The sequence below is a fragment of the Hymenobacter cheonanensis genome (assembly GCF_030581075.1).
GTDB lineage: Bacteria > Bacteroidota > Bacteroidia > Cytophagales > Hymenobacteraceae > Hymenobacter.
The window spans coordinates 55,382-112,141 of sequence record NZ_JAUQSW010000006.1; the positions used below are offsets into that span (position 1 = coordinate 55,382).

A 56,760-nucleotide genomic window follows, 5' to 3' on the forward strand; every position below is an offset into this window, starting at 1 on the left:
TTGCTGGCCGGGGCCTCGGCCAGGGTGGCGGTTGGCTGGTTGGCCGGGCTGTTGCGCCGCTTGGTGGTGGCTAGTTGGCCAGTGGCCGCGTCCGGCTGCTGGCGTTGCTTTGGTGGGCCAGCCACTGCCCGGGGCGCCGAGGCGGCGCGGCGCGGCCGGGTAGCAGCGGCTATCGAGGGGCTAGATGAGGAAGCCAGCGGAGCCGTTGCCTGCTTAAAGAATTTTTGCTGATTTTTTTCTTCGGAAGCAGTGGCTGTACGCGCCAGGCCCTGGCCAGCAGGCAATTGAGCCAGGGGCTGGCTAATGGCTAGGGCGCCCCTGGCCGCGCCTCCGGCAGCCGGAAGCGGGCTAGTGCGCGGGCCGCGCGGCTGGGAGCCAGCCGACTGGCTGGCTAACCCGCTGCCAGCGCGGTTTAAATAGCCACCGCGCCACAGGCCCCCGGCCAGCAGCGTGAGCAGCAGCACGGCCGCGGCCGAAAGCTGCCACCAGGCCAGCCCGCGCCGCCGGCGCCGCGGCTGCGGGCGCAGGTGCTCATCTTCCAGCCGCTCCCACAGCTCGCGGCGGGGCTGGGAAGCGTGGCTTCCCAGCCCCGTGCGAAACAGGGCGTCGAGGCGCTCAGCCTCGGCCAGCTCGGCTAGCCGGCGCTGCAGGTCCTCGCCGGGCGGCGTGGCGTGCTGGCCCAGCTGCTGGCGAAAAAGGTCATCTAGGTTATCAGAAGCCATAGTAAACTAGCGGGTTAAGAAGCCATTACCCCGTGCAGCCGGCGCTGTAGCAGCGCCCGCGCCTTGCTGAGCTGCGACTTGCTGGTGCCCTCCGTAATGCCCAGGGCCTCCGCAATTTCGGGGTGCGAGTAGCCCTCCAGGGCGTAGAGGTTGAACACGGTGCGGTAGCCGGTGGGCAGGCTTTGCAGCAGGGCCAGCAGCTCGTCGGCCTGCAGCTGGGTATCGGCGGTGGCGGGGGTGATGGCCAGGTTTTCGGGCTGGGCAAAGTCTTCGAACGAGAGGTGCAGCGGCTCGCGGCGGCGCAGCTCCATCAGGGCCTGGTTGACCATGATGCGCCGAATCCAGCCTTCGAAGCTGCCCTCCTGCCGAAACGTGGGCAACGCCTGAAACACCTTGGCGAAGCCTAGCAGCAGGGCCTCCTCGGCGTCTTCCTGCCGTTTCAAATAGCGGCGGCACACCGTCAGCATCAGCCCCGCAAACTGGTCGTAGAGCTGGCGCTGGGCGCGGGGCTCGCCCCGCAGGCAGGCGGCAATAAGGTCGGGCTCAGTCACGGAAAAGAATAGAAGTGGGGCAGCGGCCAGGGGTGTTTGGGGCGTTAGATGCGGAGCCGGGGCTAGCGGTTGCCTGGAGGGCCAGCTTTTGCAAATAAAAAGCCCCACCGGTGGGGTGGGGCTAGGGGCTGGCCACGTAGGTTAGTCAAACTGCTGGCGGTAGAGTCGATGGCTATCGTTCAGGGACAGTGGGTTAGCCTGAAACCAGGCGGCAAAACTCTGCCACTTGCCAGGGTTGGCTTTTTCCCACTCGCCAAACGCGGCTTCGTTGCCCATCATGAGCAGCCAGTGGTTGTAGGCTTCCAGGTGGCCGGCTTGCAGCAGGCGCTGCTGATATTCGAACAGCGCATTGGGCTTGTCTTTACTAAACGGCAGGCGATAATAGTTCTCGACAAAGCTGGTCCGAATTCTATCCAGCGCAAAGGCATCCAGCGTGCGCTCCTTGCCCAGGGCCACCAGCAATACCGGCTCATACACCATACTGCCGTAGGGCAGCTTCAGCTTTTGGCCTTTGGCCGGCACCAGAATGGTGCTGGAGCTGAAGTTAACCCTAGTGGTATCGAGGCCTTTAAAAGTAATCTGGCTTTGGTAAGTATCGTAGAGGAGCTTGCTCACCTCGGCCGTGCGGGGGCTGTTGCGCTCCAAATTCATGAATGTCTCGCCGTAGAGCATTCCCCACACCTTTTCGGTCGAGTTGAAGAGCAGCCGCGCGGCCCAGTAGTAATTGGAAGAAAAGGCCGGGGCCACCTTAATACCATCTTCGAAGTAGCCGATGGCTTTGTCATAGTTTTTGGCGCCCATGTACACAATGCCTAGCTCCAACTGTAGCCGGCCCGACTTCGGAAATTTGCGCAGGCCCGCCTCGTAGGTTTCGATGGCCTTGGTGGCGTTGCCACTGTTGTCGTAGAGGTTGCCGAGCAGCTCAAACGTACGGTCGCTGGCATCGGGCAGCTGCACCAGCGGCTCGGCCAGCTCCAGCGCCTGCGGGTACTTCTTCTGCTGATAATAGGCGTAGCTCAGCTCGTAGCGGTAGGCCGAGCGGCTAGGGTCGAGCTGGCGCGCCTCCTGCAGCAGGGCAATCGACTCGTCGAGCTTGCCCGCATCCATCAGCTTGATGGCCGCCATTCCTTTGGCTTCGGCCGTTTGGGCGGGCGTTTGGCCATAGGCCGCAGTACCAACTGTCAGGGTCAATAATAAGCTGGCGAGGCGTATTTGTAGGGTCATATGACTGAGGGCAGAGTAGTTATGGAGTTTGCCAGATGGCGAAAAAGTGTGCAAAAAGGAGTGTTGTTAAATAGATGCCAGCCTTCCCCAGACTGCACACAAGGGCGAGGGGCTAGTAGCCGATATTGCCTACGTCCGCCACCGAAACGACTGATTATCAATGGCCCGCATGGTGCACAGAACGCCATCCAGGTGGTCGCACTCGTGTTGCAGCAGCTCGGCTAGGGCACCCTGCACGGCCCAGCGCTGCGGCTGCCACTGCGCGGCGCGGTAGGTCACGGTCAGGGCCGCGTGGCGCCGCACGCGCACCAGCAGGTTGGGGAAGCACATGCAGTCGTCCCACAGCTCCATCATTTCTGTGCTCAACTCGCTCAGCTCGGGGTTGAGCAGCACGTGGGGTTGGCCGTCGAGGTGCAGGTACACCAGGCGCTTCATGATGCCCAATTGCGGGGCCGCAATACCGCGCCCGAAGCCGTAGCGGGCACGCACTTCCTGCATCACATTGTGCAAATCGGCTACCCAGCCGGCCACCAGGGGCAGGTCGGCCTCCGTCACGGGCGCGCACACTTCATACAGGCGCGGGTCGCCGAGGAGTACCAGGTCGGCCAGGGTTTTCATGGCGAGTGAGGAGAGAATTTAAGTCAGAATAGATTTAAGCATCATGCTGAGCGCTGCCAGGCAGCTCGCGTGCGCCGCTAGGGTAGTTACCCCCACCATTCGGGCAAGCTGCCCGGCAGGGCGCAGCATGACGAAACAGATTGCCTGACAAGCTAATTCGAGCCAACGCGCGGAGCCTCGGCGTGGCCGCCGGGCTGCAAATACGTGTCCATCCAGTCGAGCCAGAAGCGGTTGCGCTCGCGTTGGCGCACGGGGTCGCTGGCGTTGTGCGCCGCCACCGGCCAGGCGATGAACCTGGTGGTAACGCCGTTGTCCTTCAGGGCATGAAACAGCTTGTACGACTGCGTGATGGGCACCCGCGGGTCGGCCGTGTTGGCCAGGATGAGGGTGGGCGTGCGGATGCGGCCGGCCAGGGTAATGGGCGACTGCTCGCGGTAGTTGAGGGCGTTGGCCTCGCTCAGCCAGGGCGACTCGCCCACGGCGGCCGCGCGCTGCACGTTGCTGTCGCCCAAATTATACTGGTCGAGCCAGTCGGTGACGGCCGCGCCGGCAACGGCGGCTTTCCAGGCGGTAGGGTAGTGGCCGAGCAGCCACACGGTCATGTAGCCGCCATACGACCAGCCACTTACCCCGATGCGGGTGGTGTCTACCATGCCACTGCGCTTGAGCTGGGCTAGCCCGGCCATCACGTCGCGGCCCGGGCCAGCGCCCGCATCCTTGAAGATGGCGGCCTTGTAGGCGTTACCCAGGTTGTCGCTGCCCCGGTAGTTGGGCTCAAACACGAAGTAGCCCCGGCCCGCAAACAGCTGCGCCTGCGCCGAAAACGTGGCCGTAGAAGCCGCCGTGGGCCCACCGTGAATGACGAGCACCAGCGGATACTGCCTGCCGGCTACGTAGTTGGCCGGGTAGGTCAGCTCGCCGTCGTTGGTCACGCCGTCCGATTGCCAGGTCAGGGTTTGGGCCTTGCCCAGCTGCAAGTCCTTCACGGCGTGGTTGAAGCTGGTGAGCTGCCTGGGCTTGGCCGTGGTAGAAGGCAGGTAAAACAGCTCGGCCGGCTGGCCAGGGTCGGTGCCGATAAAGGCCACGGCGCCCGTGCGGCTCACGGCCACATCGACCCAAAACGACCAGTTGGGGCTCACCGAGCCCAAGTTGAGCCGGCGGGCCGGGCCGCCCTTCAGCGGCTGCACCCACAGCGAGGTGCGGTTGCCGTCGAGCCCCCCTAGCAGCAGCGATTTGCCATCGGGCATCCAGATGGTGCGAAACACGTCGCGGTCCAGCGCCGGGGTCAGGTTCCGGCCCTCGCCACCGGCCACCGGCGACACCCATATTTCGTTGATGTTCATAGTATTGCCCTGGCGCGGGTACCAATAGGAAAGCTGCGTGCCATCGGGCGAAAACGACGGGTAGCCCTCGTGCATTTTGCGCGTGGTGAGCGGGTGCACCGCGCCCGTGGCCACGTCGAGCACCTGCACGGTGCGCTGGTTGCCGTTGCCCGAGTGCGGCGTGGGCACCTGCACGAAGGCCAGCGACTTGCCATCGGGGCTCCACGAAAGCGGCGACGACGGTGCCCCCGGCGGAATGGTGACGGGCAGGCTCCACGCGCCCGAGGTCAGGCGCCGGGGCTCGCCGCCGGCCGCCGGCAGCAGCCAGATGTGCGAGGCCGTGGGCGCCGCGCTCAGAAACAAGTCGTTGTTGCCGACCTCAAACGCGTCGTAGCCCTTGTCCACCGGCCCGGCCGCGTTGCTGGGCTCGTCGGCCGTTACGAAGGCTAGCGCGCTGCCATCGGGCCGCCAGGCGTAGTGCTGAATGGCTTTCTTGGTGTGCGTGAGCTGGCGCGGCTCGCCGCCCGCCAGCGGCTGCACAAACAGCTGCAGCGCCGCGTCTTTGCCGGTGCCCGTTTTGGCCAGGTAGGCCAGCTCCTGGCCGCCGGGCGACCACCGGGGCTGGGTCAGGCCATTCTTGTTGGCGGCCAGCACCCGCTGCTCGCCGCTGGGCACGGCCACCAGCACCACGCCCGTCAGGTAGCGGTCCTCGGCGTAGTCGGGCACGGAGGTCACCACCGCAAGGCGCTTGCCATCGGGCGAAAACTGCGGGTCCGAGAGGCCGGTCAGCTTGGCCAGGTCGGCCAGCTCGAAGGGGTGCTGCTGGGCGCGCAGGCCGAGCGGCAGCAGGGCCAGCCACAGCACGGCTACCCGCCAGGAGTACTTGTTTTTCATAGGGTTAGGAGCTAAAAAAAGAGAAACAGGTATCGGACGGTGCGCCGGCTTTACCAACGAAAAAACGTCGTTTTGCTGAGCTTGCCGAAGCATCTCTACTACTTCATCGAACTGCGCGAAGAAAACGATGGAAATGCGTCGGCGCATCCAGCATGGCGTATTATAAGCTTGTTAAGCAAGTGCTTAGTCGCGGTAGTTCAGGGCCGGCTTGCGGTCGCCGAGCAGCGGCTTATACACGTAGCCGCCCACTTTTTGCGCGAGTTCTTCCTTGGCTTTGGCCACCAGCTCGGGGCTAGTGAAGAGGTCAATGGCCGTGAGGGTCATGGTTTTGGCGGCCACCATCATGCCCTTGGTGCCGATTTCCCGGCCGCTGCACGCCACGGCCTGCCAGCTGTGGGCGGGCGTGCCGGGTATCCAGGTGGCGGCCGTGAGGCCCACGGTGGGCACCACGTAGCTCACGTCGCCCACGTCGCTGCTGCCGCCCGCGTCGCGGGGTTTGTAGGCGCCAACCTCGGCGGCCTGGGCCACGGGCGGGGCGGGCACCCCTAGCGAGGCCTGAATCTGCTGGCCAAAGGCCGCTTCCTCGGGCGTGTAGGTCACGCCGCCTACCTGCTCCAGGTTGGCTTGCAGGGCGTGGGCCAGCGTTTGGTTGACCAGCAGCTCGTGGGTGCCCCCGATTAGCTCGTAGTCGGTGGTGGTGCCGGTGCCCAGCGCGGCGCCCTCGGCGGCCTTGGCCACGCGCTCAAACACGGCCTGCACCACGGCCCGGTCGGGGTGGCGCACGTAGTAGTAGACCTCGGCAAAGTCGGGCACCACGTTGGGCGCCTTGCCGCCGCTCGTGATAACGTAGTGAATGCGCGTTTCCTGGGGCACGTGCTCGCGCATCATGTTCACCATGTTGTCCATCGCCTCCACGCCGTCGAGGGCGCTGCGCCCGCGCTCGGGGGCCGCCGCCGCGTGCGCGGCCACGCCGTGAAACCGGAATTTAGCCGATTTATTGGCGATGTACGAGCCGGTCATGGCCGCGTTTTCGCTGCTCGGGTGCCAGTGCACCACCGCGTCTACGCCGTTAAAAAGGCCCGCGCGCACCATGTACACTTTGCCGCTGCCGCCTTCCTCGGCCGGGCAGCCGTACACCTTCACGGTGCCGTGCAGCTTGCCTTCTTTCAGCAGCTTTTGCAATTCGAGGCCGGTGGCCACGCTAGCCGTGCCAAACAGGTTGTGGCCGCAGCCGTGGCCCGCATCCTGGCCGGCAATGGGCGTTTTGGTAGGCACCGCCTGCTGGGCCAGCCCCGGCAGCGCGTCAAACTCGGCCAGCACGCCAATCACCGGCTGGCCGCTGCCATACGTGGCCACGAAGGCCGTGGGGATGCCCGCCACGCCCGCCTGCACCGCAAAGCCGTGCTCGCGCAGGGTTTTTTGCAGCAGCGCCGAGCTTTGGGTTTCCTTGTAGCCCACCTCGGCAAAGCCCCAGATGCGCTGGGCCAGCTGGCGGTAGTCGGCGTAGTGGGCCTGCAAATCCTGGATGGCCTGGGCTTTCAGGGGCTCGGCCGGCGGCGTGGAAGTGGCTGGGTGAAAGGCCAGTAGCCCGGCGGCCAATAAGCCGGGCAGGTATATTTTCTTCATCGAAGCGTGGAGAGGGAGTAGTCGCCCAAATGTAAGCGACTTTCTAACCCCTGGCCAAGCTGCCCCGCCAGCCCGCCGCTGGCGGCAAATCCGCCAGCGGCGGGCTAGCGGCAAAAACACGGCTGGCTAGGCGCGCAGCCAGCGCGTCATGGCCGGGAAGCCTTCCGTCGTGGTCAGGCCCATCCACACCAGCAGGGGCAGGCCGATGTACTGGCCCGAGTCGAACATCGTGGTCAGCCACTCGGCCTGGCCTTTATAGCCGGCGGGGTGAAATACCACTTCGGGCGGCAGGCCTAGCTGCCGGCAGGCCGCGTAGGTCCAGAGCAGCACGGCCAGTTCTTCGCCCGCTTTTTCGGGGTGGTTTTCGGTGATGTTGGCCCCTAGCAGCGGGCGCTCGGCGGCCACGGTCACGGCAATGTGGCCGGCCTCGTGCAGCACGTCGCCGGGGTAGCGCAGGCGGGCGCGGTCGAGCAGCAGCTCGCCTTTGTCAATCAGCAGCCCCGGCAGAAAACCCGGCTCGTCAAACGGGGTTTCCCGCACGGGGAGGCCGATGGAAGCCAGGAAATGCAGTATCGGGTCGAGGTACTGGAACGAATCCGGCGCGGGGGCTAGCGAAGGGGCGGGTAGCATTGGCGGGCAGCACTAATAGGCCCGGCCAAGATACTGCCCGCCGCCAGCTTACTTCTCGTACTGCCCTACGCTAAGCATCACCAAGGTGCAGGCTTCCTCCGTCTGAATGCCCTGGGCCTGCGCTTTTTGCTCCAGTTCGGGGTTTTCGGTGCCGGGGTTGAAGATGATGCGCCGGGGTTTCAGATTCAAGATGTAATCGTACCAGCCGGGCTGGTTCTGGGGGCCCACATAGAGCGTAACTGTATCGATGTCAGTTTCCTGCGGGCGGTCGGTGTGAATGTCCAGGCCAGCTACCTGGCCTTTGCGAATGCCCACGGGCACTACTTCGTGGCCGTGGCGCTTGAGCGAATGCACGGCGCGGTAAGCGTAGCGGTCGGGGTTGTCGGTGGCACCGAGAACGAGGGTTTTCATGCTATATAGATGATAATTGAGGTTGTCATGCAGAGCGCAGCGAAGCATCTCGCGTGGTGCAGTAATCAATGCGTAAACAACGAGGCGAGCGAGATGCTTCGCTGCGCTCTGCATGACAACGATTATCGGACGAATGAGTTTTCAGCGCCTCACCGACACGGCCAGCGCCTCGGCCACGCGCTCGCCATCCATGGCGGCGCTCACGATGCCGCCCGCGTAGCCCGCGCCCTCGCCGCAGGGGTAGAGGCCGGCTACTACCGGGTGGCGCAGCGTCTCATTGTCGCGCGGGATGCGCACCGGCGACGAGGTGCGGCTTTCGACGCCCACAATTTGGGCCGCATTGGTGGCGAAATCGGGGATTTTGCGGCCGAAGGCGCGGAAGCCCTGCCGCAGCCGCTCGCTGAGGGCAGGGCCGAGCACGGCGTCCATTTCCACGCTTACCAGGCCGGGCTGGTAGCTGGTTTCGAGGAGGCTGAGGGAGAGCTTCTTTTGCAGGAAGTCGCCCAGGCGCTGGGCGGGGGCCAGCTGGGTGTTGCCGGCCAGGCGGCAGGCGCGCTGCTCGATTTCCTGCTGCAAGCGCAGGCCGGCCAGCACGCCGTGGCGGGCCACGTCCATGTCGGCCAGCTCCACGGCGGCCACGATGCCCGAGTTGGCAAAGCGCGAGTCGCGGCGGCTGGGGCTCATGCCGTTCACCACCACCTCGCCGGGCGCGGTGGCCGCCGGCACGATGAAGCCGCCCGGGCACATGCAAAACGAAAACACGCCGCGCTGGGCGTCGCGCACCTTGGTTTGCTCGACCAGCGCGTAGCTGGCGGCCGGCAGCAGCCCGCGTTCGGGCCGCCCGTACTGCGCCCGGTCGATGAGCGCCTGCGGGTGCTCGACGCGCACACCTAGGGCAAACGGCTTGGCCTCGATGGCCACCCCGCGCCGGTGCAGCAGCTCGTAGATGTCGCGGGCCGAGTGGCCGGTGGCTAGCACGGTGGCCTCGGCCTCCAGGGCCTCGCCGATGTGCGTCACCACGCCGCGCAAGTGGTTGTTCTCCAAGATTAAGTCCTCGACCCGCGTCTCAAATCGCACCTCGCCGCCGGCCTCGATGATGGCATCGCGCAGGCTCTGCACCACGGCGGGCAGCTTGTTGGTGCCAATGTGGGGGTGGGCATCGACCAGGATATCGGGGGTGGCGCCGTGCTGCACCAGCCGCCGCAAGATGCGGCCCACGTCGCCGCGCTTGGTGGCGCGGGTGTAGAGCTTGCCATCGGAGTAGGTGCCCGCGCCGCCCTCGCCAAAGCAGTAGTTGGAGTCGGGGTGTACGAGATGCTCCTTATTAAGGGCGGCCAGGTCGCGGCGGCGGGTGCGCACGTCCTTGCCGCGCTCCAGCACGATGGGCCGGATGCCCAGCTCGATGCAGCGCAGCGCCGCAAACAGCCCCGCCGGCCCGGCCCCCACGATGAGCACCCGCCGCCGGGCCTGCCGCACGTCGGGGTATTCAAACCACGGCCCCAGCAGCTCGTGGGCGGGGGCGGGCGTGGCGCGGTCGTACACGTCGGCCCGTAGGCGGATGAGCGGCCGGCGGCCCCGCGCATCGAGCGAGCGCTTGCGGATGTGCACAAAATCGGCTTCGCCGGGGCGCAGGCCGGCGGCGGCCAGAATGGCCTCGTAGCGGGCCAGCTCGTCGTAGGCTACCTCGGGGGCGAGGGCCAGGTCTAGTTCTTGTTTCATAAAGCAGGCGAACGGGAGTTAGCCGTTAAGCAAGCGCAAATTTACGATGGGGGGCGGGATGGGTGGGAGTTATTATAAGCATCTTGGTAATCAGTGGCTTGTTGCTGTCCAGTTTCGACTTATACTTGCGGCGACTACGTTCAAAAAAAGAGAAGACAATCGTTGCCTCTTGCTTTATGCACAAACTTTTAAACAAATAAAGATGAAAGATTTAGATGCTCTGAAAAAAATTGCTGTTCTGATAGATGCTGATAATGCTCAATACTCAAAATTGAGTGGTATCATATCAGAGATATCAGTTCATGGACACGTTGTTGTGAAAAGAGCATATGGCGATTGGGCTAGTGCAAACTTAAAAAATTGGAAAAATGTGTTGAATGAATTGGCAATTCAGCCGATTCAGCAATTTGCATATACCGTCGGAAAAAATTCTACTGATGCGTCGATGATAATTGATGCTATGGATTTGCTTTATTCTAATAAATATGATGCGTTTGTAATTGTCTCAAGCGACAGTGATTTTACTAAATTGGCGTCTCGTTTGAGGGAATCTGAAATATTTGTAATTGGTGTTGGTGAAAAGAAAACACCAATATCGTTTAGGAATGCTTGCGATGATTTTATTTTTGTTGAGAATATTGGCACTCCAGAACTAACTACTGTAGCTATTTCAACTCCCGAAGTTGAACCTGAAAAGATAGTAGTAGACGATACCGAGGAATTGAAAAAATTGCTTTTAACTGCTTGGGATTTGTATAAGGATGATGAAGGCTGGGCTAATATTGCATCCACGGGCACTTATATTAAAAGACTAAAGCCTGATTTTGACCCTAGGACATATAATGCAACGAAGCTTCCTGAAATTGTTGAAAAAATGAAGTCTGATTTTGAAATGAAAAAATACCCTGGTAAAGGCACAGTTAAGATTGTTGCATATAAGCCTGTTAAATAAAAACGATGCGAGCTTTGCGTCAAATGTTCGACGCTATTTTTGCTGCCCAGCCCCGCTTCCTGCGCCACCTGGCGGCCCTAGCTGCTACGGGCAGCCTGGGGTTGCTGGCGGGCGGCGGGCTAGCGGCCGGGGCCAGCCAGCCGCTAGCCCATCCGCCGCGGGTCCGGCCGGCCCGCGCCCCGTTCGATGCCCCGGCGGCCTGGGTTGAGTTTACCGAGTTGCTGCGCCTGCACTACGCCTACCTCACGCGGCCCGGCATCGACGGCGAGGCCATTCTGGCGTATTTCGAGCCGCAGGCCAAGGCGGCGGCGAGCAAGGAAGCCTTCCGCGACGTGCTACAACTGGTGGCCCACAATTTTGCCGACCCGCACTTCATCGTGGGCCCGCTCGACGCCCAGGACTACAACGTGGTGCCCACCAGCGCCGACCTGTGCGCCCGCTACCGCGCCCCGCGCTTTGAGGTAGTAGACGTGCGCCGCGACAGCGACGCCCAAACCCAGGGCGTCGCGCCGGGCGCCGAAATCATCACCCTCAACGGTCAAACGCCCCAGGCCGCCGTGGAGGCCGTGATGGGCCGCCCGCTAGCCCAGCTCACGGCCCCGCAGCTTGATGCGGGCATCACCATCGCCCTGGCCGGCCTGCCCCGGCAGTCGCGCCAGCTCACGCTGGTCGCCGAGGGCGCGCGCCGCACCTACACGCTGCGCTCGCCCGGTGAGCAGGCCCGGCAGCTGCAAATGGCCCCGCCGCTCAGCATCGAGCGGCGCGGGGCGGCGGCCATCATCCGGCTCAACAACTCGCTGGGGCGCAACGAGACGATTGCCGCCTTCCGGGCGGCGCTGCAAGAGGTGCAGGCGGCCAAGGTGCTCGTGCTCGACTTTCGCAACACGCCCAGCGGCGGCAACACCACCGTGGCGCGGGGCATCATGGGGCACTTTGTGCGGCGCGAGCAGCCCTACCAGGTGCATGTGGTGCCCAGCGAGGAGCGCCAATTCGGCGTGCCCCGCAAGTTTGTGGAATACGTGCTGCCCCTGGCCCCGCACTACCCCGGTCGGGTGGTAGTGCTCGGCGGCCACTGGACCGGCAGCATGGGCGAGGGCCTGCTGGTGGGCTTTCACGCGCTGGGTTTCCGCACCGCCGGCTCGGGCCTGGCCGACCTGCTGGGCGGCCTCTTCAACGAGCACCTCGCCCTCAGCGACGCCAAAATTGACCTGGGCGAAGAGCAGCTCCTGCAAGTAAACGGCCAGCCCCGCGAAGACTTCGTGCCCGACCTCTTCCGCGAAGCCTGCGAAGGCCGGCCCGGCGACGACCCGCTGCTGGAGCAGGCCATCCGGGCGGCGCGGTGAGGCTGGACTATGGCCTATACTTGTAGGTCTTGAGCTAGTAGCGCGGTACCATGTGATTAGGGGAGTGTAGAATAAACTTAGCTATTATGAGAGAATACTTAGAAAAATATCTGGAAAAGATAGAGCAGTTGGGTGGTGATAGTAGAAAATTGATTTTTGAAAGACCTGCAACTGAACAAGAAGTGACCGACATAGAGTTGGAATTAACGTGTGCAATACCTGACGAATTCAGGAGTGCTTTATTGGCAATCTCGTCTCATCTCGAATTTAGGTGGTTCTTACCGGAGGATTTAGTTCTGCCAGACTCATTAAGGCAAATATTTGCCGGTGAACTTCACTGGGGTGTCGATTTGCTAGTGCAATTTAATGAAAGCAAAGATGGATGGATTAAAGAAGTATTTTCTAATCCGGCCGACGAATACGATAAAGTTTGGTATAACAAATTCGTATTTCAAGAGGTGGGGAATGGCGATTATATTTCTATTGACTTAGCGCCTCGGAGCTACGGTAAAATAGTGTATCTCAGTCACGACGATGGCGAAGGACACGGCTATGTGATGGCAAATTCATTCTCTGAATTATTAAGGAACTGGGTGAAATTAGGTTGCGTAGGCGGGGAAGATTGGCAGTGGCTACCGTTTTGCGAGAATAAAATAGGTGGAATCGACCCTAGTTGTGAGAATGCACAACTTTGGTATGACGCTACTGGGATACGGTAAATAGCTGTTTGACCTTCTTCGTTATTTTTCTGCATCATGCAACCCGCCTTCAAGCTCCGGGCCTGGGCCATTACCGACCTGGCTAGCCTAGTCAAGCACGCTAATAACTGGAACGTGGCGAAGAATATGACGGATAAGTTTCCGTTTCCCTATTCCGAGGCGGCCGGCCGGGGTTTCATCGCCTTTGCCACGCAGGACGACCCCATGCACATCTTCGCCATCGAGGTGGGCGGGCAGGCCGTGGGCGGCATTGGCATTCACCCGCAGGATGATATCCACCGGCGCAACGCGGAGCTGGGCTACTGGCTGGCCGAGCCCTTTTGGGGGCAGGGCATCATCAGTGCCGCCATCGGGCAGGCCGTGGCGTTTGCATTTCAGACCTACGACATCGACCGCGTGTTTGCCCGGCCTTTCGGCACCAATGTCGGGTCGCAGCGCGTGCTCGAAAAGAACGACTTCGTGCTGGAAGGCCGCTTTGAAAAGGTGCTGGTGAAGGATGGCGAACTGCTCGATGAGCTGGTGTACGCCATCCGGCGCGATGCCCACAAGCCGGCATAAGCTGGCCCGCTGCTAACTGCTAAAAACGAAAAGCGCATGGATATTTTTGCCAGAATGCTAGCCGGCGGCCCGATTCGGAAGGACGACCCGGAGCTGGCCGCCATGTGGGCAGTCGTGGCGCGGGCCATTCGCCTGTCGCCCGCCCTCAACGCCGCCACCGATATCGACCAGATACGCCAGCTACTAGGCGAGCTAATCGGCCAGGAGATAGACGCGGGCACGACGGTATTCGCGCCGTTTTACACCAATTTTGGCCGGCACATCACGCTGGGTAAAAACGTGTTTATCAATCACGCCTGCACCTTTCTAGACCTGGGCGGCATCACAATTGAGGACGACGTGCAGATTGGCCCCAAGGTGAACATCATCACCGAAAACCACCCCACCGACCCCGCGCAGCGCAAGACGCTCTTGCTCGGGGCCGTGCTGATAAAGCGCAACGCCTGGATTGGGGCGGCGGCTACGATTTTGCCGGGCGTCACGGTGGGCGAAAATGCCGTGGTAGCGGCGGGTGCCGTGGTGCACAAAGACGTGGCAGCCAATACCATCGTGGGCGGCATCCCGGCTAGGGTGCTGAAAACGATAGCGGCTGGCCAGGCTGAATAAGCTGTCTTTTAAAGGAGTTGAGCCTACACTTGCCGCGACCTCGCTATGCTCTTAATGCCGGCTGCCCTACTGATAAGGAAGTGCCTGCGCGTAGGCCGGAATTCGCTGTTGCTGGGGACGGCCATGCTCGTGCTGTTCTTTTTCAGCAATGATTTGTCGGTGGCCTTCCTCAGTGTGCCGGTGGTGCTGGTTCTGGGCTTATACAATCTGAAGCGGCTGCTGCAACTGCTTTGGCGGGCGCAGCTAGAGCCAGAAAATCGGCGGGCTTTCTGGCGAGCGGGTCTGATAATGAGCCTTAACCTGCCGGTGGCGCTGCTTTACGCAATGCTGGTTCACATGTTAAACAACGCCCTGTTGGTAAGAGTAGTAAATGATACTAGCCAGCCCCTGCGGGATGTGGTGGTGCAGGGCTGCGGCCCGCCGCGCCCGCTGGCCGACTTGCCGCCCGGCCAGGCTACCATCGTGTGGCTGCCCATCGGGCGCGACTGCTTCGAGCGCACCGTGTCGGTGCAGTATCGAGTGGGTTCGGCTACGCAGCAAACGATGATTGACGGCTACGTGGTGGAGGGCCGGCGGCTAAACGTGAAGCTTGGTAGCCACCCGCCGCTGGCGGCCGCCAAACCCTAGCCACCCGCCCGGCCTCAGCAGCCGTAGCGGCGCCCGCCACTGCCCGCTACCTTCGCGGCCATGCCTACTTCCGCTAGCCCCGCTTCCCCGCTGCGCTCCATCATTTCCGGCTCCATCGGCAACCTTGTGGAGTGGTACGACTGGTACGCCTACTCGGCGTTTGCCTTGTATTTCGCGCCCGTCTTTTTCCCGAAGGCCAGCCCCACGGCGCAGCTGCTGAACACGGCCGCCATCTTCGCGGTGGGCTTTCTGATGCGGCCGCTGGGGGCAGCGTTTCTGGGCAACTACGCCGACAAGCACGGGCGGCGGGCGGCGCTGCTGCTGAGCGTGCAGCTAATGGCGGGTGGCTCGCTGCTCATTGCCTGCGCGCCGGGCTACGCTACTATCGGGCTGGGAGCGCCGGCCATTTTGCTGCTGGCCAGGCTCTTGCAAGGCATCAGCGTGGGCGGCGAGTACGGCACCTCGGCCACCTACCTCAGCGAGATGGCCGGCGAGCGGCACCGGGGCTTCTGGTCGAGCTTTCAGTACCTCACGCTGATGGGCGGGCAGCTGCTGGCGCTGATTGTGCAACTGACGTTGCAACAGTTTATTACGCCCGTAGAAATGACGGCCTGGGGCTGGCGCATTCCGTTCGTTATTGGGGCCGGGGCGGCCATTGGCGCCCTCTACCTGCGCTCGCACATGAGCGAAACGGTCGCCTTCGAGCAGGACCAAGCCCAGGCCCAGGCCACCAGCCGGCCGGCCAAGCTCTCGGCCGTGCAGCAGCTCAAAGAATACCCGCGCGAAACGCTGACGGTGGTGGGCCTCACGCTGGGCGGCACGCTGGCGTTCTATACATTCACGACCTATGCCCAGAAATTTTTAGTGAATACCAGCGGCTTTACCAAGGAGCAGGCTACCCTTATCTCGTTTGGGGCAATGGCCGTGGCGCTGCTGTTTCAGCCGCTGCTAGGGGCCATTTCCGACGTGGTGGGGCGGCGGCCGGTGCTGCTGTTTTTTGGCATCGGGGCCACGCTGGGCACGGTGCCGCTGCTGCGCACGCTGGCCCACACCACCAGCGCCTGGGGCGCGTGGGGGCTGCTGCTGGCGGCCCTGTTTGTGGTGAGCGGCTACACCAGCATCTCGGCCATTGTGAAGGCCGAGCTGTTTCCGACCCACATTCGGGCGCTGGGAGTGGGGCTGCCGTTTGCCCTCACGGCGGCCATTTTTGGCGGCACCGCCGAGTATCTGGCGCTGCTGGCCAAGGACCTGGGCGTGGCCGAATACTTTTATTGGTACGTCACGGGTTGCGCCTTTATCTCGCTGCTTGTGTACTGGCGCATGGGCGAAACCCGGGCTAGGGGGCACATGTGAGTAAAAATTCCTGACACAAGTTCTTGCTTACGCTATGACGCAGACCAGCCAGGTAACGCTCAGGCAAACCGAAAAAGCTGACCTTGATTTTTTCTTTCAATTTCAGCTCGATAAGGAAGCTAATCACCTAGCTGCCTTCACCCCAAAAGACCATACGGATAAGGCGGCGTACGTCGAAAAATTTGCCAAATTCCTGCATGACCCGACCATAACCATGCGAACCATCCTGGTTGATGAAATCATCGCGGGCAGCATTGCCAAATTTGAGCAGGAGGGAGACGCCGAAATCACCTACTGGATAGACCGAAATTTCTGGGGCCGGGGAGTTGCGACCGCGGCCCTTAAAAAATTTCTGCTTATCGAAGAAGCCAGACCAATTTTTGGCCGGGTTGCCTTTGATAATCTAGGGTCGCAGAGAGTGTTGGAAAAGGGGGGCTTTGTGAAAGTCGGCACAGACAAAGGCTTTGCCAATGCCCGGCAAGCAGAAATAGTGGAGTTTATTTACCAATTGACCTGGCAATCGGTAAAACCGCCAGTCGCGGAATAACTCCGGCCGTGCTCGACGACCTGCGGCTGTACTTTGGCTTTGGGCTGCCCGAAGCAGTATTTACGACCGGCGGAGGAGCGCGGCCTGACAATAGCCACCTTTGACGCCGCCGGCAACGTGCTGGAAACCGCCTCCTCCGAGGCGCTGGTGACCGTGAACGTGCTGCCCAACCGGCGCCGGGAGCTTAGCTTCCGCACCACGCGCAGCTTTGCCCAGATAGGAGTTTTCATCAATGCGGCTGCCGCGGTAATCTCCGACGTAAACGTGTACTCGGCTTTCGCCGATGAAGGCGGCTTGCTCCAGGTAACCTCCCCCGGGCCGCTGCTGGTAGTGCTGACGAGCTTTGCGGTGCGCCGGGCCGCCGACGCGGCGGCCACCGTGAGCTGGGCTACCGCCAGCGAGTACAATAGCGCCTACTTCGTGGTCGAGCGCACCACCGACCCGCAAGCGGGCTTTGCGGCGGTAGGCCAGGTGGCCGCCGCCGGCACCAGCGCGGGCAGCCACACCTACAGCCTGCGCGATGCCGCCCCCACCCGCGCGACGAGCTACTACCGCCTGCGCCAGGTAGACCTCAATGGCACCGAAACCTTCTCGCCGATGGTGGCCCTGGCCGGTACCGGGGCGGCCACCAGTGGCTTTGCCCTGTACCTCAACCCCGCCCAGGCCGGCACGGTATTGCTGGGGTTAAGTACCCGGCGGCCGAGGGCACCACCATTGTCGTTTATTCCCCCATTGGCCAGGAAGTCCGGCGGCAGGCCGTGCGCACTGGCCCGGCCCCCACGCTCTCGACCGAGGGGCTGCCCACCGGCATCTACCACGCCGTGCTACGCGACGCGGGCGGCCAGGCGCTGGGCACCCAGCGGCTCGTGCTTACGGACTGATAGTGGTTCGGTGGCTGGCTGCCGCGCGCTAATCGAGGTATTTAAAAGGCCGCTTGCTTGAATAGGGGAGCGGCTTTTTAAGCTTAAAGAGGGGCTAGGGAAATGAAGCCAGGTAAGCCGGCTCGGCACGCTGTGCCACGGATGCTCCCGGCTTAGGGGTTGCCTGATGTCAACTGCTTGAACCTTAAGCGCGAACCGATAGCCTGGGCCGCCGACACCACACGGTGAGCGCGAGCAGCTCAATGCCATTTTTTGCCAACTACGGGCGGGGGCAGGCGGCAAGTCAAACTTATTACCGGGCTTACCGCTTATCGCCTCAACCAACTCACCATTCTCTTTTTCACCCCACCATGCGCTTTCTCCCCCTCGCTGCCCTAGCCGGCGCCGCCCTGCTCACCTACGCCGCCCCGGCCCAGGCCCAGGCAACCATGACCGAGCCCACCCAAGCCAAGAAGCCCGAAGACAAATCGAAGCGCCCGAGCCCGCCGGCCGTGGTAAAAACCACCGTGGGCAGCACCGAGGTCACCATCGACTACAGCAAGCCTTCGCTGAAAGGCCGTGAAGCCTTTGGGGAGAAGTCGCCGCTAGCCCCCGTGGGCGAGGTGTGGCGCACCGGCGCCAACGAGGCCACCACCTTCACGGTGAGCAAGGCCGTGAAAATCAACGGCCAGGCGCTGGCGGCCGGCACCTACGGCCTGTTCACCATTCCCGGGGCTAGCGAGTGGACCATCATTTTCAACAAAACGGCCAAGCAGTGGGGCGCTTTCGAGTATAAGGCGGCCGACGACGTGCTGCGCGTGAAAGTGAAGCCCACGACCCTAGCCACGCCCGTGGAGCAGTTCACCATCACGGCCGATAAAGCCGGCAAAGTGTCGCTCATGTGGGCCAAGACGGAAGCCAGTTTTATGGTGAAGTAGTCAGCTTCATCTTTTATAAAGGCCGTCATGCTGAGCTTGCCGAAGCATCTCTACTGCGCCGCTAGGGTAATTATCCTAACGATGCGAGCAGGATGCTTCGGCAAGCGCAGCATGACGTTCTTTTGTTGCCTAATCAACGTGCTGATTTAACGCATAAAACCTATGGAAAAGCTCGTGCTCTTACGCCACGGCGAAAGCGTCTGGAACCAGGAAAACCGCTTCACCGGCTGGACCGACGTGGACCTCTCGGAGGCGGGCAAGCAGCAGGCGGCCCGCGCCGGCCAGCTTTTGCAGCAGCACGGCTACACCTTCGACATCGGCTTCACGTCGGTGCTGAAGCGGGCCATCAAAACGCTTGACATTGCGCTGGAAAACATGGACCAGCTCTGGATTCCGGTGCAGAAGTCGTGGCGGCTGAACGAGCGGTTTTACGGCGCGCTGCAAGGGCTGAACAAGGCCGAAACCGCCGCCCGGTACGGCGCCGCCCAGGTACAGGAGTGGCGCCGCTCGCCCCACGCGCACCCGCCCGCCGTGACCAAGGACGACCCGCGCTGGCCCGGCCACGACCTGCGCTACGCCCACCTCACGCCCCGCGAGCTACCCCTGACCGAGAACCTGAGCGAGACGCTGGCCCGCGTGATGCCCTTCTGGACCGAGAAGATAATGGCCGCCCTGCGCCGCAACCAGAAGGTGATTATTGCGGCCCACGGCAACAGCCTGCGCGCCCTAGTGCAGTATATCGACCACCTTACCGATGAGGAGGTAACGGCCCTCGACATCCCCACCGGCGTGCCGCTGGTGTACGAGCTGGACGAGGATTTCAACCGCATCCGCCACTACTATTTGCAGGAGGAGGGGGCGGTGCCCGCCGCCAGCCCCGCTGCAAAATAGCTATTTTTGCGTCGTAGGCTTATCTTTAATGTTCGCCTCCGCCTAGCTGTTTTGTCTGATTCGCCCCACGCCCGCCTCGCCGCCCTAGCCGACCCCACCGCCGCGCCCGCCGACCAGCTCCCGCGCCTGCGCAAGCTGCTGGAAAGCCTGCTGCGCGCCGACTACAAGCGCCGCAAGGCGCCGTTCGGTAACCTCTTCCAGGCGATAGGCGGAGCCTGCTACGCCTTAGAATTAGACCCTAGCCTGCGCGCCCGCCTGCAAGACCTGCGCGTGGCCGCCAATCTCGTGCTGCACGAAAGCTACCCCGGCACCCTGGCCGAGGTAGCCACCGGCTTCGCGGCCGTGGCCGAGCTGCTGGGCGCCCTCACCGGCGAGCCCTACACCGGCCCGCGCCCGCCCGCGCCCGCCGAAATCGCGGCCCACCTGCCCGCTGCCCCGCCCGCACTGCCCACCGTGGCTAGCCCCGAAAACACGGCCGACCCGCGCGCCGTGTGGCGGGTGCAGGTGGTGCACGCCGACCTGCCCAGCGGCGTTATCACCGTCGAAATGAGCGTGCCCGCCGACGGCCGCCCGGCCGGCCCCTTCCAGCTGGAGCTGCCACCCGTTTACGAAAACCTGCTGCTGCCCGCCGCCGCGCTGCACCCGGCCCTCAACCTCATCGGCCCCGTGCTGCTGCCCAATGGCCGCGTGCGCCCGCGCCGCGTGGTGCTGGAGCCTGATTATCTGATAAGTGTGACGACCCTGGCCGAGTGCGCCCAGCGCGACGGCACCAACGCCGAGCTGGCGCTGCTCAAGTATTTTTTGCCCGATGAGGCCTCGCGCTCGCTCGTGGTGGGTAACCTCGTCAACCGCCTGCTCGATGAGGAAGTGAGCCACGCGGCGAGCCAGGTGGCCGGCAGCCAGCTGCCCGCTAGCCACGACTGGGCTGACCACAAGGGCTTTCGGGTTGGCAGCCAGCTAGCCAATGCCGAGCCGCTGGCAGCTGATAAGCACCAGTTGCCAGGCGACGCGGATTTTGACCTGGAGCATTTTCTTACGAAAAAGCTCTTCCGCGCCGAGCCGCTCACGCTGAGCACCTTGCCCGAGTTTCAGACCCGCACCGGCGTGCCCGAGCTGCTGAATGACCTGCGCCGCCACCACCGCACCCTGCGGCAGGCGCGGCGGCAGGGCTTCGCGGCCAGCTCGCGCAGCGGCTACCAGCAGCAGCCCCTGCGGCTGGCCGATTGCTTTCTCGAACCCACCTTTCTATCGGCCACCTACGGCCTGCAAGGCCGCCTCGACCTGCTGCACGAAAGCCCCACCGGCTACGACCTCGTGGAGCTTAAAAGCTCGGTGAAAGTGCCCGCCGCCGAGCCCTGGACCAACCACGCCGCCCAGGCCCAGCTCTACCGCCTGCTGCTGGAGTCGGTGTTCGGGGCCGATGGCGAAACCGCCGGCCGGGGCCGCACCAGCATCCTGTATTCTAATGCCGCCGAGGACCAGCCCGCCGTGCGCCCGGTGCTCCAGAACCTGGCCCTCGTGGACCAGCTGCTGGCCGCCCGCAACCAGCTCGTGGGCCTGGAGTTGCAGCTGGCCCGCGCCACCGGCCCCGGCCAAACAGCGGCCCTGCTAGCCCCCGTGCTGCGCCCTAATCTGGCTGCCATCCCGCCCTTCAACCGCGAAAAGGCCGAAAAAACCGCCAACGCCTGGGCCGCCGCCGACCGCACCGAGCGCGCCTACTGCCTGGAATTGACCCGCTTCGCGGCCCGCGAAATGCGGCTGGCCCTGCTCGGCGACGAGGGCCGCCCCGGCGATGCCGGCGGCCAGGCCGGCCTTTGGCTGCTGCCGCAGGCGCGCAAGCATCAGAATTTCAGCTTGCTCGATGAGCTGGAGCTTGTCGAAGACCACAGCAACGCCCCCGACGATGCCCGCGACGGGCTGGGGCCGCACCTTGTTTTTCAGCGCCCCGCCAATGGCCGTGAAGTTAATTTCCGGGCCGGCGACACGCTGATTCTCTACCCACGCCGCCGCGCCACGACTGATGCGCAGGGGCTAGCCGCCGCTGCTAGTGAAGGCGAGGCGGCCGAGATTGCAATAGGGGCTAGCCAGTCAGCCACTAGCAATGCCAAGACGCTCAGTGCCCTCGATGCCCAGGTGGTAAAAGTGACCCTAGCCGAAGACCTCGGCGCCGATGGCCGCGTAGTGCTGGCCGTACGCAACCGCCGCATGGCCCCGCGCTACCTGCACGGCCATTCGCACTGGGCCCTGGAGCCCGATACCTACGACACCTTCCGCCGCGAATGGGCGGGGCTCACGGCTTTTCTGAGCCTGCCGCCGGGCCGCCGCCGCCAGCTGCTGGCCCGCACCGCGCCGCGCCCGCCGCAGGATTGGGACGCCGCCACGGCCCAGCCCGCCACCGAGGCTAGCGAGGTGGTGTGGCGCGCCCTGGCCGCGCCCGACTGGTTTGTGCTCTGCGGCCCGCCCGGCACCGGCAAAACCCGCTCGGTGCTGCGCGAGCTGGCCGTGCGCCTCGTCAATGATGATAAGAGTACGCTGCTGGCCGCCTACACCAACCGCGCCGTGGACGAAATCTGCGAGCAGCTCATGGATGCCGGACTGCCGTTTATCCGCATTGGCTCGCGGCTGGGTACCTCGCCGGCCTACCGGCCGTACCTGCTCGATAACATGATTCGCGACCTGCCCACCCGCCAGATGGTGCGGGCGCGCCTCACCGGCACGCCGCTCTACGTGGGTACCATCAGCAGTTTGCTGGGCCGGCCCGAGCTGTTTCAGCTCAAGCAGTTCGACGTGGCCGTGGTAGACGAGGCTAGCCAGGTGCTCGAAGGCCCGATGCTGGCGCTGCTGGCCAAGGCCAGGAAATTCATCCTAATCGGCGACCACCGCCAGCTGCCCGCCGTGGTGACCCAGGAGGCCGAAACCAGCGCTGTGGCGCCCGCCGTGGCCGAGTTGCTGCGCGAGCAGCTGGGCCTCACCAACCTGCGCAACTCGTACTTCGAGCGCCTCTTCCGCCGCGCCGAGGCGCAGTGGCCCTACGCCCATGGCACGCTGGCCAACCAGTACCGCGCCCACAGTGAGCTGGCTAGCCTCGTCAACGACGACTTCTACGGCGGGCAGCTGCGCAGCCCCGCGCCCTGGCAGCACGCCAGCCTCAACCCCAGCGCCTGGCCCGTGGCTAGCCCCGCCGATGCCTTTGGCGAGGCGCTGCGCCGCCAGCGCCTCGTGTTCGTGCCCACCCGCCGCCAACCCGACGACCTCTCGCAGAAGGAGTCGAGCCAGGAGGCCGAGCTGGCCGCCCGCGCCGCCCTGGCCGTGGTGCAGGGCTACGGCCCGGCCTTCGACCCCGATGCCACGCTGGGCATCATCGCCAGCTACCGCAACCAGGCGGCCCGCATCCGGGCGCGGCTGGCCCAGCTGGCGCAGCAGCACGCGCTGCCTGCGCTGGCCCAGGTCAGCGTCGACACCGTGGAGCGCTACCAGGGCTCGCAGCGCGAGGTGATTATCGTGAGTTTCTGCTGCCACCACGAGCACCAGCTGGAGCTAATGGTGTCGCCCGACGAAACCGGCCAGGTCGACCGCAAGCTCAACGTGGCCGTAACACGGGCGCGCCAGCAGCTGGTGCTGCTGGGCAATGAGCTGGTGCTGAACCGGGCGCCGCACCACGCGGCGCTGTTAGAAAGGGTGCAGGCTGGTGGTGGCTGGGTAGACTCTTAGCCAATGGTCAAATATCTACTGGCTTTTTCATAGTCTCAAACGTTGTTTATTTAGTTCTAATGGAGCCGCTGTCACCAAATGAGCCTGAGCTGCAAGATGAAATTGTTACGCATATTTCATCCAAGCAAAAGGGCACTATCACTGAAAACAGAGTTAGTGAAATAATTACGCTTAGCTCAAAAGGTAGGTTAACCTGTTACACACCCAACTCGGATGACGATGGTATTGACTTGATTGTTAATCCAAAGCTGGAGTACAGACCTCTATTCTTGCAAATAAAGAGCCGTTTTATATTGCAAAAAAGTGGGCAATTTATTCAGGACGTTGGTGAAAATATTTTTAGAGCTAACGAGTCATTTTACATTCTTTTTGTCTATTTCAACCAAGAGTCGTTAGAAGTAGAAAAGCTATGGCTTGTTCCTTCAATCGAGTTTAAGGAAAAGGCTGTTTACTTGAAAGGAACTAGGACCCTGCGATTTGCTGCCAGCCCTAAAATGACTTCAGGAGATAAATGGGCAAAATTCAGTATTGAAAAAACTGAGTTAGGAAATGAGCTATTACGACTAATGCAGTAATAGATAAGACTGGCGCGCCACTAGCCCTGAGCGCGAAAATTTGATGATATAAGAAAATACAAAACTCCGCCTTGCAGCAACGTCAGCAGCAGGGTGATGCTCCAAAAGGCCGCCTTCCGGTTTTTATGATGCAGCAAAAAAATGGCTGCCCACGCACCCGGCGCTGCCCCCGCTAGGGTAGCCAGGTGCAGCGTTTGCTCGGAAATGCGCCGCTGGCCCCGCTGGGCTTTTCGCTTGTCCAGAAAAAACAGCAGAAAGCATAGCGCATTGAGAAATAGTAGGGCTAGTAGAATCATTCGTGCCAGAAGGGAAATAAGAATTAGTTGAAATTGCTGTTTGCGTAAGTCCCAATTATTCCTTCACTGCCGCCAGCACGCGCTTTATCAGCTCGTTAGGGCTGCCGTTGTGCCAGCGCCACACGATAACGAGGTCGTGCGTGGGGTCGACCCAAATGGTATTTTGGCCCGCGCCGAGGGCAGCGTAGCTGTTGGCGGGCGCATCGGGCCAGGCCTTTTGCTCGGTGTTGAGCCACCAGAGGTAGCCGTAGTCGGGGCCGACGGGGCCGCGCGTGGTGGCCTGCTGCACCCAGCCGGGCGATACCACCTGGCGGCGGCCCCAGCGCCCACGCCGCAGCATGAGGTAGCCCAGCCGGGCCTCGTCGCGGGCGCTGATGCGCAGGCCGCCGCCCCAGCGCGTGCCGCCGCTCACGGAGGGCATGAGTTTACCATTGACTTCGGCCACGGCGCTAGGGTAGGGCACCCACTGCCAGGTGCGGGAGGCGCCGATGGGCTGCATCACTTCGGTGCGGAGTACCTCGGGCAGGGGGCGCTGCCACACGCGCAGCAGCGACAGGGCTAGCCGGTTGATGCGCACGTCGTTGTACTCGAAGTAGGTGCCGGGCGCTTGCAGGGCGCGGGGCTTGCGCTCGCCCTTGCCAAAGGCCTCGTGGCCGATGAAGTCGGCGTTTTTACCCCACAGCTCGCCTTCCCACTCGCTGGTCTGGCGGGCGTGGTGCTCCCAGGTAATGAGCTGGTTATGCGCCGAATCGTAACCGCCGTCGTGGATGGAATTGGCCACCGGCTCGTGGATATCCTTTAGCAAACCCCGGTCGAGGGTAATGCCCAGAATGGTGGCTAAATAGCTCTTGGCCACGCTGTAGGTGGGGTCGGGGCGCTCGGTGTCGCCCCACTCGGCCACGAGGTAGCCGTGGCGCAGCACGAGGCCGTTGGTAGCGGCGCGGCTGGTGGGCATGGGCCCGAGCAGCTTGCCAAAAATCTCCTCCTGGGTCGAGAAGTTGGGCGTCATCTGGGTGGTTTCCTGGGTTTGGGCGAAGGCCACGGCCTCGGCCAGTTTGGCCGGGTCAAGGCCCTCGGTGGCCGGGGCGTGGTGCAGCCAGCCCGCGCCGGGTGCGGGGAAGTAGTCGCTAGCCCGCCCGGCGGCGGTGGGGGCGGTGGCCCGGGTGCAGGCGGCCAGCAGCGGCAGCAGGGCCAGCAGAAGTAGTTTGGAGCGCATAGCAGGCGAGAAAGAACGACGGAAAAGACCCGGGCGGCGGCCCAATAGCCGCTCGCTTACTGACATTCCTTGAAAATAATGGGCGGCGTTTGGGCAATTACCCGGCTGCGGCCGGGCGCCGTGTTGCGGTGCAGGTAGAAGTAGCAGGTGACGGGGTGGCTCAGGCGGGTGTCGGCCAGGATGGCCGCCATTGGGTACTCAATAGTCAGGGTGTCGGCGCGCTGCGTGATGCTTACCTGGCCTGGCCGACCCTTGGAGAAAGTGTGGCCCGGCGTAACCTCCCTGAACTTGATAGATACCGCAAAGCCATAGTCCGACTGCTCGCCGGCGGCGAGGCGATACGCCAGCCGGGCCTTGATAACCGACCGGGCAGTGGGCACGGCGCACGGCGGCTGGTTGAGGCGCAGCAGCGTGAGGGTACTGGCCTCGCTGCCTGGGGTGGCCGCGCCTGTTTGCGCCAGCCCAGGCAGCGCCAGGCAGCTACATACTACTACGCGCAGCAGTACTACGGGCTTGGTAGAGGAGGGCATAAGGAAAAAAGTCAGGCTGTGCAGGATAAGGCAGCAAGTTGCACCCAAAGCGGCGCCGGCCCCTTCACCTGGCAAAAACCAGCCTGATTGCGAGCGGCTGTCCGCGCCTGCCAAAGGGGCCCGGCTCGGGGCGATGGCCAGCATTGGGCGGGCCTTTGTGGGCCGGCCGGTGTGCAGTTTACCCCTGTCCTGCATGGGGGGTACTTCGGTAGCTAGGTGCTTTTTCTTACGCCAAACGCCAAACCCAACGACCCTGGCCGGGCGCCGTTCGTGGCTGCGCTAGGCCGGCCCGCCCGCGGGCGGCAGCTGTGGCGGCCCCACCTGCCGGGGCCGCCGGCGCAGCTTTTGGCAGGTTATGCTGTTACTTTAACCCAGTGTAAACAGGAGTAGCCGCGCCCGCACGAAATACCCCACTTCTTTTGAAAGAGAACCTTACGCCCGTTACTCAGCAGCCAGCTGCTTTGCGGCAGCCCGGCAGTTTCGAGCCGGTGCCGGGCCCGGCAAAACCCTATTTCCCGGCCCTGACGGGCGTGCGGGCGCTGGCTGCCTACTGCGTGTACCTCTACCATTTTAACCCGTTTCCGGCCAGGGGCGGCTCCCAGCTGGAAGCGATACTGTGGGCAGTGGTTGATAAATTCAACAACCTCGGGGTGGGCATCTTCTTTGTGCTCAGCGGCTTTCTGATAGCGGTGCGCTACGGCGGCATCAGCACCTGGTCGCCGGGCGAGCTGCGGCGCTACCTGGGAAACCGGCTGGCGCGGATTTATCCCATCTACTTTCTGCTGACCTGCCTCACCTGCCTGGTTTTCTGGCTGCGGCCGGGCTACGATATCTACGGGGTGTGGCCGGCGTACAGGCCCCTCGACAAGGTGCTGGTGTTTTTCCTGAATATCACGTTGCTGCGCGGCTTTTCCGAGCAGTTCCTGTACAGCGGCGTGTGGCAAGGCTGGTCGCTAACCGTAGAGCTGTGCTTTTACCTGCTCGCGCCCTTCCTGCTGCTGAGTGCGCGCCGCACGCGGTGGGCGCTGCTGCTGTGGCCGCTGGCCCTGCTGGCAGTGGGCGCGCTGCTGGTAGCGGGCTTTTCGGTGGTCCACACGTATGGCTTTTTCGCTTCGTTCGATTTCATGCTGGGCTCCACCTTTTTTGGGCGCAGCAGCGAGTTTGTCAGCGGGGTTCTGCTGGCCTGCGTGCTGCCGGGGCGCGGCGCGCCCGCCCGGGAAGGGCGCGGCCGGCTGCTGGGCGGCCTGCTGCTGCTAGGGGTGCTGCTGGCCTTCAAAGTGGTGGTACCATTCGACAGCTGGGCCCGGCCCGCCACCAGTTGGCTGGCTATTGTGGTCAACCACCTGCTGCTGCCCGCTAGCATTACCCTCCTCTTTTACGGGCTGCTAACCGAAAAAAGCCTGCTCGGGAAAGTGCTGGCATCGAAGCCGTTGCAGCTGCTTGGCTTCAGCTCTTACTGCTTCTACCTGCTGCACGTAGGCGTTATTGAGATGCTAGTGCGCCACCACGTGACGAGCAATTCTTTCGGCGTATTTCTGCTGCTCAATCTGCTGTCCATCCTGGTGTTTAAGTTTATTGAGCGGCCGGCGCACCTGTATCTCACGGCCCGGCTGCGAAAATAAAAATGCCGGTGCTGGCTGCGCCCGCGGGGCGCCACCAAGCTAAGGCGGGAGCAAGTAAGGTGCTGCTAAACAGCCTGATGACGTTAAGCGCTGCTGCTGGCCTTGGGCGCCTGCGCAGTGCCCCGGCCCGCAAAATTGCGCCGGTTCGCTGTTGGCAGCTGGATAGAACGCCGCGTTATCGCGTATTGCCCGGCTAGCGGCGCATTGCGGCGCCATCCAGCTTATGTCCTTCTCTTCTTCCCAACTACCGGCCCCCGGCTTTGTGCGGGTGCGCGGCGCCCGCGAGCACAACCTGCAAAACGTTGATGTCGACATCCCGCGCGATGCCCTGGTGGTGTTCACCGGCGTGTCGGGCTCGGGCAAGTCGAGCCTGGCCTTTGGCACGCTCTACGCCGAGGCCCAGCGCCGCTACCTGGAGTCGGTGTCGCCCTACGCCCGGCGGCTGTTTCACCAACTCTCAGTGCCCGAGGTCGATAGCATCGACGGGCTGCCGCCGGCCGTGGCCTTGCAGCAGCAGCGCGGCGCGCCCACCACGCGCTCGTCGGTGGGCTCGGTCACGACGCTCTCCAACCTGCTGCGGATGCTGTATTCGCGGGCCGGCGATTACCCCAAGGGCCAGGGTATTATCTACGCCGAAGCCTTTTCGGCGAACACGCCCGAGGGTGCCTGCCCGCGCTGCCACGGCCTGGGCCGGGTGTATGAGGTGACCGAGGAGTCGATGGTGCCCGACCCGTCGCTCACCATTCGGGAGCGGGCCATTGCAGCCTGGCCCCAGGCCTGGGGCGGTCAGAATCAGCGCGATATATTAGTAACGCTGGGCTACGACGTAGACCGCCCCTGGCGCGATTTACCTCAAAAAGAGCGCGACTGGATTCTCTTTACCGACGAGCAGCCCGTGGTGCCGGTGTACCCCGGCTACTCGCCCCAGGAGACGCAGCGCGCCCTTAAGCGCCGGGAGCAGCCCAACTACATGGGCACGTTCACGGGCGTGCGGCGGCACGTGCTGCACACCTTCGCCAACACCCAGAGCGCGCTCATGAAAAAGCGCGTGCTGCAGTACATGCTCAGCCAGGAGTGCCCGCTCTGCCACGGCAAGCGCCTGCGGCCCGAGTCGCTGAGCGTGACCTTCGCCGGCCTCGACATTGCCGACATGGCGCGCCTGCCCTTGCAGCAGGTGGCGAGCCGGCTGCGGCCCTTTACCGAGGGCACAGCCGGCGCCCAAACCCACGACAAAGACCACCCCGAGCAGGCCGAAGTCACGCGCCGCATCACGCAAGACCTGGTGGCCCGCCTGGCGGTGCTGCTCGACCTGGGCCTGGGCTACCTGGCCCTGGAGCGCAGCACGCCCACGCTCTCGCCCGGCGAATTGCAGCGCCTGCGCCTGGCTACGCAGCTGTATTCCAATCTGTTTGGGGTGGTGTACGTGCTCGATGAGCCCTCGGCCGGCTTGCATCCTTCCGATACGGAGGCGCTGCTGGCGGCGCTGGCTAGCCTCAAAAAAGCTGGCAACTCGCTCTTCGTGGTCGAGCACAACCTCGACGTGGTGCGCCGCGCCGACTGGCTCGTGGATGTGGGCCCCGCCGCCGGCGAGCAGGGTGGGCAGGTGCTCTACAGCGGCCCGCCCGCCGGCCTGGCCGACGTGGCCGCCTCGCAAACCCGCCAGTTTTTATTCGCCAGCGAGGGGCTGGCCCCCCGCGCCCCGCGCGAGCCGCTGGGCTGGCTGCGGCTGGCCGGCGCCACCCGCCACAACCTGCGCGGCCTCGACGCCGAGTTTCCGCTCGGAGTGTTCACGACCGTCACGGGCGTGTCGGGCTCGGGCAAGTCGACGCTCGTCAGCCAGGTTTTGGTAGAACTGGTAAGTGAGGCCCTGGGCCTGAAGCGCGAGGAAACGGAGCCTAGCGAAGGCGCCGAAGAGAGCCCGGACTTGGCTGACGAAGGCGAAGTTTTGCAAGGCAAAATCACGGCCGGCCTGGATATTGTCAAGCGCCTGGTGCGCGTCGACCAGCAGCCCATCGGCCGCACGCCGCGCTCGAATATGGCCACGTATACCGGCCTGTTCGACCACGTGCGCAAGCTCTTCGCGGCCACGGCCGAGGCGCGCAAGCGCCGCTACGACGCCGGCCGCTTCTCCTTCAACGTGGCCAAGGGCCGCTGCGAAACCTGCCAGGGCGAGGGCTTCGTGATGGTCGAGCTGCTGTTTTTGCCCAGCGTTTACTCGCCGTGCCCCACCTGCCACGGCGCCCGCTACAACGCCAAGACGCTCGAAATCAGCTATCAGGGCAAGACTATCGCCGACGTGCTGGGCCTGACCGTGGACGAGGCCTGGCTTTTCTTCGCCGAGGACCCTGGCGTGCGCCGCGCCCTCACGGTGCTGCGCGAAGTGGGGCTAGGCTACCTGCGCCTCGGCCAGTCGGCCACCGAGCTGAGCGGCGGCGAGGCCCAGCGCATCAAGCTGGCCACTGAGCTGCAGCGCCAGGCCCGCGCCCACACCCTCTACGTGCTCGACGAGCCTACCACCGGCCTGCACCCGGCCGATATCGAGCGCCTGCTCACCCAGCTCAACGGCCTCGTCGAGGCCGGCCACTCGGTGCTGGTAGTCGAGCACGATATGCGCGTAGTGGCCGGCTCCGACTGGGTCATCGACGTGGGCCCCGGCGCGGGCGAGGAGGGCGGCCGCATCGTGGCCGCCGGCCCACCCGCCGAAGTAGCCCGCTCGAAAGCCAGCCGCACCGCGTCCTACCTGGCCCGGTTTCTGGCCGAGGGCTAGCTAATGTGCTTAATTTCTGAATGAGTTTAATAACAAGTACGTCCGTCATGCTGAGCTTGTCGAAGCATCTCTACCGCACCGTTGTAATGCCGTTCAACGGTGCGGTAGAGATGCTTCGGCAAGCTCAGCATGACGGATGTATTTGGGATTGAATTAATGAGTAAAAAACGAATTGAAATCTATACCAGGCTAGCCGTCAGTTTTTTAAGTGCGGCTGTTTGGCCCCATTCGGCCAGGCGGCTGCGCACGGCGGGCGGCACCGGGCGGCCGGTGCGGGCCCCGAGGTCGGCGTAAGCTTCGAGCAGCTTGCGCAGGTTGCACGGCGGGTTGGATGGCAGCCCGGGCAGCAGGGTGTCAAGGGTTTGGGCCAGGGCGTCATCCAGCTCGGGCGATACGGCGCGCAGTTGGGGCAGGCCATCGGCCAGGCGCGCTACGGGGGCATAGTCGGCCCCTAGCAATTGGCCCAGTGCCTGGCCGAGGGCGGCGGGCACGAGGCGCTGGCTGGCCACGGCCCGCAGGAGCACCTCCTGGGCCAGCGCCCGGTTGGCGGGCGTGTGGTGCAGCAGCCCCACGGCCAGCACCAGGGTGGTAGCCTCGGCAAACGGCGGCCCGGCAGCAAGCAGATGTTGCAGCGCTTGCGTAATAACGTCCCGCTCGGCCGATTCCAGCTTATCGGCCCAGCCGGCCGTGCGCACCACGTGCCAATGCAGCGCGGCCGGGTTGGCGGGCACCAGCGCCGCTATAAAAGGATAGTCGGCGCCCAGGCTCCAGCTGGCGTGCGCCATGTTGCGAAAATGCACGTGCTGCGAGTAAAGCAGCAGGGGCGAGGGCAGGCCCGGCTTCGGCTGGCTGGCCGCAAAAACTAGGTTCGTAGCCCGATGCGTGACTTCGGGCCGGCCGGGCTTCCAGGTTTCTACGTAGGTATTGACTTTGACTTCAAACTCCCAGCTGGGTACCCAGGGCTGGGCTACGCCGGGGTAATCGGTCGCCCCCGGCCCTGGTAGCTCGCTGAAAACGTGCGCGGGAAACCTGGTGCGGGCAGCCACCACCCACAGCCACGGCAGGGCTTCGGCCAGTGGTTCGGGGGCGGCCGGGCTGCCCGGCAACAGCTGGTGCAGGCGGGCGGCCCACTGCTTTAAAAGCGGCTTCTTACTGATTTCCGGCAGCGGCGGGGCCAGCGCCGTGGGCGACAGATACCAGTGCAGCAGCGCGCGCAGCTCGTCGTGGTGCAGCTGGGGCAGCCGGGCCAGCGCCGCTTGGGCGTCGGCGGCGTGCGCGTGGGCCGTGCGGGCCAGCGCAATGGCCAGGTCGGCCGTATCGGGTTCGCGCTGAGCCGTTTGGTAGGCTAGTAGTTTTTGCACCAACACACTGGGCGCCACCCAGTAGGGCGCGTGGGTGGGCGTGCTGAGCAAGGGCAGGCCCGTCTGGCGGTGCAAGTGCTGCTCGGCGGCGGCCAGGCGCTGTTTTTCTACGGCCACCAGCGGGTCCGACGCATCCGAGTCTTCCTGCACCAGCACCCGGGGCACGCGCAAGGCGGTAAAACCCTGCGCCCAGCTCAGCAGCAGCGCCTGGGCCAGGCCGCTGTGGCCCCGCAGGCCATTGGTGCCCAAAATAGCCTGCGCCTGCGCGCCGCTCTTGCCCTTCAAAAACGGCAGCACCTGCACCAGATAGGGCCCTAGCTGCTCGGCGTAGCCGGCGGGCAGCTGCCCGTGCAGCCGCAGCAGGCCATCGAGCCAGCGCTCCAGGGCCAGCGGGTCGTCGTGGCGCACTACCTGGCCGGTGAGAAACAGCAGTTCGTGCCAGTCGGCCACCGGCACAATGGCCGTGGCGGGCGAAAGCTCGGGCACAAACCGGGCTAGCGGCGCGTAGGCCGCCGCTACGGCGGGCGCGGGCTCAGTAGCTACTAGCCAGGTAGCCAGCACGGTGCGCGCCGCCGGGCCCAGCAGCTCGGCCTGCCCGGCGAGAGTGGCTAGGGTTGCGGCAGTTTCGGCAGGCGCGAGCAGCGGCTTCCTGGCGCCTAGCAAGTCGGCCAGGCCCTTGGCGGCGCGCTCCTGCACGCCGGCGTCGGGGTGGGCGAGGGCGGCGGCCAGCAGGCTAGCCACGGCAGGCGCGTGGGCAGGCTGCTGCCTGGGCAGCCTGGCTAGCCCGGCGAGCAGCGTTTTGAGGCCGGTTTTGAGGTCGGGCCGCAGCAACAGGTTATCAGCATATTGCAGCAACGGAGCCAGGGCAAACCCCGGCTCCGGCCACACGTCTTTCAGTTGCTCGATGGCAAAGTTGACCACCAGCGGCAGCGGGTGGGCCAGCAGCTCCGTCAGCTCGGTTTGGCGGGCCAGGCGCTCGGCCCGCGTGGGCTCTAGGCTCAGGAATAAGTCCTTAAACCACGTCAGCAGCGGCCGGCGAAAGTCGCGCCGCAGCGCCAGCAGGCAGCGCGTGAGGATGTCGGCGCGGTTGAGGTGCTGGGTGGCAAGTAAATGCAGGATGATGTCGCGCCACGTAACCCGCTGCCAAACCTTATGCTCCTGGTAATGGGCTGAAGCGGCATCCTGATTGATATCAAATTCAAAGAAGAAGGGAATTGCACGCTCATACAAGGCAGGGTTACGGCTAACCCGCTCATAGATAAGGTTTGCAAAAGCAGGCGCTGGCTTATTCGGGGCGACCCAAGGGAAGCGTTGTTGCATCTCGGCAAGGCCTTGCTGCTGCGTGTCAACAAGGGCAACCTGGGCATGTTCGTAGGCATTAAGCTGCCGAAGCATCGTGGCTTGCGTGCCATAGGTAGCCAGGGTGCCAAGGGCCGATAGCGCCACCAGGCGGGGAGAAGGCGTTATAAATCCAAGGCGCTCAAAATCAACAAGGATTTCGAAGTCTATGGGTGCGGAAAAGCCATTGCGATTGTTGTCACCTAGCCAGGCTGCTAGCCAGGCGGGGTTATGGTGAGCCAGCAATTGCTTGACAAGCCCAAGCAACTGCTGGTGCGGTAAAGAGGTCTTTTCGTTGTTTGAAAACAACGTTGGATTTAACAGCGATAATTCATTAGCAAAGGGTGCGGCTAGGGCTTCTTTGCTTGAGTAAGTCCTAAAGGCTGCTAAAAACAGCATTTGTAATTGAGCATATGTGCCGGTACGACCCCAGGTAACTAGGCCCAATTGCCGATGCTCGGTTAGCTCCCGGTGTAAGCTGTGCGTTTTCTTGCGCACCGCCACGACGTCCGTTTTTGGCAGCGTCAGCAAAAACGGCATTAGCTCGACAACGCTTTGGTGACGAATAATTTGCTCGAAAGCGTCAACTTTAGCAATAGTATTCATGGAGAAAATAGGAGCTGTTATAAGCTGTTTGTCAAGGTATTATTAAATTTGCCCAGGCGCTATCCAAACCGCAGCTGCGCCGCCAGCACGTGCTTGCACAGCCCGCGCTGGCCCTGGTGCGCGGTAAACCACTGGCAGGTGCAGCGCGGGGGCTCGGGGCCGCCCACCAGCACGGTGTGCCACAGGTCGGTGCCGCGCACGCGGGCCTCGGTGCGGCCGCCGGGGCCGACGCCCACCAGCTGCACCTCGTCGGGGGCGGCGAGCAGGGCGCGGGCATTTTTGAGGCGCGGGTTGAGCTGCAAAATGCGGTCGGTGCGGAAGGGCAGGCGACGGTAGAAATACTGATTCTCCGTGAGGTCGAAGCCCAGCAGCCCCATGGCCGAGAGGCTGGCGCAGAGCCGCGCCACGGTGCCAGGGGCCAGGTCGTGTGCCAGCCCGAAGAGCGTCGGGTTAAAGGCTTCGTTGGCCTGAAATAAATGGTTAGCGCCGCTCAGCCACTCGGCGGGCAGCTCATCGAGCAGCTCGCCTAGCTGCGTGCCCTCACCCGAAAAGCCCCGGCTAGCCCCCGCCGACAGCGCCAGCAGAAACTCGTGGCCGCCGCCCAGCTCCAGCACCACGGCGCTGGCCTGGCCATCGGGGGTGGCATACACGCGGGCGGCCTGGGCTAGCGGCAGCAGGCCCTCGAGCAGGCGCAGGCGGTGCGCGCCACCCACCCGCACGGCCCCCGGCCCGCCCACCGGCCCAAAGCTGGGCCGCGCCCCGCGCAGCGACAGAAAGGTATCGGCCTTGGCCGCGCCGGCTGGCAGGCTGTGCAGCAATTGGGCGGCCTGCGGGCGACTGAGGCGCAGCACCTGCTCCATCTGGGCGAGGTAGCCCTGGGCAGCGGTGAGGCCCTTGAGCCAGCGCAGCGGCAGGGCCACCTTGCGCTCGGTCACGGTGCCGGCGGCGCGCTCTAGTGTCACGGCCTGCTGGCCCACGGTGAGGCCCACCGGCTCGTGGCGGCCGATGCGGGCTAGCGCGTTCACCATCGGCTCGTTGAAATCGACGTTGGTGGTGCCGCTGGCCACCAGCTCGCCGTCGAGGGCGGCGGGGCCCAGGTCGAGGCGGGCATACACGCCGTTGCACGACGAAAAGGCCTCGAAGCGCAGCCGCTCCGCGCCGGCCGTCACAATGGGGTCGCGCAGCACTGCGCCCAGCGGCACGAAGCGGGCAGCCACCACTTTGGCTAACGTGGTTAGTGCGCGGGCCGTCAGCCACGAATCGCGCAGCTGGCCCCGAAAAAAGCAGGCCGCGCCGCCGCTGGGCGCGTGCTCGGCATAGGCGGCGAGTTGCAGGGCGTGGCCCGCTGGCGTAGCAGCCAGGGCCGAAGGCTGGGCGTAGGCGTAAGTGAGGTCGGACATCGGGAAGACTGGCTAGGTGGCTTGACGATGACAAAGGTGAAGCGGAAACTTTGAATTTGCTAAAATTATTGGCAAATATTTTTAGCAAAAACTAATTTGGTAGCAGCAGGTGCCGGGTGTGCTAGCTGCTTGTGCTGGCTCGCATTCAATGCTAGCTCAGGGTCAATGCCCGGATACCGCGGGCGCTGTGAGTCCGCGCAACAGCCCTTTCAGAAGCTAACCGTCGCACACGTTCCTGGTCAGCATTACTCGGTATAGAAACTGTTTAGGAAGTAGGTGTTTCGTCATGCTGAGCGCAGCGCAGTCGAAGCATCTCTACCTCACGGTTGAACGGTTTGGATGAAGCGGCCAGGATGCTTCGACTGCGCTGCGCTCCGCTCAGCATGACGAAATGCTTGTTTTCTCGACTTTCTACACAGCTTCATAGTCAACGCCGCCGGCCTTGCAAGCACGGACAAGTATCGACCGTAGTACCGCTACGCCGCCGCTGGCCGGGCCCGGTAATGCTCCACAACGAGCACCAGCGCGGCCCCCAGGGTGTAAGCCAGCAGATCGGCCCACGCAAACTGGCTGCCCAGCAGCAGCCGTGCCAGCCGCGCGTGCTGCCAGCCCAGCCAGGCCAGCAGGTGCAGCGCCTGCCCCACTTCGATGGCGTAGGAAATCAGCAGCGCCACGCCCACGGCAACCCCGGCCGGCGCCCGCCACCGGGTTTTCAATAGGCAGTAAACCAGGATGGTAGCCAGCGTATCGCCGACGTAGGGGCGCACGAGGCCGTCGTGCACAAAGCGGGCGATAAAAAGCTCCAGGGCCAGCAGGCCGGCGGCGAGCAGGCCGTAGGAGCGGTTGAAAGCGGCCATTGCTCAGCGCCGGGCTGCGTGGTGAGCGTAGTGGGCATGGGGGCACCTGGCCAGCCCGTTGGCCGCCGGCCTGGCTGCCTTGGTATAGGCCGCCGGCACCTCGTCGAGTGCCCGAATGCGGGCCGCGTACTCGGTGGGCAGCAGCCTGTTTTTCAGCCACTGGCTAAGGGCTAGCTGCTTGGTGGCGCCGTAAAAGCCGACGGCCGGGCGCAGCCACGCGCCGCGGCCCAGGCCCAGCTGCCGGCGCACGGTGGGCGGGCACACCAGGCCCTGCACGCCGCGCAGCAGCGCGTAGCGCGGGCCGCCCAGGTGTTTTTTGTATTGCTTGTAAAGGTCAATAGAGCAGCCGCTTAGCGCCAGGTTGTGGGCCAGGTGCCGGGCGCGGTCGGCCTGCCAGGCGGCGAAGGTGGTGGGCAGGTCGGGGATGCCCAGGCGCCGGCCCACCCGGCAAAACACGTCGGTTATCTCCGTGCACTCGGCCAGGGTAAGGGGCCGCTCCAATAGTTCAAACGCCCGGATGGAATAGGCAATGAGCAGGTACAGCACGTCGCGGTAGGCCCAGTCCGGAATGCGCTGGCCCCGGCTAGCCTCCACCGCGCCGTGGATGGCGGCAATGGTGTCGATGGCCTTTTCGGCCCCCGCGCGGTCGGCAAACACGATGCGCCGGGCGTAGTCCACGGTCGAGAAAAGCCGCCCTAGCGGGTCGGCCGGCAGCCGCCCGGTGAAGTAGAGCCAGTCCACGGCCTTATTAAGCGCAAACTCGGCCGCCGCGCCGGCAAAGATGAAAAGCACCGTATCGGAAGTGCCCCATATGCGGCGCACGATGGAGCCAGGGGCCACAAAAGTTTCCATAAGTTGAGCGAACAGTGAGTGGCTGCGCCAGGTGCCCACCAGGGCGAATGAGCTTTGCGTTTGATTTTACTTTGAAATACAAAGTTAGTAAATAAAGCAGGTTTTTCAACCAGGAGGCCAGGTAAGTTGACTTAAAAAGAACGTAGCTCGGGGGGCTTTGCACCCTGCGGCGCTTGCCGGGATGCAAGCGCACGAGGCACGAATGACAGCGTGGAGGCCGTTGTGCAACTACCAGCGCCTGCCAGGTAGCTAGGCAGTAGTCGGCGCCTATTTCAGCAAAATGAGTTGTCGAAACAACCTTTGTACTGCGCCGGGCGCCTTTAGGGAGCTTACCTGAATATATGGCACCTAAAAAACTGCGCGCTAGCCTGTTGGGAATGTTGGCTCTGGGCTATACCGGCGTATTGGCCCAAGCCAGCCAGCTGCCCGCCTGGGCGGCGCCCGCCGCAACGGTGCCCCAGGGCGTGGGGCGGCTGCTGGGCACAACCATCAGCGCGGCCACGGGGCAGCCCCTGGCTTATGCCACGGTAGCGGTGCTCAACGCCGCGAGCCAGCCCGTGGGCGGGGCGGTGGGAGGCGAAGATGGCCGCTTTGTATTGCCGGGCCTGGCGCCGGGCACCTACACCGTGCGGGTGAGTTTGCTGGGCTACCAGGAGCTGCTGCGCCCCGGCGTGGTGGTGCCAGCCAGTGGGGGCGAGGTGCCGCTAGGGGTGCTACCGCTCACGGCCGCCGCGCAAAAGCTGGGCGAAGTGGTGGTAACGGCCCGCAAGCCGCTAATTGAGGAACTGGTAGACCGCACGGTGTACCACGCCGAGAACGACGAAACCACCCGCGGCGGCGACGCCACCGACGTGCTGCGCCGGGTGCCGCTGCTGAGCCTCGACCTGGATGGCAACGTGCGCGTGCGCGGCAGCCAGAACATCAAGGTGCTCATCAACAACAAGCCCAGCACCATCACGGCCAACAGCGTGGCCGATGGCCTGCGCCAACTGCCGGCCGACCAGATTAGGCGGGTCGAGGTCATCACCGCGCCTTCGGCCAAGTACGACGCCGAGGGCTCGGGCGGCATTATCAACATCGTGACGAAGGGCAACGCCCTGCACGGCGGCCAGCTAGCCCTCGATGGCAGCGGCGGCACCCGCTCGGGTACCCTCAACCTGAGCGGCAACTACCGCACCGGCCGCATGGGCTTTGCGCTGGGCGGCTTTGGCCGGGCGGGCTACAACACGCCGGGCAGCTTCACCAACGAGCAGCTGACTACCACCCCCGCCACCGGCGCCCAAACCCGCACCACGCAGGCCGCCGACACGCGCCAAAACCAGCTCTTTGGGCGCTACACGTTGGGCTGGGACTTCGATATCAACGCGCACCAGGGGCTAGCCGCCTCGCTGACCTACGGCACCCGCAACGCCACCACCTACCAGGATGCGCTGGCCACCGCTACCACCGAGCTAGCCACGGGCCGCACCAGCAGCTCGGTGCGCAACGTGCAGCTCACCGACGACTCGGGCACCATCGATGCCAGCCTTGCCTACACCCATACCTATGAGGTGCCGCAGCGCGAGCTGAGCGCGCTGGCCCTCTACAGCCGCAACAACCGCACGTATGCCTTCATGAACGATACCTACGCCGCCTCCGACGCCAGCCAGCTAGGCCGCTCCGGCAACGACAACCCCAGCGCCAACCAGGAGCTAACTGCTCAGCTCGACTACCAAACGCCCATCGGCGCGCGCCAGCTGCTGGAAGTAGGGGTGAAGGATATTCAGCGCCGCGTGCGCAGCGACTACCGCTACTACGGCCAGGTAGCTGCCGTTCAGGCTGCTAACTCCTTCACGTACCGGCAGCAGGTGGCCGCCGCTTACGCGGCGTATACCCTGAGCCTGCCCCACGGCTTTACCCTGAAACCGGGGGTACGCTACGAGTATACGGCCCTCGCCGCCGAGCTGGGCACCGGCCCGGTGGGGGATATTCCGAATTACGGCCTGCTGGTGCCCAGCGTGAACGTGCTGCACAAGCTCAACAATGGCAACGTGCTGAAACTGGCCTACAACCGACGCATCCAGCGCCCCTCGCTGCAATTTCTTAATCCCAACCTGCAGGCCGCTAACCCCCTGATTCAGACCCAGGGCAACCCCGCGCTGCGCCCCGAATACACCAATAACTACGAGCTGGGCTACGGCACGCTGCTAGGGCCGGCCAACCTCAATTTCTCGGTTTTCGCCCGCAATACTACCGGCGCTATCCAGAGTGTGCGCACCCCGCTGCGCGATGCGGCTTACCCCGGCGCGGTGCGCATCGACTACCTGAATATTGGCCAGGAAAATGCCTGCGGCGGCAGCGCTTTTTTCAGCCTCGACGTGGGCAACAAGCTCAGCCTCAGCGGCGGGCTCGACGCCTACTATGCCGTGCTGCAAAATAATGTGCCCGACCCCAACTACGCCGCCCGCAACGCGGGCTGGGTGCTGGGCGGCCGCCTCTACGGCAGCTACGCCCTGCCCAAGGGCTGGAACGTGCAGCTATTCAGCTTCTACCGGGGCCAGCAGGTGCAGCTGCAAGGCAGCCAAAGCAGCTTCGCGGTGTACAGCATGAGCCTGAAGCACGATGTGGCGGGCAAGAAAGGCAGCCTGGGCCTGGGGGCCGAAAACTTTTTTTCGCCCACCAACGCCGTGCGCAGCGACATCGCTAGCCCCCTGCTCAGCCAGCAAAGCACTACCGTGCAGCACCTCACGAGCTTCAAGGTGTATTTCAGCTATCGCCTCGGCCAGCTCACCGCCGAGCCCCGCCCGCACAAAAACGTGAAGAACGACGACCTCAAAACCGACGAAAACGGCGGCGGCAGCCAGGGCAATAGTGCTACGCCGTCGGCTACGCGCCCCGCGCCGCCGGCACCTGCCACTCCGGCGCCGCCGGCGCCCAAGCCGTAGGCGGGGCCAGCCCCGCCTACGGCAGCAAAAGTGGCTGGCTAGGCGGGCTACGGAGGCGATTATTCCTTGCTCACTAGCGCGGGCACTGCCTCGGCGCCCGGCTGCTGGCGCTTGCGCCCATAAATGCCGAGTATCAGCAGCGGCAGCAGCGTAAGCTCGGCCACCACCCCAAACAGCAGCGTGAGGCCAATGAGCAGCCCCACGTAAAACGTGCCGTCGAACGACGAAAACAGCAGTGTGCCGAAGCCGCCCACCAGAATGAGGGAGGTTACGATAACCGCCTGCCCGGCCAGGATATACGTGCGCCGCACCGCCTTAAACAGGTCCGGCTCGTGGCCCATTGTCAGGCGTAACTTGCTGATGAAGTGAATGGTATCATCTACCGCAATGCCGAAGGCAATGGTGAAAATGATGCTCGTGCTCACCTTCATACTCACGCCGGCCAGCCCCATCACGCCCGCCACTATCAGAATGGGCAACAGGTTGGGTACCAGAACCACCAGCGTCATGCGCACCGACTTGAACAGCAGCAGCACGATTACCGTAACCATCGCCACGTCAATGGCCATGCCCTGTATCATGTTCAGGGTCAGGTTCTCGTTGTTTTTATCGATGAGGTTGGACGAGCCGGTGAGGCGCGTGCGCAGCACCGTGGTGTCGATGCTGGTGCGCAGAAAGTGCCGCAGCGCGTCGTTCAGGGCATCGGCCCGGATGCTGCCCACGTCGACCATGCGGCCGGTGAGGCGGCCGGCGCTGCCGTCGGGCAGGGCCAGGGCCCGAAACTCGGGCCGCTTCCGAAACTGCCGCAACGGCCCGCGCAGCTGGGCTAGCCCGGCCGAGTCGGCGGGCAGGCGGTACTCGGCCAGCCCGCCGCCGTGCAGCGCCTGGTGCACGGTGCGCACCAGCGTGGCCGGCGAGGCCGAAAACCTGAGGCCGTAGGTAGTGGCCAGGTAGCGCTCCACTTTTTCCGTTTGGGCCAGCACGGCGGGGTCGAAAATAGCCCGCCCGCCGGCGGGCTTCAGTTCCAGCTCGAAGGGCCGCACGCCGGCAAAATGGTCGTTGAAAAACGCAAAATCCTGGCGCACCGGGTCGTTTTTCGACAAGTCATCGAGCAGCGAGGAGTTGATGCGCACCCGTGTAGCTAGCCCGATGCTGGCCGCCAGAATGAGCCCGCTGAGTACAAAAATGAGCCGCCGCCGGCGCAGCACGCCCGCAAACAGGCGCCCGAGCACGCCATCCCAGTCGTGGCCGTGCTGGCGCGGCTGGCGCAGGGCGGGCTTGTTGAGCAGCACCAGCATGGCTGGCAACAGCGTGAAGCTCAGCAGAAAAGCCAGGATAACGGCGATGCCCGTAAACAGCCCGAAGTTGTGAATGGGCCGGATGGTGCTCGTCATCAGCGTAAAAAAGCCGATGCTCGTCGTCAGTGCCGACAGCCCCGAGCCGAAGCCCGATTCCTTGATGGTGGTGCGCAGGGCGTGCTTTTTGCCCGCGCCGTAGCCCAGCTCGCTCACGTAGCGGCTGATAATGTGGATGGTATCGGACATGCCCACCACGAATAGCATGAGTGGCAGCAGGGCCGTCATCAGGTCGATGCTGATGCCGCAGGCGCCCATCACGCCCAGGCCCCACACGATGGCGCCCAGCACTACCACCAGCGGCAGCACCACGCCCCACCAGGTGCGAAACGTGAGCCACAACAGCCCCATTACCAATAAGAAAGACAGCGACATGAAAATTATCATCTCGCGCTGCAGGCGGTCGACGAACACCGACTGCGCCACTGCCTTGCCCGCAAAGTGCACCCTGGCCAGCGGCAGTCCGGCCCGCGCCAGGCCGGCGCGCAGCTCCGTCAGCAGCGAGTCGCCGGGCGGCTTCTTAAGGTCGGGCGTGGTTTGGATGACCAGTGCCACGGCCCGCGCATCGGGGCTGAAAACGTTGCCCACCAGGCCCGGCGTTTTATAAATCAGCGTCGAGTCGGCGGCGCGGCGGCCAGGGTTGGTGCGGTACTCACTGGGGTGCAGGTAGGGCAGGGTATAGGCCCCCAGCCCCTCCACCACGGTCTGGCTGAGGGTGGTAGGGGAGGTGACGTGCAGCACGTTGCGCTGCCGCCGCGCCACCGCCGACACGCTAGCAACCTGCGCCAGGAAGGCGGGCGAAAACGCCGTTTGGCCCGGCCCGGCCTCCAGGGCCAGCAGCAGGTAGTCGTTGTCGTTGCCGTAGCGCCGGGTGTAGCCCTGGTAATAATCCAGGTCGGGGTCGCCGGCGGGGTAAAAGTCGTTGAAATTATAATTGAAGCGCAGCTGAGCGGCAAAGTAGCCGGCCAGCCCCGTGAGCAGGGCCAGCACCAGCAGCGTGAGGTAGGCAGTTCGGCGAAGCGACATGAAAACAATGGAGCCGCAACGCGAACTTTGGAGCGCGGCCTCCTTACAAAGTTCGCGGCCTGCCTCAATGTTCCCCCGCCTGCTAATTAGCCTGCTCGCCCTACTGCTCCCCCTGGCCGCCGCTGCCCAAACGGCCAGCGGCCGCGTCATTGTCCGCAGCACGGGCGCCCCGCTGCCCCAGGCTACCGTGCGCCTTGATGGCCAGCCCGCCGGCACCAGTACCGATGCGGCGGGCCACTTTAGCTTGCCGCTAGGGGGCGCGCCGCCCACGGCGCGGCTCATCATCTCGCACCTTGGGTATCAGTCGCAGGCATTGCCCCTCGGCCAGCTCGGCGCCCCGGTGGCACTGGAAGAGCTGACGTATCAGATTGGCGAGGTGGTGGTTACGTACGAAAGTATTCGCAAGCTGCTGCTCAGAAAATGGAAAATTGACGATGGCTCCATCGTGGCCGTAGCGGATAATTTTATTGCTGACCTGCACAAAAACAGATTCGCTCAAGGCAAAGAAGTTTCTCGAAAACCCCAGCGGCGTGCGCTCAGCCTTGAAGCTGGCGCGCCTGATATTTCTGGATGATGGCACGGTGAAAGTAAAAATGCTGGTTTTCGGCGCTAAAGCCAAGTGGCAGCTCGATGAGGGGCAGCACACGCTGCACGTAGTGGGCGCGAAGGGCAACGACGAGGCCCTAACCGTAGTTGAGCTGACGGCTAACCGCCTGGTTATTCACGATGCCGCCAACCCAAGTCGGCAAAATGAAGTGTACGTGCCGGTTGACTAGTTTTGGTCGGCATCTTTCTGCCTAACTTAGGCCCGGCAATTACTTTACCCACCGCTTAGTAGTACTGGTATCCATGAAAAAGTCCCTGCTCGCCCTCACTTTGCTGGCCTCGGCCGCCACCGCCTTCGCCCACGACGGCGACAAGCCCGCCAAAGGCAAAAAAGCCGACCACTGCACCGGCGTAGCCGCCGCCAAATGCGAGAAAGGTATGGCTAGCACCAGCATGGCCGGCATGCCCGCCTGCTGCCGCGCCAAAATGGCCGCCGCCAAGGCTAGCCCATCCGCCACGGCCGAAGTAAAAGCCGCGGCAGTGAAGTCGCTGTAAGCACTTCGCATTAAAGCAACAAGAACTACTGAAAAGCCGCTCGTTTGGGCGGCTTTTTTAATTCATAATTCTACCAGGAGTTAAAGGCTAATGACAACAATCGAAGTGCTTACGCGCATTAAGGCTCCACAGGCACGCTGCTTTTATTTAGCTTTGAGCGTTGATTTACATGCGGTTTCGGCCCGGCAAACTAAAGAGGAAATAATAGCCGGTGTACGCAGTGGCGTCTTGCAACTCAACGATTCGGTTACCTTCCGAGCGCGGCATTTTGGCATTTGGCAAACGCTAACCAGTAAAATCACTGAGTTCCAGGCCACCTGTTACTTTCGAGATGAAATGCAGCAAGGTGCCTTCAAGAGCATGTGGCACGGGCATTATTTCGAGCAGGAAGGGCCCACTGTACTCATGCGAGATGTTTTTGTCTTTACCTCACCATTGGGCTGGCTAGGTAGGCTAGTAGATGCGTTGGTGCTGAAGCGATATATGCGCCAGTTTCTAGTGCAGCGCGGATTAGTGGTAAAGCAATATGCTGAATCAGATGATTGGCAATCAGTGCTTCCTGCGAATTTACTGAGTAATTGAATCGAGTAAAAGGGTTGCTAAAGTTGCCCGGCGAGCCAATAGTAGCACCCTCGTTAGCGCCCAGCTTGAGTTAAGTAAGCAAAACAGTTTTTGACCGCTTCAAAAAATGGTTTTGTACTTAACTTAGCCCCCGAATTGACTTATTCTTATAAAATGAAAAGAGCTATACTCTTCATTGCTACCTTTTTCTGCGTCACCTTTACTTCTCACGCTCAAGCCCCCAATAAGGAATTGGCCGCCGCCGTCCTGAAAAAAAACCTGGCGGCGGCCGAAACGCTGCTCACCGGCGGCGCTAACCCCAACGCCGTAATTGAGGTAGTGCCGGGGTTTCCGACGACCTACCTCGTCACGGCCGCCAGCGGCGGTAGCCTCGACCTGGTGAAGCTGCTGCTCAAGCACAAGGCGCAGGTCAACCAGCCCGACGGCTTCAAGATGACGGCCCTGATGGCCGCCGCCGGCAAAGGCAACAAAGCTCTCGTAGACCTGCTACTAGCCAGCGGCGCCGATGCCAAAGCCAAAGACGAGGACGGCAAGGACGCCCTGGCCCTGGCTAAAGAAGCCGGCAACCCAGAGGTAATAGCGCTGCTGGAGCAGAAGCAGAAGTAATCGTCCATAAGTGCCTGGTAAACAAAGTTAAAGAGGGTCAGGAGGGGCAGGTCACGCTTGCCCCTCCAGGGGCGCGGGGCATTTTCTTGGGCTCTGGCGCGGCTGCCACGTGGCGGCCGCGCCAGAGCAGGCCGCTATGGTCGGCAATTGCCCCAAACAGCAGGGGCAGCAGTGCCCTGCCCACTAGCCCCGGCGCCTGGCCCGGTGGCTGCCGGCCCTGGGCCTTGGGGTAGTAGCTACGGCCGCTTACCTTTGATTTTTACAGCTGCCTGCTATGAAGCCGGATTCACTTGAAGAGTTTTACAGTAAGTTCAAGCCGGGCACGGCTGCCGGGCCCGGCCCGGCCGAGGCGCCGGACCGGGCGCGCGAAATAGGCCACTTCAACGTCTTCCGGGTGGCCGACCTGATGGTGGATTACCGCCACCGGCCCCCGATGACCTTCGACCGGCGGGCGTTCTACAAAATCAGCCTGATTCGCGGGCGCAGCCGGGTCGAGAATGCCGACAAGGTCGTGGACATTGCCCGCAGCGGCTTGTGGTTTGCCACCTCGCGCGTGCCTTACCGCTGGCTGCCGCAAGACCTAAACCAGGCCGGCTATTTCTGCATTTTTACCGACGGTTTTTTGCTGCCTGCCAAGAGCGGGGTAGTGCTGGAAGAGCTGCCGGTATTCCAGCCCGGCACCTGCCCGGTGCTGGAAGTAACGGATGAAGAATACGCTGCTATCAAGCTCATTTTCGAGAAGATGTTTCGGGAGATAAATTCCGACTACGCCTACAAGTACGACCTGCTGCGCACCTACCTGCTCGAGCTGATTCATGCGGGCCAGAAGCTGCTGCCAGCGCCGGGGCCGGCGCTGGCCCACAAGGCCCCGGCCCGGCTCACGGCCTTGTTTGGCGAGCTGCTGGAGCGGCAGTTTCCGCTCGAAATGCCGCAGCAGCGCCTGCGCCTGCGCACGGCCGCCGACTACGCCAGCGCGCTGGCCGTGCACGTCAACCACCTCAACCGAGTGCTGAAGGAAACCACCGGCCGCACCACCACCGCCCTCATCGGCGGCCGGCTAGCCCAGGAGGCCAAGGTATTGCTGAAGCAAACAAACTGGAACATCTCGGAAATTGCCGACAGCCTGGGCTTTACCGATGTGGCCCACTTCTGCCACTTTTTCAAGCGTCAGACGGGGCTGGCCCCCGGCGCCTTTCGGGAGTAGCAGCTTGTTTGAATCAGACAGTTGGGCTTTGGCTATGGCCGTGGGCGCCCTGGCGGCGTGGCTAGCCCGTTGGTAGCTTTGCAGGGCCGCCGGGCGGCCCTGTTTTGTTGGGTCGGATGCCTGACCGGCAAGTTTAAGTAGTTGTTATAAAAATTGTCCATGCGCCAGTACCAAGCCCTTCTGCAACAGATTCTCGACCACGGCACCCTCAAAACCGACCGCACGGGCACGGGCACGCTGTCGGTTTTTGGCCCGCAGATGCGCTTCAGCCTGGCCGAGGGCTTTCCGCTGGTCACCACCAAGAAGGTGCACCTCAAGAGTATTATTTACGAGCTGCTGTGGTTTTTGAAGGGTGATACCAACATTGCCTACCTGAAGGAGCACGGCGTGAAAATCTGGGACGAGTGGGCCGACGAAAACGGTGACCTCGGCCCGGTGTACGGCTACCAGTGGCGCAGCTGGCCCGACGGCCACGGCGGCTACATCGACCAGATGGCGCAGATTATCAGCCAGCTAAAAACCCAGCCCGACTCGCGCCGCATGGTGGTGAGCGCCTGGAACGTGGCCGACCTGCCCCGCATGAAGCTGCCCGCCTGCCACGCGCTGTTCCAGTTTTACGTAGCCGATGGCAAGCTCAGCTGCCAGCTCTACCAGCGCTCGGCCGACGTGTTTCTGGGCGTGCCCTTCAATATTGCTTCCTACGCGCTGCTCACCCTGATGGTGGCCCAGGTAACGGGCCTGCAGCCCGGCGAGTTTATCTGGACCGGCGGCGATACTCACCTCTACAGCAACCACTTGGAGCAGGCGCGCGCGCAGCTAGGGCGCGCGCCGCGCCCGCTGCCCACCATGCGCCTCAACCCGGCCGTGACGGACCTCTTCGGCTTTCGCTACGAAGATTTTCAGCTGGAAAACTATGACCCCTGGCCGGCCATCAAAGCGCCCGTTGCGGTTTGAGTAAAGGCATTCGGTAAGGATAAGGCGAGATTGAACTAGCGCAGCCAGCAATTGGACGAAACTAATTGCAATGGTTGAGTTAAAAGAAAGAGCTTTGCAGCCGCTATACTGCGCTGCTCCGCCTTTTATTCTGCTATCATCTATGCTTTCGCCTACGCCTATCAGCACTCACCTCTCGGTTGAGCACCGGGCCTTCGTGGCCTTGTATGCCCTGCAAATCGGCCAGTTGTCCCGCCAGGCCATTCTGAGTACCTACGACGTCACCGACGCCGACCTCGCGTTTTATCACGCCGCCTGGCTGGAGCTGCAAGCCAACCACGCCGACCGCAACCGGCCAATTTCCCGAATCAGCTTAAGCGAGGATGTGTAATATTTTGCACTTTGCAAATATTATTTTTACTTACCAGAATAAGGTGACGGGCCCTGATGGGCGCGGGCGGCCGTAGGCCCGCGCCCCAAGCGCCTGGGGCGGCGTAACTTGCCGGCATGAGACGTGCCGCAGCAAAATGAGGAAGTGGGCACTAGTAGGCGCATGGCTGCTGGGCGCCGGGGCCGCCCGCGCCCAAAGCGGCTATGCCGCGCCCGGCTTCCCGATGATGCCCGTGCGCCGCCCGCAGCCGCCCGAAGTGGTGGCGCCCCCGCTGGTTTCGCCGGTGCTGGCGCGCTTTTGGCACGAGGCCGACGCCGGCCGGCAGGCGGCGGGCCGCGACCAGTTTTTCCGGTTCGTGTCGGAGCAGGCCAAGTACCCGCCCGCTGCCCGCCCCGCCCCCGACCGCCCGCAGGACCTGCTGCCCACCGGCCGCATCCTGGTGAGCATCCGCGTGCGGGCCAATGGCTCGGTGCGCCAGCCGCCGCGCATTGTGCGCCGCGAGCTAGCCCGCCCCGAGGCCGACTACCCGCCCGCCGCCGTGCGCGCCCTCGACGCCGAGGCGCTGCGGGTGCTGGGCGCCCTGCGCTTCGTGCGCTCGGCGGCCCCCCAGGATTCGCTGCTGGTACCCATGCGCTTCATCACGGAGTGAGGCGGGGCCAGCGTGGCGCAGTAGGAGTGAGCTAGGGGGTTACTTTCGTGCCGGGTCGGTGGTCGGCTCTGCTGTTGCTGCCCGTTGCCGATGATGCGTTTACTTCGCTACCTGCTTTTCGCCGCCTGCTGCCCCGCTTTTGCGGCGCAGGCCCAGCAGCTGACCCTGGTGCACGCCAACGTGGTAGATGTGGCCACCGGCGCCATCCGGCCCAACCAAACGGTGGTTATTCAGGGCCGTCGTATCGTGCGGGTAGAAAGCGGAAGCAGTGCGCTGCCCACCGGGGGCCGGGTAGTTGATGCCGCCGGCCAGTACCTGCTGCCGGGGCTGTGGGATATGCACACTCACGTGTATTTCGACGGTACCGCGCAGGCCGGCACCGACCTGATTTTGCCGCTGCTGCTGGCCAATGGCATCACCGGCATCCGCGACATGGGCAGCCAGCTCGATTCCATCTTGCGGGCCCGTGCCGAGGTGGCGGCCCACCGCTGGCTAGGGCCGCGCCTGGTGGTGTCGGGGCCGATGCTCGACGGGCCCAAATCGCCTTACCAGGCGGCCATTGCCGTGGCGACGCCCGAAGACGGCCGCCGGGCGGTAAACATGCTCAAGGCACGGGGCGTCGATTTCATCAAGGTGCAGTCGTACGTGCCGCGGGCGGCCTACTTCGCTATTGCCGCCGAGGCCCGGAAAGTGGGGCTGCCCCTGGAAGGCCACGTGCCCGACGCCGTGCGCGCCCGCGAGGCCATTGCGGCGGGCCAGCGCACGTTTGAGCACCTGATTGGCATTTTCGAAGCCAGCTCGCCCGATGAGGACAAGTACGTGAGCGGCAGCAGTAAGTCGCCGGGTCGGTTTCTGGCCACGTATGACGCCCGGCGCGAGGCCGCCATCATCCGGCAGCTGGCGGCGGCTCACGTCTGGCAATGCCCCACCTTGTTTTGGGAGCGGGGCCAGTGGCTGGTCGATGCCATCGACTGGCGCGCCGACTCGGCCGGGCTGGCCTACGCCGGGCGCAGCTGGGTTGCGCAGCGCTGGCCCAGGTCGCAGCAAGGCATTGCCAAAACTATGGACTACGAGCCCCTGGCGGTGCGCGAAAAATTTGTGGCCCACGAGCTGGCAATGGTGCGCCGGCTGCACGCCGCGCGGGTCGAATTCCTGGCCGGCACCGATGCCCCGGCCGGCGTCGACCTCATTCCTGGCCTGAGCTTGCACCAGGAGCTGCAACGTTTCGTGGAAGCGGGCTTCACGCCGCTGCAGGCCCTGCAAACGGCCACGCTCAACCCGGCCCGGTTCTACCACCGCCTCCAGGATTTTGGCTCGGTGCAGCCCGGCCGGTTGGCCGACTTGCTCTTGCTGCGCGCCAACCCCCTGGCCGATATTGCCAATACCCGCCAGATTGCCGGCGTCATTGCCGATGGCCGCTACCTTTCGCGCCCCGCCCTCGACAGCCTCCAAGCCAAGCTGCGGCAGGTGGCGGCGAGTAAGTGAGGCTAGTAGAAAGAATTAGCTCAGCCCTATAACCCCCGCAGCAGCGCTGGCCACGGCGCGGCCAAGTCGCCCAAGCGGTGGCTTCCAACCTGCCGCACCAGCCGCACCGCCGCCACGTTAGCGGTAAACGCCGCGTCGGCAGCCAGCAGGTCGGCGGGCCGAAACAAGCCCTCCCAGGCTGGCAGCCCGGCGGCGCGGGCGGCGTGCAGAATGGCGGCCCGGCGCACGCCCGCCACGCAGCCGCTGGCCAGCGCGGGCGTAAAAAGCACGTCATCTTTTACCCAGAAAATGGCCGCCGCGCCTGCCTCGGCCACGTGCCCGGCCGCGTCGCAGAGGATAACCTCGTCGAGCCCGCGCTGCTGGCGCTCGTGGGCCGCCCGCACGTAAAGCCACGCCTGCGGCCCCTTGCAAAAGCTCAGCGGCGAGTAAACGGAGTGGTTTTCCTGGGCGAAAGCCACTTGCTGCAGCGGGCTTTCGTCGGGGGTAAAGGGCGCGGCGGTGGCTAGCCACTCGGCCGCGTCGGTAGTCGGGGTGTAGAGGCCGCCGCCGGCGCGCCACAGCTGCAGCCGCAGCCGGGCGGCGGGCCGACCTTGGGCGGCCACCAGCTGGGCCAGGGTAGCTTCCAGCGCCTCGGCCGTGGCCAGGGCGGCGGGCAGCGTGAGATAGAGTGCGGCGGCGGCCTGCTGCATGCGCGCCAGGTGGCCGCCCGCGTGGCGCAGGCGGCCGGCCATAAAAATCAGGGTTTCAAAAAAACCATCGCCGAAGACCAGCCCGCGGTTGGGCAAAGGCAGCTGAAAGGCCGTGGCCTCTTGTAATTCTCCGTTGAAAAGCAGCTTATTCACTTCCATAGCAGCGCCCCCAAAATCCGATTAATCCGACCAATCCGAAAAATCCGCGGTTCAAATCAGCCCGAATTTCTTGCCCGGCAGCGCCCGCACCACGCCCCGAAACTCCAGCCCCAGCAGCAGCGAGGCCACCGCATGAATAGGCAGCTGGGCTTGCCAGGCCAGCTCATCCATGTGCAGCTCGCGGCCGGGGGCGGCGGCCAGCACGCTTACGAGGGAGAACTCCCCGGCCGTAAAATCATCGGCCGAATAGGAGGGGAGCGGCTGAAACTTGCCGGGCAGGTGCAGGGCCGCGTCCCAATTCAGCAGCTGCTCCAGGTCGCGGGGCTCCTGGTAGAGGGCCGCTTTATTGGTCTTGATGAGCGCGTTGCAGCCTTCGGAAGTCGGCGCCCCTAGCGGGCCGGGCACGGCCAGCACGTCGCGGTCGTAGCTCAGGGCCAGCTCGGCCGTGATGAGGGCACCGCCTTTGGCGGCCGCCTCCACTACCACTGTGCCATCGGCCAGCCCCGCGATGATGCGGTTGCGCTGCGGAAAATTGTAGCGGTCGGGCGGGGTGCCAAAGGCAAACTCGGTGAGCAGGCCGCCGGTTTCGCGCATCTTTTCGGCCGTTTTGCGGTGCGCGGCGGGGTAAATGACGTCGAGGCCGGTGGCCATGACCCCCACCGTGGGCAGCCCCTCCTGCAAGGCCGCGCGGTGAGCCATTATATCAATGCCATAGGCTAGCCCGCTGACAATGAGGGGCTGGTGCGCCAGCACGCCCTTGAGCAGGCGCTCGGTTTGCTCGCGGCCATACTCGGTGGCCTGGCGGGTACCCACCAGGGCTAGTACCTTGGGCGCGTTCAGGTCGGCCGGGCCCTGGTAGTAGAGCAGCACCGGCGCGTCGGGCAGCAGCTTGAGGCGGCTCGGAAACTGCTTGCTGGTGTAAAACAGAATCTGTATACCCTCCTTTTCGGCCTTGCGCAGGCTGGCCTCGGCCTGGGCCAGGGCCTGGCCGCGCGCGGGCCCGGTCAGGGTTTTGATGGTGGCCTCGCCCACGCCCGGAATGCGCCGCAGCTTGCCGGGCGGCAGCAAAAACACGTTTTTGGCCGACGAGCCGTAGCTCATCAGCTGGCGCGTGAGCTGCGGGCCGATGCCGGGCAGCAGCGTCAGGGCCAGCTCGTGGTAGAGGTCGTCGGTAGCGGTTGGGGTGGGCATCGGGGGCGCTTACTCGGCTTTCTGCGCCGCGTCGATTTCCTTTTTCAAACTCACCAGAAAGCCGCGCACGCGCTCCAGCGACTGAATCACGTCAATCTTGTCCTTGAGCTGACCGCCCTTCTGCTTCAGCATCTCGCGGGCGCCGGCAATGGTGTAGCCGCGCTCCTTAACCAGGTGGTAGATAGTGCGAAATGTATCCACGTCGGCCTGCGTGAAGAGGCGGTTGCCCTTCTTGCTCTTGCGCGGGGCTAGCTCGTCAAACTCCGTTTCCCAGAACCGGATGAGCGAGGTAGCCACGCCGAACTGCTCGGCCACTTCGCCGATGGTAAAATATTGCTTGGTAATGTCGCGCTCTTTGTAGGGCATGGCGGCTAAGATACTATATTTTGTGCCGGCGATTGTGTGGCAGACCCGGCAAAGGGCCCGCCGCCAAGGCGGAGCCGGTACCGGGTGGCTGGCCGAACTGCCCGTTTCGCGCTACTGTTTCGGAAAGCTACCTTTGTGCCGCCGCCGGCCCCGCAAATGTGGGCCGTTTTTTTTAAAGTTATGTCGCTCCCCACCGCCGCGCACGTGCGCCAGCAGTTTCTCGATTTCTTTGCCTCCAAGGGCCACCATATCGTGCCCTCGGCCCCGCTCGTGGTGAAGGACGACCCCACGCTGCTCTTCATCAACAGCGGCATGGCGCCGTTCAAGGACTATTTTCTGGGTAATAAGCCCGCGCCCTACAAGCGCATTGCCGACACCCAGAAGTGCCTGCGCGTGAGCGGCAAGCACAACGACCTGGAGGAGGTAGGCTACGATACCTACCACCACACCATGTTTGAGATGCTGGGCAACTGGAGCTTCGGCGACTACTTCAAAAAGGACGCCATCAACTGGGCCTGGGAGCTGCTCACCGAGGTGTATAAGCTGGAGAAAGACCGCCTCTACGTAACGTATTTTGAGGGCGATGCCGCCGACGGCACCGGCCCCGATACCGAAACGCAGGCCCTGTGGCGCCAGTACACCACCGACGACCGCATCCTGCCCGGCAACAAGAAGGACAACTTCTGGGAGATGGGCGATACCGGCCCCTGCGGCCCGTGCACCGAAATCCACATCGACCTGCGCTCGGACGAGGAGCGCGCCCAAAAGCCCGGCCGCGAGCTGGTGAACGCCGACCACCCGCAGGTGGTGGAGGTCTGGAACAACGTGTTCATGGAGTTTCAGCGGCTAGCCGATAAGTCGCTCAGCAAGCTGCCCGCCCAGAGCGTGGACACCGGCATGGGCTTCGAGCGCCTGATGATGGCCGTGTCGGGCGTGAAATCGAACTACGATACCGATGTCTTTCAGCCGCTTATCCAGTTCATTGCCAAGGAAGCCGGCGTGCAGTACCACGGCACTTCGCCGGCCACGGTAACCGACCTGCCGGCCACCGAGGAGGAGAAAACCGACATCGCCATCCGCGTCATTGCCGACCACATCCGGGCCATTGCCTTCACCATCGCCGATGGCCAGCTGCCCAGCAACGTGAAGGCCGGCTACGTAATCCGGCGCATTTTGCGCCGGGCCGTGCGCTACGCCTTCTCTTCGCTGAATCAGAAGCAGCCCTTCCTCTACAAGCTCGTGCCGGTGCTGGCCGACCAGATGGCCGGCATTTTCCCCGAGTTGAAAGCCCAGCAGGCGTTTGTGACGCGGGTGATTGAGGAAGAGGAAATTGCCTTTCTCAAAACCCTCGAAACCGGCCTGCGCCGCCTCGACGCGCTCGAAGAAAGCGCCCGCCAGAATGGTGGCGTGATTGACGGCAAAACGGCGTTTGAGCTGAGCGATACCTTCGGTTTCCCGCTCGACCTCACCGCCCTCATCGCCCGCGAAAAAGGCCTGACGGTGGATGAAAAAGGCTTCCAGGAGGCCCTGGCCCAGCAAAAAAACCGCAGCCGCAACGCCCAGGAAACCGAGCAGAGCGACTGGGTAACGGTGCGCGAAACCGACGCGCCCAACGTGTTCGTAGGCTACGACCAGGACGAGGCCCCCGCCCACCTGCTGCGCTACCGCAAAATCGACAAGAAGGGCAAAACCGAGTACCAATTGGTATTCGACCAGACACCCTTCTACGCCGAAAGCGGCGGCCAGATTGGCGATACCGGCTTTATAGAGAGCGACTTCGACAAGGTGCGCGTTATCGATACCCGCAAGGAAAACGACCTGCTCATCCACACCACCCTGGATTTGCCGCAGGAGTTGACGGCCGAGTTCCGGGCCAGGCCCGACGCGGCGCGGCGCACGCTCATTCGCAACAACCACACGGCCACGCACCTGCTGCAAGCCGCCCTGCGCCGCGTGCTCGGCGAGCACGTGCAGCAAAAAGGCTCGCTCGTGAACGAGAAGCTGCTGCGCTTCGACTTCTCGCACTTCACGAAGGTGACCGACGCCCAGCTGCGCGAAATCGAGCAATTGGTGAACGAGCGCATCCGCCAGCAGATTCCGCTGGTCGAGCGCCGCAACGTGCCCATTGCCGAAGCCAAAAACCTGGGCGCGATGGCGCTCTTTGGCGAGAAGTACGGCGATTTTGTGCGCGTTATTACCTTCGACAAAGACTACTCGGTAGAACTCTGCGGTGGCCTGCACGTGGCCAACACCGGCAGCATCGGCTACTTCAAAATCACGGCCGAGAGCGCCGTGGGCGCGGGCGTGCGCCGCATTGAGGCCGTGACGGCCGGTGCCGCCGAAGCCTTCGTAGACCAGCAGCTCGACCTGCTGGCCCAGGTGCGCGAGGCCCTGGGCAACCCCCAGCACCTGCTCACGTCGCTGGAAAAGCAAACCGACGAAATCGCCACCCTGCGCAAGCAAATCGAGTCATTTGCCCAGCAGGCCATCAATCAGCAAAAAGCGCAGCTGGCTAGCCAGGTAAAAGACCTGAACGGACTAAACTTCCTGGCCGCCCAGGTGCAGGCCACCAGCGCCGACGACCTCAAGAAGCTGGCCTACGACCTGCGCCAGACGACCCCCAACCTCGTGCTCGTGCTAGGGGCCGACATCGACGGCAAGCCCCAGCTGGCCGTGATGCTCGACGATGACATCGCCAAGGGCGGCAAGCTCAACGCCACTACCCTGGTGCGCGAGCTTGCCAAGGAAATCCAGGGCGGCGGCGGCGGGCAGCCATTCTTCGCCACCGCCGGCGGTAAAAACGTGGCCGGCCTGGGCGCCGCCATTGCCAAGGCCGAAGCGCTGGTTATCGCCGGTGCGTAAAAGTTAGTAACAGCTGTTTCCGGCCGCGCCCGGCAACCTAGCCGCCGTGTTGCCGCCGGCGCGTAAAAGTTAGCAGCAGCTTGGTCGGGGCCTGTTGAGCTATGCTCAGCAGGCCCCTCTTTTTTAAAAAGCTTCTGCATGTGTGCTTGAAGTACACCCGTGCCTCACTTGAAAATCAGGTAGAGGGCAAGCCGCGCCACGACGCGTTGTCTAGAATAACCTGGCAGGCTCACCGTAGGGCGTGCCGTAACGAAAAAAAGGCCTCTGCCTCACAACGAGGAAGAGGCCTTTTCGGCAGATTAAGGGAGCCCCCAGTCGGACTCGAACCAACGACCCTCTGATTACAAGTCAGAAGCTCTACCAACTGAGCTATGGAGGCTTAATCGTAGGGCAAAAGTAAGCCGCAAAGTGCCCGCTGGCAAGACGGGGGCAATAAAAAACGGCCGCGCTGGTCTGCGCGGCCGTTTTTTAAAAGAAAGCCAGCTACTTAGCTCCGGAGCTGCTTCAGCTGCTTTTTAAGCTTCTCGATGCGCGTGCGGGCTTCGGCCATGCGGCCCTGGTACTCCTGGCGCAACTGGTCGGCGTTCTTCGAGCGGGCGAAGAAGTCGAGGTTGGTTTGCAGGGTTGCCACGTCGTTTTCGAGCTCCTGGATTTCGCGGCGCAGGCCGGTTTCCTTGCGGGTGAAGGCCTGCTGCGCCTGGGGACGTGCTTTTAAGCGGGCTATCTCCAATTGGAAAAGCAGGTCTTCTTTGTCGGCGGGTGTGATGCCGCTGGTTTGGTCCAGGTACTTGCCCATAAGGGTAAGGAACTGTTCTTCACCGCGGTCAGAAGTGCCAGTGCCTTCGCCGTCAAGCTGTTGCCAATCCGCAGCCAGGGCCCGGAAGCCTTCGAGGGTACCGGGCTCGGTGGGCGAGAGGGCGGCTACCTGCTGGGCTACCTTATCCAAACGGGCAACCTGCTCGGTGCTGGCGGCCGACTGGCGCTCCTCACGCTGGCGGGTTTCCTGCTTGGGGCGGTCAAATACCCCATCGCAGGCGGCGCGGAAGCGCTTCCAGATTTTATCGGCCTGCTTCTCGGGCACGCGCCCGATGTCCTTCCATTCCTTCTGTACCCGGATGATAATGGTACGGGCCTCGTCGAAGTCGGGCAGCTGCTGGGCAGCTTCGGCCTGCTCGATGAGGGCGTACTTAGCCTGCAGGTTGGTATTCTTTTCCGAGTCGAGGCTCTTGAAGAAAGCGTTTTTGTGGTTGAAGAAGGCCTTGTAGGCGTTCCAGTACTGCTTGTTGAGGGCATCGGCCTGAGCGCGGGGCACCGGGCCGGTGGCTTCCCACTCCTTCTTGATTTCCTGCAGCTCGTCGGTGCGCGAGCGCCACTCGTTCACCCGCTCGGTGGCGAAGTCGGCGAAGGGCAGCACGCGGGCCAGCAGGGCCTGCTTGGTGGTCAGGTTTTCCTTCTCCTGGGCCGAGCGCACGTCCACAAACTCCTTGCGGCGCAGGTGCACGGCCTCGGAGGCAGCCAGGAAGCGCTGCCACAGGGGCTCGCGCTGCTCGCCCGGTACGGGGCCGATGTGCTTCCAGTCGTCGTGCAGCTTCTTCAACTCGTCGAGGGCCTTGTTGATGCCAGGGGCATCTTTGAGGGCTTCGGCGCGGGCCACGAGGGCCTCTTTGGCTTCCTGGTTGCGGCGGCGGTCCAGCTCCTTTAGCTCATAGAAGCGACCTTGGTTGGCGTAGTAGCGGTCGAGCAGGCCGTGGTAGGTGTTCCAGGTTTCCTGGCTGTCGGTCTGGGGCACGGGGCCGGTGGCCTTCCAGTCGGCTTGCAGCTGCTTGAGCTTTTGCGAGCTGTCCTTGGTTTCGGCGCTTTCCACGAGCGTGCGCAGCTGGGCCAGCAGCTCCTGCTTGCGGGTCAGGTTCTGGGCGCGGCTCTGGTCTTCGGCTTTGGCATCGCGGGCGCGGCCCTCGCGGAACTCCTGCAGAGCCTGGTTAAGCTCGGCCTGGTTGGCCGGGGGCTGGAAGCTGAACTCCTGAGGGGCGTTGGCATCTTCGGCCAGCTTCTGGCGCGAGGCGGCGCGGGCGCTGGCCACGTTGGCCTCGTACTGGCGGCTAAGCTCAAAAATCTGCTGGCGGTTGCGGCGGGCATCGGGCCGGCGCAGCAGGCCAATGAGGTGGCTAGCCTGGCTTTCCAGGTCGAGCGCGGCAAAATCGGGGGCCGGGGTTTCGGGCACGTAGTGGTCGGCTTCCTCGCCGCTGGCATCCCCGCTCGCCTCGTGTTGGTGCGCGAGTTCGGCCTGGTGGGCCTCGGCGGCCGTGTCGGTGGCCGAGGTGGGCAGCGTGGCCACGCCCTCGGGCATGTTATCGAGGTCTTCGGCGCGGGCCAGGGCGTGCACGGGGGCGGCCTCATCGGCCGGGGCGGGGCTAGCGGCGGGCGCCGCATCGGCCTCCTGGTCAGCGGCGGGCGCCATGGCCTCGCCGTAATGGGCCACGGCGCGGGCCTGCGGGGCCGAGAAATGCTCGGCGGCCACCTCGGCGGGCACGTGCTGCGCGGTTTCGGCGGCGGCGGCGGTTTCGGGTGTGGCTAGCTCTTCGGCCAGGCCGGGCTCCGAGCGCAGCGGGTTGGGCTCGACCTGCGTTTCGCCGCCACCGGGCGGCACGGCGGCTTCGGCCGGGGTTTCGCTTTGGGCCGGCAGGGCCGGGCTGGAGGTGGCGGGCTCAGCCGAGTCAGGGCCTTGCTTGGCGCGGATTTCAGCCAGGCGGGCTTCGAGCACGCTCATGCGGTCGGCCGGCGTGGCAGCAGACGGATTCTGGTCAGGGGTGGGGGTTTCTTCGGGCAGCATAAAGCAAAGCGAAAAGCCGGCGGCCAGCCGGGGCCGACAAAAAAATAAAAAAGCCGCCGGAACGGAGGGCAGGAAAAAAATTAGTTCAGGCTAGGGTCGAGCGGGTAGTTGGAGAGCGCCCGGAAGCGGCCCCCTTTTTCGCGCAGGATGCCTTGCCAGAACGCA

49 protein-coding genes and 1 tRNA gene (2 of these 50 only partly in view) are annotated in these 56,760 nt (G+C 63.7%); 27 read left to right on the forward strand and 23 right to left on the reverse strand.

Going from position 1 to position 56,760, the window contains the following annotated elements:
* The 9 genes from Q5H89_RS12795 to Q5H89_RS12835 form a co-directional block, all read right to left on the reverse strand.
* A protein-coding gene (locus Q5H89_RS12795; RefSeq protein ID WP_305019716.1) for a hypothetical protein crosses the window boundary here: on the reverse strand, positions 1 to 722 show its 5' portion. 304 nt of this gene lie to the left of the window's left edge; only the first 722 of its 1,026 coding nucleotides appear in the window; its start codon is at positions 720 to 722; the stop codon falls past the left edge of the window.
* Positions 723 to 736: 14 nt separating this feature from the next.
* Entirely contained in the window at positions 737 to 1,273 is a 537-nt protein-coding gene (locus Q5H89_RS12800; protein WP_305019717.1) for an RNA polymerase sigma factor, read from the reverse strand.
* A 141-nt stretch (positions 1,274 to 1,414) separates the two neighbouring features.
* Positions 1,415 to 2,497 carry a tetratricopeptide repeat protein gene (locus Q5H89_RS12805; protein ID WP_305019718.1) on the reverse strand — a complete coding sequence of 361 codons (1,083 nt, stop codon included), beginning with the start codon at positions 2,495 to 2,497 and terminating at the stop codon, positions 1,415 to 1,417.
* 129 nt (positions 2,498 to 2,626) lie between these two features.
* Positions 2,627 to 3,115, reverse strand: coding sequence for a peptide deformylase (locus Q5H89_RS12810; protein ID WP_305019719.1), 489 nt, complete (start codon positions 3,113 to 3,115; stop codon positions 2,627 to 2,629).
* A gap of 152 nt (positions 3,116 to 3,267) precedes the next feature.
* Positions 3,268 to 5,331: a S9 family peptidase gene (locus tag Q5H89_RS12815; protein WP_305019720.1), complete on the reverse strand. Its 2,064-nt coding sequence runs from the start codon at positions 5,329 to 5,331 to the stop codon at positions 3,268 to 3,270.
* A 183-nt stretch (positions 5,332 to 5,514) separates the two neighbouring features.
* A complete protein-coding gene (locus Q5H89_RS12820; protein ID WP_305019721.1) occupies positions 5,515 to 6,957 on the reverse strand; it encodes an amidohydrolase in 1,443 nt (480 codons plus the stop codon).
* Positions 6,958 to 7,083: 126 nt separating this feature from the next.
* On the reverse strand, positions 7,084 to 7,587 hold the full coding sequence (locus Q5H89_RS12825) for a hypothetical protein (protein ID WP_305019722.1): 504 nt from the start codon (positions 7,585 to 7,587) through the stop codon (positions 7,084 to 7,086).
* Between the two features lie 48 nt (positions 7,588 to 7,635).
* Positions 7,636 to 7,998: a CoA-binding protein gene (locus Q5H89_RS12830; RefSeq protein WP_305019723.1), complete on the reverse strand. Its 363-nt coding sequence runs from the start codon at positions 7,996 to 7,998 to the stop codon at positions 7,636 to 7,638.
* A gap of 141 nt (positions 7,999 to 8,139) precedes the next feature.
* On the reverse strand, positions 8,140 to 9,717 hold the full coding sequence (locus tag Q5H89_RS12835; RefSeq protein ID WP_305019724.1) for an NAD(P)/FAD-dependent oxidoreductase: 1,578 nt from the start codon (positions 9,715 to 9,717) through the stop codon (positions 8,140 to 8,142).
* A gap of 202 nt (positions 9,718 to 9,919) precedes the next feature.
* Between Q5H89_RS12835 and Q5H89_RS12840 the strand changes: the two genes are divergently transcribed.
* The 13 genes from Q5H89_RS12840 to Q5H89_RS12900 all read left to right on the forward strand — a co-directional run bounded on the left by Q5H89_RS12840 (position 9,920) and on the right by Q5H89_RS12900 (position 23,397).
* Positions 9,920 to 10,669, forward strand: coding sequence for an NYN domain-containing protein (locus tag Q5H89_RS12840; protein WP_305019725.1), 750 nt, complete (start codon positions 9,920 to 9,922; stop codon positions 10,667 to 10,669).
* Positions 10,670 to 10,692: 23 nt separating this feature from the next.
* Positions 10,693 to 12,012, forward strand: a complete 1,320-nt coding sequence (locus tag Q5H89_RS12845) for a hypothetical protein (RefSeq protein WP_305019726.1) — start codon at positions 10,693 to 10,695, stop codon at positions 12,010 to 12,012.
* A gap of 86 nt (positions 12,013 to 12,098) precedes the next feature.
* Positions 12,099 to 12,731 (forward strand): SMI1/KNR4 family protein, encoded by a 633-nt coding sequence (locus tag Q5H89_RS12850; protein WP_305019727.1) that lies wholly within the window; start codon positions 12,099 to 12,101, stop codon positions 12,729 to 12,731.
* Positions 12,732 to 12,767: 36 nt separating this feature from the next.
* On the forward strand, positions 12,768 to 13,289 hold the full coding sequence (locus Q5H89_RS12855; RefSeq protein WP_305019728.1) for a GNAT family N-acetyltransferase: 522 nt from the start codon (positions 12,768 to 12,770) through the stop codon (positions 13,287 to 13,289).
* A gap of 36 nt (positions 13,290 to 13,325) precedes the next feature.
* Complete coding sequence (locus tag Q5H89_RS12860) at positions 13,326 to 13,895, forward strand: DapH/DapD/GlmU-related protein (protein WP_305019729.1); 570 nt, start codon at positions 13,326 to 13,328, stop codon at positions 13,893 to 13,895.
* A 336-nt stretch (positions 13,896 to 14,231) separates the two neighbouring features.
* Positions 14,232 to 14,522: a hypothetical protein gene (locus Q5H89_RS12865; RefSeq protein WP_305019730.1), complete on the forward strand. Its 291-nt coding sequence runs from the start codon at positions 14,232 to 14,234 to the stop codon at positions 14,520 to 14,522.
* A 60-nt stretch (positions 14,523 to 14,582) separates the two neighbouring features.
* Positions 14,583 to 15,875, forward strand: coding sequence for an MFS transporter (locus Q5H89_RS12870; protein WP_305019731.1), 1,293 nt, complete (start codon positions 14,583 to 14,585; stop codon positions 15,873 to 15,875).
* Positions 15,876 to 15,909: 34 nt separating this feature from the next.
* Positions 15,910 to 16,422, forward strand: coding sequence for a GNAT family N-acetyltransferase (locus Q5H89_RS12875; RefSeq protein WP_305019732.1), 513 nt, complete (start codon positions 15,910 to 15,912; stop codon positions 16,420 to 16,422).
* Between the two features lie 39 nt (positions 16,423 to 16,461).
* Positions 16,462 to 17,364 (forward strand): hypothetical protein, encoded by a 903-nt coding sequence (locus Q5H89_RS12880; protein ID WP_305019733.1) that lies wholly within the window; start codon positions 16,462 to 16,464, stop codon positions 17,362 to 17,364.
* A gap of 289 nt (positions 17,365 to 17,653) precedes the next feature.
* Positions 17,654 to 18,220: a DUF2911 domain-containing protein gene (locus tag Q5H89_RS12885; RefSeq protein ID WP_305019734.1), complete on the forward strand. Its 567-nt coding sequence runs from the start codon at positions 17,654 to 17,656 to the stop codon at positions 18,218 to 18,220.
* Between the two features lie 162 nt (positions 18,221 to 18,382).
* A complete protein-coding gene (gene gpmA, locus Q5H89_RS12890; RefSeq protein ID WP_305019735.1) occupies positions 18,383 to 19,111 on the forward strand; it encodes a 2,3-diphosphoglycerate-dependent phosphoglycerate mutase in 729 nt (242 codons plus the stop codon).
* A gap of 51 nt (positions 19,112 to 19,162) precedes the next feature.
* Entirely contained in the window at positions 19,163 to 22,822 is a 3,660-nt protein-coding gene (locus tag Q5H89_RS12895; RefSeq protein WP_305019736.1) for an AAA domain-containing protein, read from the forward strand.
* A 59-nt stretch (positions 22,823 to 22,881) separates the two neighbouring features.
* On the forward strand, positions 22,882 to 23,397 hold the full coding sequence (locus tag Q5H89_RS12900; RefSeq protein ID WP_305019737.1) for a hypothetical protein: 516 nt from the start codon (positions 22,882 to 22,884) through the stop codon (positions 23,395 to 23,397).
* Between the two features lie 20 nt (positions 23,398 to 23,417).
* Here the strand turns inward: Q5H89_RS12900 and Q5H89_RS23260 are convergent, their stop codons facing one another.
* Genes Q5H89_RS23260 through Q5H89_RS12910 form a run of 3 tightly spaced genes read right to left on the reverse strand, consistent with a single transcriptional unit; the run spans position 23,418 to position 25,439 of the window.
* Complete coding sequence (locus tag Q5H89_RS23260; protein ID WP_369810661.1) at positions 23,418 to 23,693, reverse strand: DUF1294 domain-containing protein; 276 nt, start codon at positions 23,691 to 23,693, stop codon at positions 23,418 to 23,420.
* 55 nt (positions 23,694 to 23,748) lie between these two features.
* Entirely contained in the window at positions 23,749 to 24,909 is a 1,161-nt protein-coding gene (locus Q5H89_RS12905; protein WP_305019738.1) for a serine hydrolase domain-containing protein, read from the reverse strand.
* 56 nt (positions 24,910 to 24,965) lie between these two features.
* Complete coding sequence (locus Q5H89_RS12910) at positions 24,966 to 25,439, reverse strand: hypothetical protein (protein ID WP_305019739.1); 474 nt, start codon at positions 25,437 to 25,439, stop codon at positions 24,966 to 24,968.
* Between the two features lie 419 nt (positions 25,440 to 25,858).
* Here Q5H89_RS12910 and Q5H89_RS12915 point away from each other — a divergent pair, with 419 nt between their 5' ends.
* Positions 25,859 to 27,061, forward strand: coding sequence for an acyltransferase family protein (locus Q5H89_RS12915; protein WP_305019740.1), 1,203 nt, complete (start codon positions 25,859 to 25,861; stop codon positions 27,059 to 27,061).
* Between the two features lie 223 nt (positions 27,062 to 27,284).
* A complete protein-coding gene (locus Q5H89_RS12920; protein ID WP_305019741.1) occupies positions 27,285 to 29,828 on the forward strand; it encodes an excinuclease ABC subunit UvrA in 2,544 nt (847 codons plus the stop codon).
* 179 nt (positions 29,829 to 30,007) lie between these two features.
* Here the strand turns inward: Q5H89_RS12920 and Q5H89_RS12925 are convergent, their stop codons facing one another.
* From Q5H89_RS12925 to Q5H89_RS12940, 4 genes are all read right to left on the reverse strand, one after another.
* On the reverse strand, positions 30,008 to 33,133 hold the full coding sequence (locus tag Q5H89_RS12925; protein WP_305019742.1) for a DUF6493 family protein: 3,126 nt from the start codon (positions 33,131 to 33,133) through the stop codon (positions 30,008 to 30,010).
* Positions 33,134 to 33,192: 59 nt separating this feature from the next.
* Entirely contained in the window at positions 33,193 to 34,533 is a 1,341-nt protein-coding gene (locus Q5H89_RS12930; RefSeq protein ID WP_305019743.1) for an SWIM zinc finger family protein, read from the reverse strand.
* A 476-nt stretch (positions 34,534 to 35,009) separates the two neighbouring features.
* A complete protein-coding gene (locus tag Q5H89_RS12935) occupies positions 35,010 to 35,390 on the reverse strand; it encodes a ribosomal maturation YjgA family protein (RefSeq protein ID WP_305019744.1) in 381 nt (126 codons plus the stop codon).
* A 3-nt stretch (positions 35,391 to 35,393) separates the two neighbouring features.
* Complete coding sequence (locus Q5H89_RS12940) at positions 35,394 to 36,242, reverse strand: oxygenase MpaB family protein (protein ID WP_305019745.1); 849 nt, start codon at positions 36,240 to 36,242, stop codon at positions 35,394 to 35,396.
* Positions 36,243 to 36,583: 341 nt separating this feature from the next.
* Here Q5H89_RS12940 and Q5H89_RS12945 point away from each other — a divergent pair, with 341 nt between their 5' ends.
* Entirely contained in the window at positions 36,584 to 39,166 is a 2,583-nt protein-coding gene (locus tag Q5H89_RS12945; protein WP_305019746.1) for a TonB-dependent receptor domain-containing protein, read from the forward strand.
* Between the two features lie 59 nt (positions 39,167 to 39,225).
* Here Q5H89_RS12945 and Q5H89_RS12950 read toward each other — a convergent pair whose 3' ends face one another.
* Positions 39,226 to 41,547 (reverse strand): efflux RND transporter permease subunit, encoded by a 2,322-nt coding sequence (locus Q5H89_RS12950; protein ID WP_305019747.1) that lies wholly within the window; start codon positions 41,545 to 41,547, stop codon positions 39,226 to 39,228.
* Positions 41,548 to 41,614: 67 nt separating this feature from the next.
* Between Q5H89_RS12950 and Q5H89_RS12955 the strand changes: the two genes are divergently transcribed.
* From Q5H89_RS12955 to Q5H89_RS13000, 10 genes are all read left to right on the forward strand, one after another.
* The gene (locus Q5H89_RS12955) at positions 41,615 to 42,121 is read left to right on the forward strand and encodes a carboxypeptidase-like regulatory domain-containing protein (RefSeq protein WP_305019748.1); all 507 of its coding nucleotides are present in this window, start codon (positions 41,615 to 41,617) and stop codon (positions 42,119 to 42,121) included.
* A complete protein-coding gene (locus Q5H89_RS12960) occupies positions 42,090 to 42,323 on the forward strand; it encodes a hypothetical protein (RefSeq protein ID WP_305019749.1) in 234 nt (77 codons plus the stop codon). The genes Q5H89_RS12955 and Q5H89_RS12960 overlap by 32 nt, the downstream gene beginning before the upstream one ends.
* 73 nt (positions 42,324 to 42,396) lie before the next feature.
* Positions 42,397 to 42,648 carry a hypothetical protein gene (locus Q5H89_RS12965; RefSeq protein WP_305019750.1) on the forward strand — a complete coding sequence of 84 codons (252 nt, stop codon included), beginning with the start codon at positions 42,397 to 42,399 and terminating at the stop codon, positions 42,646 to 42,648.
* Positions 42,649 to 42,738: 90 nt separating this feature from the next.
* On the forward strand, positions 42,739 to 43,230 hold the full coding sequence (locus Q5H89_RS12970; protein ID WP_305019751.1) for an SRPBCC family protein: 492 nt from the start codon (positions 42,739 to 42,741) through the stop codon (positions 43,228 to 43,230).
* Positions 43,231 to 43,383: 153 nt separating this feature from the next.
* Positions 43,384 to 43,836 (forward strand): ankyrin repeat domain-containing protein, encoded by a 453-nt coding sequence (locus tag Q5H89_RS12975; RefSeq protein WP_305019752.1) that lies wholly within the window; start codon positions 43,384 to 43,386, stop codon positions 43,834 to 43,836.
* Between the two features lie 274 nt (positions 43,837 to 44,110).
* Complete coding sequence (locus tag Q5H89_RS12980) at positions 44,111 to 45,040, forward strand: helix-turn-helix domain-containing protein (protein ID WP_305019753.1); 930 nt, start codon at positions 44,111 to 44,113, stop codon at positions 45,038 to 45,040.
* Between the two features lie 159 nt (positions 45,041 to 45,199).
* Complete coding sequence (locus Q5H89_RS12985; RefSeq protein ID WP_305019754.1) at positions 45,200 to 45,994, forward strand: thymidylate synthase; 795 nt, start codon at positions 45,200 to 45,202, stop codon at positions 45,992 to 45,994.
* A gap of 142 nt (positions 45,995 to 46,136) precedes the next feature.
* Positions 46,137 to 46,364, forward strand: a complete 228-nt coding sequence (locus tag Q5H89_RS12990; RefSeq protein ID WP_305019755.1) for a hypothetical protein — start codon at positions 46,137 to 46,139, stop codon at positions 46,362 to 46,364.
* A 136-nt stretch (positions 46,365 to 46,500) separates the two neighbouring features.
* Positions 46,501 to 47,013 carry a hypothetical protein gene (locus tag Q5H89_RS12995; protein WP_305019756.1) on the forward strand — a complete coding sequence of 171 codons (513 nt, stop codon included), beginning with the start codon at positions 46,501 to 46,503 and terminating at the stop codon, positions 47,011 to 47,013.
* Between the two features lie 90 nt (positions 47,014 to 47,103).
* Entirely contained in the window at positions 47,104 to 48,498 is a 1,395-nt protein-coding gene (locus Q5H89_RS13000) for an amidohydrolase family protein (RefSeq protein ID WP_305019757.1), read from the forward strand.
* Positions 48,499 to 48,524: 26 nt separating this feature from the next.
* Here Q5H89_RS13000 and Q5H89_RS13005 read toward each other — a convergent pair whose 3' ends face one another.
* Genes Q5H89_RS13005 through Q5H89_RS13015 form a run of 3 tightly spaced genes read right to left on the reverse strand, consistent with a single transcriptional unit; the run spans position 48,525 to position 50,903 of the window.
* Entirely contained in the window at positions 48,525 to 49,346 is an 822-nt protein-coding gene (locus Q5H89_RS13005) for an aminotransferase class IV (protein ID WP_305019758.1), read from the reverse strand.
* Positions 49,347 to 49,397: 51 nt separating this feature from the next.
* The gene (gene dprA, locus Q5H89_RS13010) at positions 49,398 to 50,537 is read right to left on the reverse strand and encodes a DNA-processing protein DprA (RefSeq protein WP_305019759.1); all 1,140 of its coding nucleotides are present in this window, start codon (positions 50,535 to 50,537) and stop codon (positions 49,398 to 49,400) included.
* 9 nt (positions 50,538 to 50,546) lie between these two features.
* Positions 50,547 to 50,903, reverse strand: coding sequence for a MerR family transcriptional regulator (locus tag Q5H89_RS13015; protein ID WP_173112453.1), 357 nt, complete (start codon positions 50,901 to 50,903; stop codon positions 50,547 to 50,549).
* Between the two features lie 180 nt (positions 50,904 to 51,083).
* On the opposite strand from Q5H89_RS13015, the gene alaS reads away from it, so the two are divergent.
* Entirely contained in the window at positions 51,084 to 53,765 is a 2,682-nt protein-coding gene (alaS, locus tag Q5H89_RS13020; RefSeq protein WP_305019760.1) for an alanine--tRNA ligase, read from the forward strand.
* A 306-nt stretch (positions 53,766 to 54,071) separates the two neighbouring features.
* Here alaS and Q5H89_RS13025 read toward each other — a convergent pair.
* The 3 genes from Q5H89_RS13025 to Q5H89_RS13035 form a co-directional block, all read right to left on the reverse strand.
* Positions 54,072 to 54,144 (reverse strand) — tRNA-Thr (locus Q5H89_RS13025).
* A gap of 108 nt (positions 54,145 to 54,252) precedes the next feature.
* A complete protein-coding gene (locus tag Q5H89_RS13030; RefSeq protein ID WP_305019761.1) occupies positions 54,253 to 56,595 on the reverse strand; it encodes a DUF349 domain-containing protein in 2,343 nt (780 codons plus the stop codon).
* Positions 56,596 to 56,675: 80 nt separating this feature from the next.
* Positions 56,676 to 56,760, reverse strand: partial view of a YqgE/AlgH family protein gene (locus Q5H89_RS13035; RefSeq protein ID WP_305019762.1) — the 3' end only. The gene runs 464 nt beyond the window's last position; 85 of the gene's 549 nt are visible here — the last part of the coding sequence; the start codon falls outside the window, past its right edge — the gene reads right to left on this strand; it ends in the stop codon at positions 56,676 to 56,678.

Coding starts and splice junctions, on each gene's coding strand:
- Q5H89_RS12805 (WP_305019718.1), bottom strand. CDS start 2,497: ATGACCCTACAAATACGCCTCGCCAGCTTATTATTGACCCTGACAGTT.
- Q5H89_RS12810 (WP_305019719.1), bottom strand. CDS start 3,115: ATGAAAACCCTGGCCGACCTGGTACTCCTCGGCGACCCGCGCCTGTAT.
- Q5H89_RS12815 (WP_305019720.1), bottom strand. CDS start 5,331: ATGAAAAACAAGTACTCCTGGCGGGTAGCCGTGCTGTGGCTGGCCCTG.
- Q5H89_RS12820 (WP_305019721.1), bottom strand. CDS start 6,957: ATGAAGAAAATATACCTGCCCGGCTTATTGGCCGCCGGGCTACTGGCC.
- Q5H89_RS12825 (WP_305019722.1), bottom strand. CDS start 7,587: ATGCTACCCGCCCCTTCGCTAGCCCCCGCGCCGGATTCGTTCCAGTAC.
- Q5H89_RS12830 (WP_305019723.1), bottom strand. CDS start 7,998: ATGAAAACCCTCGTTCTCGGTGCCACCGACAACCCCGACCGCTACGCT.
- Q5H89_RS12835 (WP_305019724.1), bottom strand. CDS start 9,717: ATGAAACAAGAACTAGACCTGGCCCTCGCCCCCGAGGTAGCCTACGAC.
- Q5H89_RS12840 (WP_305019725.1), top strand. CDS start 9,920: ATGAAAGATTTAGATGCTCTGAAAAAAATTGCTGTTCTGATAGATGCT.
- Q5H89_RS12845 (WP_305019726.1), top strand. CDS start 10,693: ATGTTCGACGCTATTTTTGCTGCCCAGCCCCGCTTCCTGCGCCACCTG.
- Q5H89_RS12850 (WP_305019727.1), top strand. CDS start 12,099: ATGAGAGAATACTTAGAAAAATATCTGGAAAAGATAGAGCAGTTGGGT.
- Q5H89_RS12855 (WP_305019728.1), top strand. CDS start 12,768: ATGCAACCCGCCTTCAAGCTCCGGGCCTGGGCCATTACCGACCTGGCT.
- Q5H89_RS12860 (WP_305019729.1), top strand. CDS start 13,326: ATGGATATTTTTGCCAGAATGCTAGCCGGCGGCCCGATTCGGAAGGAC.
- Q5H89_RS12865 (WP_305019730.1), top strand. CDS start 14,232: ATGTTAAACAACGCCCTGTTGGTAAGAGTAGTAAATGATACTAGCCAG.
- Q5H89_RS12870 (WP_305019731.1), top strand. CDS start 14,583: ATGCCTACTTCCGCTAGCCCCGCTTCCCCGCTGCGCTCCATCATTTCC.
- Q5H89_RS12875 (WP_305019732.1), top strand. CDS start 15,910: ATGACGCAGACCAGCCAGGTAACGCTCAGGCAAACCGAAAAAGCTGAC.
- Q5H89_RS12885 (WP_305019734.1), top strand. CDS start 17,654: ATGCGCTTTCTCCCCCTCGCTGCCCTAGCCGGCGCCGCCCTGCTCACC.
- gpmA (WP_305019735.1), top strand. CDS start 18,383: ATGGAAAAGCTCGTGCTCTTACGCCACGGCGAAAGCGTCTGGAACCAG.
- Q5H89_RS12900 (WP_305019737.1), top strand. CDS start 22,882: ATGGAGCCGCTGTCACCAAATGAGCCTGAGCTGCAAGATGAAATTGTT.
- Q5H89_RS23260 (WP_369810661.1), bottom strand. CDS start 23,693: ATGATTCTACTAGCCCTACTATTTCTCAATGCGCTATGCTTTCTGCTG.
- Q5H89_RS12905 (WP_305019738.1), bottom strand. CDS start 24,909: ATGCGCTCCAAACTACTTCTGCTGGCCCTGCTGCCGCTGCTGGCCGCC.
- Q5H89_RS12910 (WP_305019739.1), bottom strand. CDS start 25,439: ATGCCCTCCTCTACCAAGCCCGTAGTACTGCTGCGCGTAGTAGTATGT.
- Q5H89_RS12920 (WP_305019741.1), top strand. CDS start 27,285: ATGTCCTTCTCTTCTTCCCAACTACCGGCCCCCGGCTTTGTGCGGGTG.
- Q5H89_RS12925 (WP_305019742.1), bottom strand. CDS start 33,133: ATGAATACTATTGCTAAAGTTGACGCTTTCGAGCAAATTATTCGTCAC.
- Q5H89_RS12930 (WP_305019743.1), bottom strand. CDS start 34,533: ATGTCCGACCTCACTTACGCCTACGCCCAGCCTTCGGCCCTGGCTGCT.
- Q5H89_RS12935 (WP_305019744.1), bottom strand. CDS start 35,390: ATGGCCGCTTTCAACCGCTCCTACGGCCTGCTCGCCGCCGGCCTGCTG.
- Q5H89_RS12940 (WP_305019745.1), bottom strand. CDS start 36,242: ATGGAAACTTTTGTGGCCCCTGGCTCCATCGTGCGCCGCATATGGGGC.
- Q5H89_RS12945 (WP_305019746.1), top strand. CDS start 36,584: ATGGCACCTAAAAAACTGCGCGCTAGCCTGTTGGGAATGTTGGCTCTG.
- Q5H89_RS12950 (WP_305019747.1), bottom strand. CDS start 41,547: ATGTCGCTTCGCCGAACTGCCTACCTCACGCTGCTGGTGCTGGCCCTG.
- Q5H89_RS12955 (WP_305019748.1), top strand. CDS start 41,615: ATGTTCCCCCGCCTGCTAATTAGCCTGCTCGCCCTACTGCTCCCCCTG.
- Q5H89_RS12965 (WP_305019750.1), top strand. CDS start 42,397: ATGAAAAAGTCCCTGCTCGCCCTCACTTTGCTGGCCTCGGCCGCCACC.
- Q5H89_RS12970 (WP_305019751.1), top strand. CDS start 42,739: ATGACAACAATCGAAGTGCTTACGCGCATTAAGGCTCCACAGGCACGC.
- Q5H89_RS12975 (WP_305019752.1), top strand. CDS start 43,384: ATGAAAAGAGCTATACTCTTCATTGCTACCTTTTTCTGCGTCACCTTT.
- Q5H89_RS12980 (WP_305019753.1), top strand. CDS start 44,111: ATGAAGCCGGATTCACTTGAAGAGTTTTACAGTAAGTTCAAGCCGGGC.
- Q5H89_RS12985 (WP_305019754.1), top strand. CDS start 45,200: ATGCGCCAGTACCAAGCCCTTCTGCAACAGATTCTCGACCACGGCACC.
- Q5H89_RS12990 (WP_305019755.1), top strand. CDS start 46,137: ATGCTTTCGCCTACGCCTATCAGCACTCACCTCTCGGTTGAGCACCGG.
- Q5H89_RS12995 (WP_305019756.1), top strand. CDS start 46,501: ATGAGGAAGTGGGCACTAGTAGGCGCATGGCTGCTGGGCGCCGGGGCC.
- Q5H89_RS13000 (WP_305019757.1), top strand. CDS start 47,104: ATGATGCGTTTACTTCGCTACCTGCTTTTCGCCGCCTGCTGCCCCGCT.
- Q5H89_RS13005 (WP_305019758.1), bottom strand. CDS start 49,346: ATGGAAGTGAATAAGCTGCTTTTCAACGGAGAATTACAAGAGGCCACG.
- dprA (WP_305019759.1), bottom strand. CDS start 50,537: ATGCCCACCCCAACCGCTACCGACGACCTCTACCACGAGCTGGCCCTG.
- Q5H89_RS13015 (WP_173112453.1), bottom strand. CDS start 50,903: ATGCCCTACAAAGAGCGCGACATTACCAAGCAATATTTTACCATCGGC.
- alaS (WP_305019760.1), top strand. CDS start 51,084: ATGTCGCTCCCCACCGCCGCGCACGTGCGCCAGCAGTTTCTCGATTTC.
- Q5H89_RS13030 (WP_305019761.1), bottom strand. CDS start 56,595: ATGCTGCCCGAAGAAACCCCCACCCCTGACCAGAATCCGTCTGCTGCC.